This window comes from Streptomyces sp. NPDC005775, assembly GCF_042871565.1.
In the GTDB taxonomy this organism is placed as follows: Bacteria; Actinomycetota; Actinomycetes; order Streptomycetales; family Streptomycetaceae; genus Streptomyces.
Genome location: NZ_JBIAIU010000006.1, coordinates 277,063 through 333,361, shown reverse-complemented (window position 1 = coordinate 333,361; position 56,299 = coordinate 277,063). Strand labels below are relative to the sequence as shown.

At 71.0% G+C, this 56,299-nt stretch carries 52 protein-coding genes (2 of these 52 running past the window's edge); 20 read left to right on the top strand and 32 right to left on the bottom strand.

Features of this window, described 5'->3' with window-relative positions:
- The 14 genes in view from nuoN to ACFYPA_RS17065 are tightly spaced (at most 29 nt apart) and all read right to left on the bottom strand, a layout consistent with a single transcriptional unit that may run on beyond the window.
- On the bottom strand, nt 1–1,028 hold the 5' portion of the coding sequence (nuoN, locus tag ACFYPA_RS17130) for an NADH-quinone oxidoreductase subunit NuoN (protein ID WP_359078190.1). It extends 637 nt beyond the left edge of the window; 1,028 of the gene's 1,665 nt are visible here — the first part of the coding sequence; the start codon lies at nt 1,026–1,028; the stop codon falls past the left edge of the window.
- Complete coding sequence (locus ACFYPA_RS17125; protein ID WP_359078188.1) at nt 1,025–2,596, bottom strand: NADH-quinone oxidoreductase subunit M; 1,572 nt, start codon at nt 2,594–2,596, stop codon at nt 1,025–1,027. The genes nuoN and ACFYPA_RS17125 overlap by 4 nt, the downstream gene beginning before the upstream one ends.
- A 4-nt stretch (nt 2,597–2,600) precedes the next feature.
- Entirely contained in the window at nt 2,601–4,496 is a 1,896-nt protein-coding gene (gene nuoL / locus ACFYPA_RS17120) for an NADH-quinone oxidoreductase subunit L (protein ID WP_359078186.1), read from the bottom strand.
- 15 nt (nt 4,497–4,511) lie between these two features.
- Nucleotides 4,512–4,811: an NADH-quinone oxidoreductase subunit NuoK gene (nuoK, locus tag ACFYPA_RS17115; protein WP_018101339.1), complete on the bottom strand. Its 300-nt coding sequence runs from the start codon at nt 4,809–4,811 to the stop codon at nt 4,512–4,514.
- Complete coding sequence (locus ACFYPA_RS17110) at nt 4,808–5,635, bottom strand: NADH-quinone oxidoreductase subunit J (RefSeq protein WP_389132536.1); 828 nt, start codon at nt 5,633–5,635, stop codon at nt 4,808–4,810. Before ACFYPA_RS17110 ends, nuoK begins: the two co-directional genes overlap by 4 nt.
- Complete coding sequence (gene nuoI, locus ACFYPA_RS17105; RefSeq protein WP_359078182.1) at nt 5,632–6,333, bottom strand: NADH-quinone oxidoreductase subunit NuoI; 702 nt, start codon at nt 6,331–6,333, stop codon at nt 5,632–5,634. Before nuoI ends, ACFYPA_RS17110 begins: the two co-directional genes overlap by 4 nt.
- On the bottom strand, nt 6,326–7,729 hold the full coding sequence (gene nuoH / locus ACFYPA_RS17100; protein ID WP_389132533.1) for an NADH-quinone oxidoreductase subunit NuoH: 1,404 nt from the start codon (nt 7,727–7,729) through the stop codon (nt 6,326–6,328). Before nuoH ends, nuoI begins: the two co-directional genes overlap by 8 nt.
- On the bottom strand, nt 7,726–10,233 hold the full coding sequence (locus tag ACFYPA_RS17095; protein WP_389132530.1) for an NADH-quinone oxidoreductase subunit G: 2,508 nt from the start codon (nt 10,231–10,233) through the stop codon (nt 7,726–7,728). Before ACFYPA_RS17095 ends, nuoH begins: the two co-directional genes overlap by 4 nt.
- A complete protein-coding gene (nuoF, locus tag ACFYPA_RS17090) occupies nt 10,230–11,594 on the bottom strand; it encodes an NADH-quinone oxidoreductase subunit NuoF (protein WP_389132528.1) in 1,365 nt (454 codons plus the stop codon). Before nuoF ends, ACFYPA_RS17095 begins: the two co-directional genes overlap by 4 nt.
- Nucleotides 11,594–12,409: an NADH-quinone oxidoreductase subunit NuoE gene (gene nuoE / locus ACFYPA_RS17085; RefSeq protein ID WP_359078898.1), complete on the bottom strand. Its 816-nt coding sequence runs from the start codon at nt 12,407–12,409 to the stop codon at nt 11,594–11,596. Before nuoE ends, nuoF begins: the two co-directional genes overlap by 1 nt.
- A gap of 29 nt (nt 12,410–12,438) precedes the next feature.
- Complete coding sequence (locus tag ACFYPA_RS17080) at nt 12,439–13,761, bottom strand: NADH-quinone oxidoreductase subunit D (protein ID WP_359078175.1); 1,323 nt, start codon at nt 13,759–13,761, stop codon at nt 12,439–12,441.
- Complete coding sequence (locus ACFYPA_RS17075; protein ID WP_359078173.1) at nt 13,761–14,474, bottom strand: NADH-quinone oxidoreductase subunit C; 714 nt, start codon at nt 14,472–14,474, stop codon at nt 13,761–13,763. The genes ACFYPA_RS17080 and ACFYPA_RS17075 overlap by 1 nt, the downstream gene beginning before the upstream one ends.
- Nucleotides 14,471–15,025: an NADH-quinone oxidoreductase subunit B family protein gene (locus ACFYPA_RS17070; protein ID WP_359078172.1), complete on the bottom strand. Its 555-nt coding sequence runs from the start codon at nt 15,023–15,025 to the stop codon at nt 14,471–14,473. The genes ACFYPA_RS17075 and ACFYPA_RS17070 overlap by 4 nt, the downstream gene beginning before the upstream one ends.
- A 17-nt stretch (nt 15,026–15,042) precedes the next feature.
- Complete coding sequence (locus ACFYPA_RS17065) at nt 15,043–15,402, bottom strand: NADH-quinone oxidoreductase subunit A (protein WP_136328529.1); 360 nt, start codon at nt 15,400–15,402, stop codon at nt 15,043–15,045.
- Nucleotides 15,403–16,212: 810 nt separating this feature from the next.
- Between ACFYPA_RS17065 and ACFYPA_RS17060 the strand changes: the two genes are divergently transcribed.
- Entirely contained in the window at nt 16,213–17,058 is an 846-nt protein-coding gene (locus ACFYPA_RS17060) for a C40 family peptidase (RefSeq protein ID WP_359078170.1), read from the top strand.
- 229 nt (nt 17,059–17,287) lie between these two features.
- A complete protein-coding gene (locus ACFYPA_RS17055) occupies nt 17,288–18,511 on the top strand; it encodes an MFS transporter (RefSeq protein ID WP_389132523.1) in 1,224 nt (407 codons plus the stop codon).
- On the opposite strand, the gene ACFYPA_RS17050 is transcribed toward ACFYPA_RS17055, so the two are convergent.
- The gene (locus tag ACFYPA_RS17050; RefSeq protein WP_359078167.1) at nt 18,477–19,760 is read right to left on the bottom strand and encodes a geranylgeranyl reductase family protein; all 1,284 of its coding nucleotides are present in this window, start codon (nt 19,758–19,760) and stop codon (nt 18,477–18,479) included. The two genes, ACFYPA_RS17055 and ACFYPA_RS17050, sit on opposite strands and share 35 nt — an antisense overlap.
- A gap of 440 nt (nt 19,761–20,200) precedes the next feature.
- Nucleotides 20,201–20,893, bottom strand: coding sequence for a demethylmenaquinone methyltransferase (locus ACFYPA_RS17045; protein WP_359078165.1), 693 nt, complete (start codon nt 20,891–20,893; stop codon nt 20,201–20,203).
- 165 nt (nt 20,894–21,058) lie between these two features.
- On the opposite strand from ACFYPA_RS17045, the gene ACFYPA_RS17040 reads away from it, so the two are divergent.
- The 4 genes from ACFYPA_RS17040 to ACFYPA_RS17025 all read left to right on the top strand — a co-directional run bounded on the left by ACFYPA_RS17040 (nt 21,059) and on the right by ACFYPA_RS17025 (nt 24,194).
- Complete coding sequence (locus ACFYPA_RS17040; RefSeq protein WP_359078163.1) at nt 21,059–21,568, top strand: SigE family RNA polymerase sigma factor; 510 nt, start codon at nt 21,059–21,061, stop codon at nt 21,566–21,568.
- 17 nt (nt 21,569–21,585) lie between these two features.
- Nucleotides 21,586–22,488 carry a hypothetical protein gene (locus ACFYPA_RS17035; protein ID WP_359078896.1) on the top strand — a complete coding sequence of 301 codons (903 nt, stop codon included), beginning with the start codon at nt 21,586–21,588 and terminating at the stop codon, nt 22,486–22,488.
- Nucleotides 22,436–23,359, top strand: a complete 924-nt coding sequence (locus ACFYPA_RS17030) for a DUF3152 domain-containing protein (protein ID WP_389132519.1) — start codon at nt 22,436–22,438, stop codon at nt 23,357–23,359. The genes ACFYPA_RS17035 and ACFYPA_RS17030 overlap by 53 nt, the downstream gene beginning before the upstream one ends.
- Nucleotides 23,360–23,501: 142 nt before the next feature.
- A complete protein-coding gene (locus ACFYPA_RS17025) occupies nt 23,502–24,194 on the top strand; it encodes a DUF3152 domain-containing protein (protein WP_359078160.1) in 693 nt (230 codons plus the stop codon).
- Nucleotides 24,195–24,213: 19 nt separating this feature from the next.
- Here ACFYPA_RS17025 and ACFYPA_RS17020 read toward each other — a convergent pair whose 3' ends face one another.
- The 4 genes from ACFYPA_RS17020 to ACFYPA_RS17005 form a co-directional block, all read right to left on the bottom strand.
- The gene (locus ACFYPA_RS17020; RefSeq protein WP_389132516.1) at nt 24,214–24,885 is read right to left on the bottom strand and encodes a hypothetical protein; all 672 of its coding nucleotides are present in this window, start codon (nt 24,883–24,885) and stop codon (nt 24,214–24,216) included.
- A gap of 10 nt (nt 24,886–24,895) precedes the next feature.
- On the bottom strand, nt 24,896–26,095 hold the full coding sequence (gene mqnC / locus ACFYPA_RS17015) for a cyclic dehypoxanthinyl futalosine synthase (protein WP_359078157.1): 1,200 nt from the start codon (nt 26,093–26,095) through the stop codon (nt 24,896–24,898).
- Nucleotides 26,096–26,211: 116 nt separating this feature from the next.
- Nucleotides 26,212–27,948, bottom strand: a complete 1,737-nt coding sequence (locus ACFYPA_RS17010; RefSeq protein WP_389132513.1) for a serine/threonine-protein kinase — start codon at nt 27,946–27,948, stop codon at nt 26,212–26,214.
- A gap of 312 nt (nt 27,949–28,260) precedes the next feature.
- A complete protein-coding gene (locus ACFYPA_RS17005) occupies nt 28,261–29,139 on the bottom strand; it encodes a menaquinone biosynthesis protein (protein ID WP_359078153.1) in 879 nt (292 codons plus the stop codon).
- A gap of 353 nt (nt 29,140–29,492) precedes the next feature.
- Here ACFYPA_RS17005 and ACFYPA_RS17000 point away from each other — a divergent pair, with 353 nt between their 5' ends.
- Nucleotides 29,493–29,696 carry a cold-shock protein gene (locus ACFYPA_RS17000; RefSeq protein ID WP_003967102.1) on the top strand — a complete coding sequence of 68 codons (204 nt, stop codon included), beginning with the start codon at nt 29,493–29,495 and terminating at the stop codon, nt 29,694–29,696.
- Nucleotides 29,697–29,856: 160 nt separating this feature from the next.
- Nucleotides 29,857–30,684 (top strand): MerR family transcriptional regulator, encoded by an 828-nt coding sequence (locus tag ACFYPA_RS16995; protein WP_359078151.1) that lies wholly within the window; start codon nt 29,857–29,859, stop codon nt 30,682–30,684.
- Nucleotides 30,685–30,748: 64 nt separating this feature from the next.
- Here the strand turns inward: ACFYPA_RS16995 and ACFYPA_RS16990 are convergent, their stop codons facing one another.
- Nucleotides 30,749–31,981, bottom strand: coding sequence for an amidohydrolase family protein (locus tag ACFYPA_RS16990; RefSeq protein WP_359352536.1), 1,233 nt, complete (start codon nt 31,979–31,981; stop codon nt 30,749–30,751).
- A 233-nt stretch (nt 31,982–32,214) separates the two neighbouring features.
- Between ACFYPA_RS16990 and ACFYPA_RS16985 the strand changes: the two genes are divergently transcribed.
- Both ACFYPA_RS16985 and ACFYPA_RS16980 read left to right on the top strand, forming a co-directional pair.
- Entirely contained in the window at nt 32,215–35,181 is a 2,967-nt protein-coding gene (locus tag ACFYPA_RS16985) for a BTAD domain-containing putative transcriptional regulator (protein ID WP_389132509.1), read from the top strand.
- Nucleotides 35,182–35,384: 203 nt separating this feature from the next.
- Entirely contained in the window at nt 35,385–35,558 is a 174-nt protein-coding gene (locus ACFYPA_RS16980; protein WP_359078145.1) for a hypothetical protein, read from the top strand.
- Between the two features lie 96 nt (nt 35,559–35,654).
- On the opposite strand, the gene ACFYPA_RS16975 is transcribed toward ACFYPA_RS16980, so the two are convergent.
- Entirely contained in the window at nt 35,655–37,220 is a 1,566-nt protein-coding gene (locus tag ACFYPA_RS16975) for a FadD3 family acyl-CoA ligase (protein WP_389132506.1), read from the bottom strand.
- A gap of 116 nt (nt 37,221–37,336) precedes the next feature.
- Between ACFYPA_RS16975 and ACFYPA_RS16970 the strand changes: the two genes are divergently transcribed.
- The 3 genes from ACFYPA_RS16970 to ACFYPA_RS16960 are packed head-to-tail and all read left to right on the top strand — an operon-like array spanning nt 37,337 to nt 39,722.
- Nucleotides 37,337–38,485 carry a lipid-transfer protein gene (locus ACFYPA_RS16970; protein ID WP_359078142.1) on the top strand — a complete coding sequence of 383 codons (1,149 nt, stop codon included), beginning with the start codon at nt 37,337–37,339 and terminating at the stop codon, nt 38,483–38,485.
- A 13-nt stretch (nt 38,486–38,498) separates the two neighbouring features.
- Entirely contained in the window at nt 38,499–38,939 is a 441-nt protein-coding gene (locus tag ACFYPA_RS16965) for a Zn-ribbon domain-containing OB-fold protein (protein WP_389132503.1), read from the top strand.
- Between the two features lie 6 nt (nt 38,940–38,945).
- The gene (locus tag ACFYPA_RS16960) at nt 38,946–39,722 is read left to right on the top strand and encodes an enoyl-CoA hydratase/isomerase family protein (protein ID WP_359078138.1); all 777 of its coding nucleotides are present in this window, start codon (nt 38,946–38,948) and stop codon (nt 39,720–39,722) included.
- A 21-nt stretch (nt 39,723–39,743) separates the two neighbouring features.
- Here ACFYPA_RS16960 and ACFYPA_RS16955 read toward each other — a convergent pair whose 3' ends face one another.
- A complete protein-coding gene (locus ACFYPA_RS16955; protein WP_359078136.1) occupies nt 39,744–40,304 on the bottom strand; it encodes a hypothetical protein in 561 nt (186 codons plus the stop codon).
- Between the two features lie 250 nt (nt 40,305–40,554).
- Here ACFYPA_RS16955 and ACFYPA_RS16950 point away from each other — a divergent pair, with 250 nt between their 5' ends.
- Entirely contained in the window at nt 40,555–41,250 is a 696-nt protein-coding gene (locus tag ACFYPA_RS16950; RefSeq protein WP_389132499.1) for a hypothetical protein, read from the top strand.
- 58 nt (nt 41,251–41,308) lie between these two features.
- On the opposite strand, the gene ACFYPA_RS16945 is transcribed toward ACFYPA_RS16950, so the two are convergent.
- Together ACFYPA_RS16945 and ACFYPA_RS16940 are read right to left on the bottom strand one after the other, a co-directional pair.
- Nucleotides 41,309–43,630 carry a PQQ-binding-like beta-propeller repeat protein gene (locus ACFYPA_RS16945; RefSeq protein WP_359078894.1) on the bottom strand — a complete coding sequence of 774 codons (2,322 nt, stop codon included), beginning with the start codon at nt 43,628–43,630 and terminating at the stop codon, nt 41,309–41,311.
- A gap of 179 nt (nt 43,631–43,809) precedes the next feature.
- On the bottom strand, nt 43,810–44,610 hold the full coding sequence (locus ACFYPA_RS16940; RefSeq protein WP_389132497.1) for a VOC family protein: 801 nt from the start codon (nt 44,608–44,610) through the stop codon (nt 43,810–43,812).
- A 325-nt stretch (nt 44,611–44,935) separates the two neighbouring features.
- On the opposite strand from ACFYPA_RS16940, the gene ACFYPA_RS16935 reads away from it, so the two are divergent.
- Entirely contained in the window at nt 44,936–45,583 is a 648-nt protein-coding gene (locus tag ACFYPA_RS16935) for a TetR family transcriptional regulator (protein ID WP_359078130.1), read from the top strand.
- Between the two features lie 191 nt (nt 45,584–45,774).
- On the opposite strand, the gene ACFYPA_RS16930 is transcribed toward ACFYPA_RS16935, so the two are convergent.
- A complete protein-coding gene (locus ACFYPA_RS16930; RefSeq protein WP_389132494.1) occupies nt 45,775–46,284 on the bottom strand; it encodes a nitroreductase family deazaflavin-dependent oxidoreductase in 510 nt (169 codons plus the stop codon).
- A complete protein-coding gene (locus ACFYPA_RS16925) occupies nt 46,284–47,531 on the bottom strand; it encodes an acyl-CoA dehydrogenase family protein (protein WP_389132491.1) in 1,248 nt (415 codons plus the stop codon). The genes ACFYPA_RS16930 and ACFYPA_RS16925 overlap by 1 nt, the downstream gene beginning before the upstream one ends.
- Before the next feature lie 166 nt (nt 47,532–47,697).
- Between ACFYPA_RS16925 and ACFYPA_RS16920 the strand changes: the two genes are divergently transcribed.
- Nucleotides 47,698–48,879, top strand: a complete 1,182-nt coding sequence (locus tag ACFYPA_RS16920) for an acetyl-CoA acetyltransferase (RefSeq protein ID WP_389132488.1) — start codon at nt 47,698–47,700, stop codon at nt 48,877–48,879.
- Between the two features lie 35 nt (nt 48,880–48,914).
- Here the strand turns inward: ACFYPA_RS16920 and ACFYPA_RS16915 are convergent, their stop codons facing one another.
- Together ACFYPA_RS16915 and ACFYPA_RS16910 are read right to left on the bottom strand one after the other, a co-directional pair.
- Nucleotides 48,915–49,319, bottom strand: coding sequence for a type II toxin-antitoxin system VapC family toxin (locus ACFYPA_RS16915; RefSeq protein WP_359352548.1), 405 nt, complete (start codon nt 49,317–49,319; stop codon nt 48,915–48,917).
- Complete coding sequence (locus tag ACFYPA_RS16910; RefSeq protein ID WP_359078122.1) at nt 49,312–49,590, bottom strand: type II toxin-antitoxin system prevent-host-death family antitoxin; 279 nt, start codon at nt 49,588–49,590, stop codon at nt 49,312–49,314. The genes ACFYPA_RS16915 and ACFYPA_RS16910 overlap by 8 nt, the downstream gene beginning before the upstream one ends.
- Before the next feature lie 116 nt (nt 49,591–49,706).
- On the opposite strand from ACFYPA_RS16910, the gene ACFYPA_RS16905 reads away from it, so the two are divergent.
- Complete coding sequence (locus ACFYPA_RS16905) at nt 49,707–50,399, top strand: pyridoxal 5'-phosphate synthase (RefSeq protein ID WP_389132484.1); 693 nt, start codon at nt 49,707–49,709, stop codon at nt 50,397–50,399.
- A 25-nt stretch (nt 50,400–50,424) separates the two neighbouring features.
- Here ACFYPA_RS16905 and ACFYPA_RS16900 read toward each other — a convergent pair whose 3' ends face one another.
- The gene (locus tag ACFYPA_RS16900; protein ID WP_359078118.1) at nt 50,425–50,604 is read right to left on the bottom strand and encodes a ferredoxin; all 180 of its coding nucleotides are present in this window, start codon (nt 50,602–50,604) and stop codon (nt 50,425–50,427) included.
- A 29-nt stretch (nt 50,605–50,633) separates the two neighbouring features.
- Nucleotides 50,634–51,836 carry a cytochrome P450 gene (locus ACFYPA_RS16895; protein WP_359078116.1) on the bottom strand — a complete coding sequence of 401 codons (1,203 nt, stop codon included), beginning with the start codon at nt 51,834–51,836 and terminating at the stop codon, nt 50,634–50,636.
- A gap of 192 nt (nt 51,837–52,028) precedes the next feature.
- On the opposite strand from ACFYPA_RS16895, the gene htpX reads away from it, so the two are divergent.
- Both htpX and ACFYPA_RS16885 read left to right on the top strand, forming a co-directional pair.
- A complete protein-coding gene (htpX, locus tag ACFYPA_RS16890) occupies nt 52,029–52,940 on the top strand; it encodes a zinc metalloprotease HtpX (RefSeq protein ID WP_359078114.1) in 912 nt (303 codons plus the stop codon).
- A gap of 9 nt (nt 52,941–52,949) precedes the next feature.
- A complete protein-coding gene (locus tag ACFYPA_RS16885) occupies nt 52,950–53,534 on the top strand; it encodes a hypothetical protein (RefSeq protein ID WP_389132479.1) in 585 nt (194 codons plus the stop codon).
- Nucleotides 53,535–53,553: 19 nt separating this feature from the next.
- Here ACFYPA_RS16885 and ACFYPA_RS16880 read toward each other — a convergent pair whose 3' ends face one another.
- The gene (locus ACFYPA_RS16880; protein WP_389132477.1) at nt 53,554–54,486 is read right to left on the bottom strand and encodes a hypothetical protein; all 933 of its coding nucleotides are present in this window, start codon (nt 54,484–54,486) and stop codon (nt 53,554–53,556) included.
- Nucleotides 54,487–54,748: 262 nt separating this feature from the next.
- On the opposite strand from ACFYPA_RS16880, the gene ACFYPA_RS16875 reads away from it, so the two are divergent.
- Nucleotides 54,749–56,299, top strand: partial view of an LPXTG cell wall anchor domain-containing protein gene (locus ACFYPA_RS16875; RefSeq protein ID WP_389132475.1) — the 5' portion only. 738 nt of this gene lie beyond the right edge of the window; only the first 1,551 of its 2,289 coding nucleotides appear in the window; it begins with the start codon at nt 54,749–54,751; the stop codon falls past the right edge of the window.

Genomic DNA, 56,299 nt, shown 5'->3' with positions numbered 1-56,299 from the left:
AGGTCCCAGGTGAGGCCCGGCAGCACCACGTACAGCAGGCGCAGCAGCGCGCCGAACGCGGCGACCTTCGTGGCCGCGGCCATGAAGCCGGTGACCGGTGTGGGGGCTCCCTGGTAGACGTCCGGGGTCCACATGTGGAACGGGACGGCGCCGACCTTGAAGAGCAGGCCGGTCAGGATCATCGCGCCGCCGATGAGCAGCAGCACGTCGTTGCCCATGGTGTCCGCGAGCGCCGGGTCGATCTGCTGGATGGAGCCGTCGACGACGGTGGCGATCTGGGCGTACGAGACGGAGCCCGCGTACCCGTAGAGCAGGGCGATCCCGAAGAGCAGGAACGCCGAGGAGAAGGCACCGAGCAGGAAGTACTTCACCGCGGCCTCCTGCGACATCAGCCGCTTGCGGCGGGCGACGGCGCACAGGAGGTAGAGCGGGAGCGAGAAGACTTCCAGAGCCACGAAGAGCGTCAGCAGGTCGTTGGCCGCCGGGAAGACCAGCATGCCCGCGACCGCGAAGAGCATCAGCGGGAAGACCTCGGTGGTGGTGAACCCGGCCTTGACGGCGGCCTTCTCGCTGTCGCTTCCCGGGACCGAAGCGGCCTGCGCGGCGAACGAGTCGACGCGGCTGCCGTGGGACTCGGGGTCGAGCCGCCGCTCGGCGAAGGTGAAGACGGCGACGAGCGACGTCAGCAGGATGACGCCCTGCAGGAACAGGGCGGGTCCGTCGACGGCGATGGCGCCCATCGCGGCGATGTGTGCCTTGGTCGTGCCGTATCCGGAGGCCGCCAGGCCGACCACCGCGGCGAACGCGGCGACCAGGGCGACGACGGTCAGGAACACTTGCGTGTAGTAGCGGGCCCGGCGCGGCACGAAGGCCTCGACGAGCACGCCCAGGACGGCGACGCCGATCACGATCAGGACCGGCGTCAGCTGGGTGTACTCGATGACCGGTGCCTTGAACTTCTGGTCCGGGGCGGCCGATGTCACCCCGCCCGCCATCGTCCACAGGCTGTGGACAGCTGTTGCGCTCACTTGGCGGCCTCCACCTCGGGCTGGGGGTCCTTCTTCTGTACGTCCGACATGGTGTGCTGCACCGCCGGGTTGACGATCTCCGTCAGTGGCTTCGGGTAGACGCCCAGGAAGATCAGCAGAGCGATCAGCGGGACGACCACCACCAGCTCACGGACCTTGAGGTCCGCCATTCCCTGGACCTCGGCCTTGACCGGGCCCGTCATCGTCCGCTGGTAGAGGACGAGGACGTAGAGCGCGGCGAGCACGATCCCGGTGGTCGCGATGATGCCGACCACCGGATATGCGGCGAACGCGCCGACCAGGACGAGGAACTCACTGACGAACGGGGCGAGCCCCGGCAGCGACAGCGTGGCCAGGCCACCGATCAGGAAGGTGCCGGCCAGGACCGGGGCCACCTTCTGCACTCCGCCGTAGTCGGCGATGAGCCGCGAGCCGCGCCGGGTGATCAGGAAGCCCGCCACCAGCATCAGCGCGGCGGTCGAGATGCCGTGGTTGACCATGTAGAGCGTCGCGCCCGACTGGCCCTGGCTCGTCATCGCGAAGATGCCCAGGATGATGAAGCCGAAGTGCGAGATCGACGCGTAGGCGATCAGCCGCTTGATGTCGCGCTGGCCGACGGCGAGCAGCGCACCGTAGATGATGCTGATCAGCGCCAGGACCAGGACGACCGGCGTGGCCCACTTGCTGGCCTCCGGGAAGAGCTGGAGGCAGAAGCGCAGCATCGCGAAGGTGCCGACCTTGTCGACGACCGCGGTGATCAGCACGGCGACCGGGGTGGTCGCCTCACCCATGGCGTTGGGCAGCCAGGTGTGCAGCGGCCACAGCGGGGCCTTCACCGCGAAGGCGAAGAAGAACCCGAGGAAGAGCCAGCGCTCGGTGCTCGTCGCCATGGTCAGCGAGCCGTCGGCGCGGGCCGCGGCGATCTCGGAGAGCGAGAACGTCCCCGTGACCACGTAGAGCCCGATGACCGCGGCCAGCATGATGAGGCCGCCGACCAGGTTGTACAGGAGGAACTTGACCGCCGCGTAGGAACGTTGGGCCGCGGCGTTCTCGTCGCTCCCGGAGTGGGCCCGGTCCCCGAAGCCGCCGATGAGGAAGTACATCGGGATGAGCATGGCTTCGAACAGGATGTAGAAGAGGAACACGTCGGTGGCCACGAAGGAGAGGACCACCATCGCTTCCACCATCAGGATCAGGGCGAAGAAGCCCTGGGTGGGGCGCCAGCGTGAGGAGTTCGTCTCCAGGGGGTCGGCGTCGTGCCAGCCGGCGAGGATGACGAAGGGGATCAGCAGGGCGGTGAGCGCCATGAGCGCCAGGCCGATGCCGTCCACCCCCAGTTCGTACCGCACGCCGAAGTCCTTGATCCAGGCGTGCGATTCGGTGAGCTGGTAGCGGCTGCCGCCGGGCTCGAAGCGGGCGAGCGCGATGCCCGCCAGCACGAGCGTGCCCAGCGAGAAGGCGAGCGCCAGCCACTTGGCGGCGGTGCGCCGGGCTGCCGGGACGGCGGCGGTGGCGACCGCGCCGATCGCCGGGAGCGCCGCCGTCGCTGTCAGGAGGGGAAAGGACATGTGATCAGACCGCCCTCATCAGCAGGGTCGCGGCGATGAGAACCGCCGTACCGCCGAACATCGAGACCGCGTAGGAGCGGGCGTAGCCGTTCTGCAGTTTGCGCAGCCGGCCGGAGAGCCCGCCCATCGAGGCGGCCGTGCCGTTGACGACGCCGTCGACCAGGGAGTGGTCGACGTAGACCAGGGAGCGGGTGAGGTGCTCGCCGCCGCGGACCAGGACCACGTGGTTGAAGTCGTCCTGGAGGAGATCGCGGCGGGCCGCCCGGGTGAGCAGCGAGCCGCGCGGGGCGAGGGCGGGCACCGGCCTGCGTCCGTACATCGCCCAGGCGATCGCGACACCGATGACGAGCACCACCATGGTGGCGGCGGTGACGGTGGTCGCGCTGACCGGGGCGTCCCCGTGGCTGTGCCCGGTGACGGGCTCCAGCCAGTGCAGGAAGCGGTCGCCGATGGAGAAGAAGCCTCCTGCGAAGACCGAACCGAACGCCAGGATGATCATGGGGATGGTCATCGACTTCGGGGACTCGTGCGGGTGCGGGTCGTGGCCTTCGGTGTCGGGCTGCCAGCGCTTCTCGCCGAAGAACGTCATCAGCATCACGCGGGTCATGTAGAACGCGGTGATCGCGGCACCCAGCAGCGTGACCGCTCCGAGGATCCATCCCTCGGTGCCGCCCTTGGCGAAGGCCGCCTCGATGATCTTGTCCTTGGAGAAGAAGCCGGACAGACCGGGGAAGCCGATGATCGCGAGGTAGCCGAGGCCGAAGGTGACGAAGGTGACCGGCATGTACTTCCGCAGGCCGCCGTACCTCCGCATGTCCACCTCGTCGTTCATGCCGTGCATGACCGAACCGGCGCCGAGGAAGAGCCCGGCCTTGAAGAAGCCGTGCGTCACGAGGTGCATGATCGCGAAGACGTAGCCGATCGGGCCGAGCCCGGCGGCCAGGATCATGTAGCCGATCTGCGACATCGTCGACCCGGCGAGGGCCTTCTTGATGTCGTCCTTCGCGCAACCGACGATCGCACCGAAGAGGAGCGTGACCGCTCCGACGACCACGACGACCAGCTGGGCGTCCGGGGCGCCGTTGAAGATCGCGCCGGAGCGGACGATCAGATAGACACCCGCGGTGACCATGGTGGCGGCGTGGATGAGGGCCGAGACCGGGGTCGGGCCCTCCATCGCGTCACCGAGCCAGGACTGCAGCGGCACCTGGGCGGACTTGCCGCAGGCCGCGAGCAGCAGCATCAGGCCGATCGCCGTCAGCTTGCCCTCGCTCGTCTCACCGGTGGCTTCGAGGACGGGGCCGAAGGCGAACGTGCCGAAGGTGGTGAACATCAGCATGATCGCGATCGACAGGCCCATGTCGCCGACCCGGTTGACCAGGAACGCCTTCTTGGCGGCGGTCGCCGCGCTGGGCTTGTGCTGCCAGAAGCCGATGAGCAGGTACGACGCCAGACCGACGCCCTCCCACCCGACGTACAGCAGCAGGTAGTTGTCGGCGATGACCAGGATCAGCATCGCCGCGACGAACAGGTTCAGATAGCCGAAGAAGCGGCGCCGGCGCTCGTCGTGCTCCATGTAGCCGATCGAGTAGATGTGGATCAGGGTGCCCACACTCGTGATCAGCAGAACGAAGGTCATCGACAGCTGGTCGAGCTGGAAGGCCACATCGGCCTGGAAGCCCTCGACCGGAATCCAGCTGAACAGCTTCTGGTGCAGCGCGCGGTCCTCGGCGCCCTTCCCGAGCATGTCGGTGAAGAGCACCACGGCGATGACGAAGGAGGCGGCGGCGAGCGCGGTGCCCAGCCAGTGGCCCACGCGGTCAAGGCGTCGGCCGCCGCAGAGCAGTACCACCGCTCCGAGCAGGGGCGCCGCTACGAGCAGCGCAATCAGGTTCTCCACAGTGCAAGCGCCCCTCTACAGCTTCATCAGGCTGGCGTCGTCGACCGAGGCCGAGTGGCGGGAACGGAACAGCGACACGATGATCGCGAGCCCGACCACGACCTCCGCGGCGGCGACGACCATCGTGAAGAAGGCGATGATCTGGCCGTCGAGATTGCCGTGCATCCGGGAGAAGGTGACGAACGCGAGGTTGCAGGCGTTGAGCATCAGCTCCACGCACATGAACACCACGATCGCGTTCCGCCTGATCAGCACCCCGGCCGCGCCGATGGTGAACAGCAGAGCGGCGAGATAGAGGTAGTTGACCGGATTCACTTGGCGACCTCCTCTTCTTCGGTGTCCCGGCCGAGCCGCTCACCGGAGCGCTGCTCCAGTGCCTTGAGGCCGGCCAGCGACTCTTGGGACACGTCGCGCATCTGGCCGCGCCTGCGCAGCGTCTGCATGACGGTGAGTTCGGACGGTGTGCCGTCCGGGAGCAGTCCGGCGACGTCCACGGCGTTGTGCCGGGCGTAGACGCCGGGTGCGGGCAGCGGCGGCAGGTGGTTGCCGTGCACGCGGTCCTCGGACATCTCCCGCTGGGTCTTCGCCCGTTCGGTGCGCTCGCGGTGCGTGAGCACCATCGCGCCGACCGTGGCGGTGATCAGCAGGGCCCCGGTGATCTCGAAGGCGAAGACGTACTTGGTGAAGATGAGGCTGGCGAGCCCCTCCACGTTTCCGCCGTGCGCGGCGTTGGCCGTGCCGAGCCCGTTGAAGCTGTTCAGCGAGGCGTTGCCGATTCCGGCGATCAGGAGGACGCCGAAGCCGAGCCCGCATCCGGCGGCGAGCCAGCGCTGGCCCTTGAGGGTCTCCTTCAGTGAGTCCGCCGCCGTGACACCGACGAGCATGACCACGAAGAGGAACAGCATCATGATCGCGCCGGTGTAGACGACGACCTGGACGATGCCGAGGAAATAGGCCCCGTTGGCGAGGTAGAACACCGCCAGGATGATCATGGTTCCGGCGAGGCTCAGCGCACTGTGCACCGCCCTCCTCATCAGTACGGTGGACAGGGCCCCGATCACGGCGACCGTGCCGAGCACCCAGAACTGGAAGGCCTCGCCCGTCGACGTCTGGGAGGCCGCTGCGGCCAGGCCGGTCATGCGTCCACCTCCTGCGTGGCGCCGTTGCTCTCGCTGTGGCCGTCGTCCGGCTTCTCGCCCTTGGAGACGGCGAGCTGGCGTTCCGTACCGGGGGCGGCTTCGGTCACCAGGCCCCGGTAGTAGTCCTGTTCGTCCATGCCGGGGAAGATCGCGTGCGGGCTGTCGACCATGCCTTCCTCCAGTCCCGCGAGCAGCTCGTCCTTGGTGTAGATGAGGCTCTCGCGGGTGGTGTTGGCGAGCTCGAACTCGTTGGTCATCGTCAGCGCCCGGGTCGGGCAGGCCTCGATGCACAGTCCGCAGAGGATGCAGCGCGCGTAGTTGATCTGGTAGACGCGGCCGTAGCGCTCCCCCGGGGAGTAGCGCTCCTCGTCCGTGTTGTCCGCGCCCTCGACGTAGATCGCGTCCGCCGGGCAGGCCCAGGCGCACAGCTCGCAGCCGACGCACTTCTCCAGGCCGTCCGGGTGGCGGTTGAGCTGGTGCCGGCCGTGGAAGCGCGGCGCCGTCACCTTCGGCGTCTCCGGATACTGCTCGGTCAGCCGCTTCTTGAACATGGCCTTGAAGGTCACGCCGAAGCCGGCCACCGGATTCTGGAACTTGTCCTCCGAGGACTGCGAGGACTGCGGGGATTCCGAAGACCCGGAAGCCTGCGCGGACTTCGCCGGCCTCTTGGACCCCGGCGACTCAGACAGTTCAGACACCGTCGGCCTCCTTTCCGTCACTCGGATTTCCGTCACTCTGAGTTTCCATGCCGCCACTGACAACGAGCTCCCGCTCGCGGCGCGGACTGCGCCGGGGCACGGGCGGCAGGGTCTGTCCGGGCAGCGGCGGCACCGGGAATCCGCCCGCCATCGGGTCGAACGCCGGCTCCGGTTCCGCCCGGGCCGCGGCTTCCCGGCCCTTCTTGTCGCGGAAGATGTCGACGACGAAGGAGATCAGCAGGACCGCGATCACGGCCCCGGCCACGTAGAGCAGGATCCTGGAGAAGTCGTAGCCCTCGTTGCGCAGCGCCCGTACGGTCGCGACCATCATCAGCCAGACGACGGAGACCGGGATGAGGACCTTCCAGCCCAGCTTCATCAGCTGGTCGTAGCGGACGCGGGGGAGCGTGCCGCGCAGCCAGATGAAGAAGAACAGCAGCAGCTGGACCTTGACGACGAACCAGAGCATCGGCCACCAGCCGTGGTTCGCGCCCTCCCAGAAGGTGCTGATCGGCCACGGGGCCCGCCAGCCGCCCAGGAACAGGGTCACGGAGACCGCGGAGACGGTGACCATGTTGACGTACTCGGCGAGCATGAACATCGCGAACTTGATGGACGAGTACTCGGTGTTGAAGCCGCCGACGAGGTCGCCCTCGGACTCCGGCATGTCGAACGGTGCGCGGTTGGTCTCACCGACCATCGTGATGATGTAGATGATGAAGGAGACCGGCAGCAGGATGATGAACCAGCGGTCCTCCTGCGCCTCCACGATCTTCGAGGTCGACATCGACCCGGAGTAGAGGAAGACCGAGGCGAACGCGGCACCCATCGCGATCTCGTACGAGATCATCTGCGCGCAGGAGCGGAGCCCTCCGAGCAGGGGGTACGTCGATCCGGAGGACCAGCCCGCCAGCACGATGCCGTAGATCCCGACCGAGGCGACCGCGAGGATGTACAGCATCGCGATCGGCAGGTCGGTGAGCTGCATCGCCGTACGGTGGCCGAAGATCGAGACCTCGTTGCCGGACGGCCCGAACGGGATGACCGCGATCGCCATGAACGCGGGGATCGCCGCGATGATCGGGGCGAGGACGTAGACGACCTTGTCCGCCCGCTTGACGATGACGTCTTCCTTCAGCATCAGCTTGATGCCGTCGGCCAGCGACTGGAGCATGCCCCAGGGACCGTGCCGGTTGGGACCGATGCGCAGCTGCATCCAGGCGACGACCTTGCGCTCCCACACGATGGAGAACAGCACGGTCACCATCAGGAACGCGAAGCAGAAGACCGCCTTGACGACGACGAGCCACCAGGGGTCGTTGCCGAACATCGACAGGTCCTCGGCGGCGAGCACGGCGCCGTGCGGGGCCGTGGCCAGTTGAGCGAAGGCACTCACGCCCCCACCTCCGGTGTGACGTCGGAAATGCCGGGTGCGGCGGGGCCGATCCGGACCGGACCGCCGGGCTGGGCACCGGTGTCGGCCGGGACACCGCGCCCGACGGAGTTCAGCGGCACCCAGACCACCCGGTCCGGCATCTCCGTGACCTGGAGCGGCAGTTGGACACTGCCCGCCGGGCCGGAGACGGCCAGCAGATCGCCGTCCTTGACGCCGGTCTCGGCCGCGGTGGCGGCGGAGAGCCGGGCGACCGCCGCGTGCCGGGTTCCGGCCAGCGCCGTGTCACCCTCCTGGAGCCGTCCCAGGTCGAGCAGCATCCGGTGGCCCGCGAGGATGGCCTCGCCGTCGGCGGGCCGGGGCAGCGGCTGGGCGGAGGCGCGCGGGTCCTCCGCGTGCGTGCCCTGCCAGCCGCCGAGCCGGTCCAGCTCGCGGCGTACGGACTTCAGGTCCGGCAGCGCGAAGTGGACGTCGAGCGCGTCGGCCAGCATGTGCAGCACCCGGGCATCGCCCGGGGCCAGGTTCCGCGTCATCTGCTCGGGCTTCAGCGCGGCCTCGAACATCCGCGCCCTGCCCTCCCAGTTGAGGAAGGTGCCGGACTTCTCGGCGACCGCGGCCACCGGGAACACCACGTCGGCGCGGTCGGTGACCTCGCTGGGCCGGAGCTCCAGGGAGACCAGGAAACCGACCCGGTCCAGCGCCTCCAGGGCCCGTGCCGGGTCCGGCAGGTCGTCGGCCTCCACACCGGCGACGAGCAGCGCGCCCAGTTCACCGGTGGCCGCGGCCTCGATGATCTGGCCGGTGTCGCGGCCGAAGCGGGACGGGAGTTCGGCGACGCCCCAGAGCGCCGCCACCTCGTCGCGGGCCCGCGGGTCGGTGGCCGGGCGGCCGCCGGGCAGCAGCGACGGGAGCGCGCCCGCCTCCACCGCACCGCGCTCGCCGGCCCGGCGCGGGATCCACACCAGGGTGGCCCCGGTCGCGGTCGCCGCCCGCACCGCCGCGGTCAGCCCGCCTGGCACACCGGCCAGCCGCTCACCCACCACGATCAGGGCGCCGCCACCGCGCAGCGCCTCGGCCGCGGCGGCTCCGTCGCCGTCCAGGCCGACACCGCCCGCGATCGCGTCCAGCCACTCGGTCTCGGTGCCGGGGGCGGCGGCCAGCAGCGTGCCGCCCGCCTTCGTGAGGCCGCGGGTGGCGTGCGAGGCGACGGCGAAGGTGCGCTGTCCGTGCTTGCGGTGCGCCTTGCGCAGCCGCAGGAAGACGCCGGGCGCCTCCTCCTCGGACTCGAACCCGACCAGCAGGACGGTCGGGGCCTTCTCCAGCGAGGTGTACGTGACCCCCGCACCGTCCAGGTCCCGGCCGCGCCCGGCGACCCGGGCGGCCAGGAAGTCGGCCTCCTCGCCGCTGTGCACCCGGGCCCGGAAGTCGATGTCGTTGGTGTCCAGGGCAATCCGGGCGAACTTGCTGTACGCGTACGCGTCCTCGACGGTCAGCCGGCCGCCCGTGAGGACGCCGGTCCTGCCGCGTGCGGCGGAGAGCCCGGCGGCCGCGGCGGCCAGCGCCTCGGGCCAGCTCGCCGGCTCCAGCACGCCCGCCTCGCTCCGCACCAGCGGGGTGGTGAGCCGGTCGCGCTGCTGGGCGTAGCGGAAGCCGAAGCGGCCCTTGTCGCAGAGCCACTCCTCGTTGACCTCGGGGTCGTTGGAGGCGAGGCGCCGCATGACCTTGCCGCGCCGGTGGTCGGTGCGGGTGGCGCAGCCTCCGGCGCAGTGCTCGCACACCGAGGGCGTCGACACCAGGTCGAAGGGCCGGGAGCGGAACCGGTACGCCGCCGAGGTCAGCGCCCCGACGGGGCAGATCTGGATCGTGTTGCCGGAGAAGTACGACTCGAACGGGTCGCCCTCGCCGGTGCCGACCTGCTGGAGCGCGCCGCGCTCGATCAGCTCGATCATCGGGTCGCCCGCCACCTGGTTGGAGAACCGGGTGCAGCGCGCGCAGAGCACGCAGCGCTCACGGTCCAGCAGCACCTGGGTGGAGATCGGGACGGGCTTCTCGTACGTCCGCTTCTTCCCGTCGAAGCGGGAGGTCGCGTCGCCGTGCGACATCGCCTGGTTCTGCAGCGGGCACTCGCCGCCCTTGTCGCAGACCGGGCAGTCCAGCGGGTGGTTGATGAGCAGCAGCTCCATCACCCCGCGCTGCGCCTTGTCGGCGACCGGCGAGGTGATCTGCGACTTGACGACCATGCCGTCGGTGCAGGTGATGGTGCAGGACGCCATCGGCTTGCGCTGGCCCTCGACCTCGACGATGCACTGGCGGCAGGCGCCGGCCGGGTCGAGGAGCGGATGGTCGCAGAAGCGCGGGATCTCGATGCCGAGGAGCTCGGCGGCGCGGATGACCAGGGTGCCCTTGGGCACGCTGATCTCGATGCCGTCGATGGTCAGCGTGACCAGGTCCTCGGGCGGGAGCGCCGCCTCGCCGCCCCCGGAGGGCGCACTCGTGGTGACTGTCATGCGTTCACCCCCTGGGATGCGTTCTTGTCGTCGGCCCAGACGGTCGACCTGGCGGGATCGAAGGGGCAGCCCCTGCCGGTGATGTGCTGCTCGTACTCGTCGCGGAAGTACTTCAGCGAGGAGAAGATCGGCGAGGCGGCGCCGTCGCCCAGCGCGCAGAAGGACTTGCCGTTGATGTTGTCGGCGATGTCGTTCAGCTTGTCGAGGTCGGCCATCTGTCCCTTGCCGGCCTCGATGTCGCGGAGCAACTGGACGAGCCAGTACGTGCCCTCACGGCAGGGCGTGCACTTGCCGCAGGACTCGTGGGCGTAGAACTCGGTCCAGCGGGTGACGGCCCGCACCACGCAGGTGGTCTCGTCGAAGCACTGGAGCGCCTTGGTGCCGAGCATGGATCCGGCGGCGCCGACGCCCTCGTAGTCGAGGGGCACGTCGAGGTGCTCCTCGGTGAACATGGGGGTGGACGAGCCGCCCGGGGTCCAGAACTTGAGCCGGTGGCCGGCACGCATGCCGCCGCTCATGTCGAGGAGCTGGCGGAGCGTGATGCCGAGCGGGGCCTCGTACTGGCCGGGCCGGGTCACGTGTCCGCTGAGCGAGTACAGCGTGAAGCCCGGGGACTTCTCGCTGCCCATGGACTTGAACCAGTCCTTGCCCTGGTTCAGGATCGCGGGAACCGAGGCGATGGACTCGACGTTGTTCACCACAGTGGGGCAGGCGTACAGACCGGCGACCGCGGGGAAGGGCGGGCGCAGCCGGGGCTGGCCGCGCCGTCCTTCGAGCGAGTCGAGCAGTGCGGTCTCCTCACCGCAGATGTACGCACCGGCACCCGCGTGCACGGTGAGTTCCAGGTCGAGTCCGGAGCCCATGATGTTCGTACCGAGATAGCCCGCCTCGTACGCCTCGCGCACGGCTTCGTGCAACCGCCGCAGTACGGGGACGACTTCGCCGCGCAGGTAGATGAAGGCGTGCGAGGAGCGGATCGCGTAGCAGGCGATCACGATGCCTTCGATCAGGCTGTGCGGGTTGGCGAAGAGGAGCGGGATGTCCTTGCAGGTCCCGGGCTCCGACTCGTCGGCGTTGACCACCAGGTAGTGCGGCTTGCCGTCGCCCTGCGGGATGAACTGCCACTTCATCCCGGTGGGGAAGCCGGCGCCGCCGCGGCCGCGCAGGCCGGAGTCCTTGACGTACGCGATGAGGTCGTCCGGGGACATCGCGAGGGCCTTGCGCAGTCCCTCGTACCCCTCGTGGCGGCGGTAGGTCTCCAGGGTCCAGGATTCCGGCTGGTCCCAGAAGGCGGACAGGACAGGCGAGAGAAGCTTCTCGGGACTGGTCCCGTTCTTGTCGATTTCGGCGGCCAACGTCATCACTCCCCCTCCTCGGCGGCGGGACCGGCCGGGTGGTCCGGGTCGGAGGCCGAGGTCTGCTGTGGCGCGTCATGGGAGCTGAGGTGTTCGGCGCCCTTCTGCGGTTGGTCGCGCGGGGCCTCGCCGCGGGGGCCCACGACGCGTGCCTGCGGCGCGGCCTCGCCCTTGGCCAGCTTCAGGCCGATGAGCGAGGCGGGACCGGCTCCGCCGGTCGCGGCGACGGCGCCGGGGCGCTCGTCGGGGAAGCCGGCCAGGATGCGGGCGGTCTCCTTGTACGAGCACAGCGGGGCGCCGCGGGTCGGCTCGACGGTGCGGCCGGCGATCAGGTCGTCGACGAGCCGCGTCGCGCTCTCGGGCGTCTGGTTGTCGAAGAACTCCCAGTTGACCATCACGACGGGTGCGAAGTCGCAGGCCGCGTTGCACTCGATGTGTTCGAGGGTGACCTTGCCGTCCTCGGTCGTCTCGTCGTTGCCGACACCGAGGTGGTCCTTGAGCCGGTCGAAGATCGCGTCGCCGCCCATCACCGCGCAGAGCGTGTTGGTGCAGACACCGACCTGGTAGTCGCCGCCGGCCCTGCGCCGGTACATCGTGTAGAAGGTGGCGACCGCGGTGACCTCGGCGGTGGTGAGGCCGAGCACGTCGGCGCAGAACGCCATGCCCGTACGCGAGACGTACCCCTCTTCCGACTGCACGAGGTGCAGCAGCGGCAGCAGCGCGGAGCGGCTGCCGGGGTAGCGGGCGATCACCTCCTTCGCATCCGCTTCGAGCCTGGCGCGCACCTCGGCCGGGTAGGCGGGGGCGGGGAGCTGCGGCATCCCCAGACTGACTTCGCTACGTGCTTCGGTCACCGGTCGACGCCTCCCATCACGGGGTCGATGGATGCGACGGCGACGATGACGTCGGCGACCTGGCCGCCCTCGCACATCGCCGCCATGGCCTGGAGGTTGGTGAAGGAGGGGTCGCGGAAGTGGACCCGGTAGGGGCGGGTGGAGCCGTCCGAGACGACGTGCACGCCGAGTTCGCCCTTGGGCGACTCGACCGCGGTGTAGGCCTGCCCGGCCGGGACCCGGAAGCCCTCGGTCACCAGCTTGAAGTGGTGGATCAGGGCCTCCATGGAGGTGCCCATGATCTTCTTGATGTGGTCGAGCGAGTTGCCGAGTCCGTCCGGGCCGAGCGCGAGCTGCGCGGGCCAGGCGATCTTCTTGTCGGCGACCATGACCGGTCCCGGCGCGAGCCGGTCGATGCACTGCTCGACGATCCGCAGCGACTGGCGCATCTCTTCCAGGCGGATGAGGAAGCGGCCGTAGGAGTCGCAGCTGTCGGCGGTGGGGACGTCGAACTCGTAGTTCTCGTACCCGCAGTAGGGATCGGTCTTGCGCAGGTCGTGCGGGAGTCCGGCGGAGCGCAGGACCGGGCCGGTGGCGCCGAGCGCCATGCAGCCGGTGAGGTCGAGGTAGCCGACGTCCTGCATGCGGGCCTTGAAGATGGGGTTGCCGGTGGCGAGCTTGTCGTACTCCGGCAGGTTCTTCTTCATGGTCTTCACGAACTCGCGGAGCTGGTCGACCGCGCCCGGGGGCAGGTCCTGGGCGAGTCCGCCGGGGCGGACGAACGCGTGGTTCATCCGCAGGCCGGTGATCAGCTCGAAGAGATCGAGAACGAGTTCACGATCGCGGAAGCCGTAGATCATGATCGTCGTGGCGCCGAGCTCCATGCCGCCGGTGGCGATGCACACCAGGTGCGAGGAGATCCGGTTGAGCTCCATCAGGAGCACGCGCAGGACGGTGGCCCGGTCGGGGATCTGGTCCTCGATGCCGAGGAGCTTCTCGACGCCCAGGCAGTACGCCGTCTCGTTGAAGAACGGCGTCAGGTAGTCCATGCGCGTGACGAAGGTGGTGCCCTGCGTCCAGTTGCGGAACTCGAGGTTCTTCTCGATACCGGTGTGGAGGTAGCCGATGCCGCAGCGGGCCTCGGTGACGGTCTCGCCGTCGATCTCCAGGATCAGCCGGAGCACTCCGTGGGTGGACGGGTGCTGGGGGCCCATGTTGACGATGATGCGCTCGTCGTCGGACTTGGCCGCCGACTCGACGACCTCGTCCCAGTCGCCGCCGGTGACTGTATATACAGTCCCCTCGGTCGTGGCTCGGGGCGTTGCATGGGGAGTGGTCATCAGGAGTACGACCTCCGCTGGTCCGGAGCCGGGATCTGGGCGCCCTTGTACTCGACGGCGATGCCACCGAGCGGGTAGTCCTTGCGCTGCGGGAAGCCCTGCCAGTCGTCCGGCATCATGATCCGGGTGAGGGCGGGGTGCCCGTCGAAGACGAGCCCGAAGAAGTCGTACGTCTCGCGCTCGTGCCAGTCGTTGGTCGGGTAGACCGCGACGAGGGACGGGATGTGCCGGTCGTCGTCCGGCGCGGACACCTCCAGCCGGATGAGCCGGCCGTGGGTGATCGAGCGCAGGTGGTAGACGGCGTGCAGCTCACGTCCCTTGTCACCGGGGAAGTGGACGCCGCTCACACCCGTACAGAGCTCGAAGCGCAGTGCCGGGTCGTCGCGCAGTGTCCTGGCGACGACCGGCAGGTGCTCGCGGGCAATGTGGAAGGTGAGCTCGTCGCGGTCGACGACCGTCTTCTCGATGGCGTTCTCGGGCAGCAGGCCCTGTTCCTCCAGGGCCCCTTCGAGCTCGTCGGCCACCTCGTCGAACCAGCCGCCGTACGGGCGCGCGGTGGCGCCCGGCAGGGCGACGGTACGGACGAGACCGCCGTAGCCGGAGGTGTCGCCGCCGTTGTTGGCGCCGAACATGCCCTTGCGTACGCCGATGACCTCGCCGTGCTCGTCGCGCGGGGCGGGGACGCCGCCCGCGCCGGGCTCCTTCTCGCTCATCGCAGCAGCCCCTTCATCTCGATCAGGGGCAGCGCGTTGAGCGCCGCGTCCTCCGCCTCGCGGGCGGCCTCCTCGGCGTTGACCCCGAGCTTGGAGCCCTGGATCTTCTGGTGCAGCTTGAGAATGGCGTCGATCAGCATCTCGGGCCGCGGTGGGCAGCCCGGCAAATAGATATCAACCGGGACAATATGATCAACACCTTGAACAATGGCGTAATTGTTGAACATCCCGCCCGATGACGCGCAAACCCCCATGGAGATGACCCACTTGGGGTTCGGCATCTGGTCGTAGACCTGCCGCAGAACGGGCGCCATCTTCTGACTGACCCGCCCTGCCACGATCATCAGGTCCGCCTGCCGCGGCGATCCGCGGAAGACCTCCATGCCGAACCGGGCCAGGTCGTAGCGCCCGGCCCCGGTCGTCATCATCTCGATGGCGCAGCAGGCGAGGCCGAAGGTGGCCGGGAAGACGGATGACTTCCGCACCCAGCCGGCGGCCTGCTCGACAGTGGTCAGCACGAAGCCGCTGGGCAGCTTCTCTTCGAGTCCCATGTGTGCCCCTCAGCCCCTCAGTCCCATTCCAGGCCGCCGCGACGCCACACATACGCGTAGGCGACGAAGACGGTGAGCACGAAGATCAGCATCTCGACGAGCCCGAAGATCCCGAGGGCGTCGAAGGTGACCGCCCAGGGATAGAGGAAGACGATCTCGATGTCGAAGACGATGAAGAGCATCGCCGTCAGGTAGTACTTGATGGGAAAACGGCCGCCTCCGGCTGGAGTCGGGGTGGGTTCAATACCGCACTCGTACGCTTCGAGCTTCGCCCGGTTGTACCGCTTGGGGCCGATTAGCGTGGCACTGACCACGGAGAAGATCGCAAACCCCGCCCCGAGGGCGCCGAGCACGAGGATGGGCGCGTAGGCATTCACGCTCCTCGCTCCTTCCAGTCGTCCTTGACCGTTGGACCGCATCGGGCGACCTGGCTCGCCACCTCACCAAGATCGTGCACATGTGAGGCAGTTCACAAGCCCGACTGCCCCGCATCCTATGCCTGCCGTCCTGTGATCTGCGACACGGGGTACGACAACGTCTTTGTGATCTCCACCACCTGACGAACGATCATGAAGTCGGATGAGCGGTGATCTTCGTACACGAAGCGGCCGAGTGATCACGAGACGTGACATCTGCCGTCGTCACCGCTGGTCAAAGAGGTGTCGCACTATCAAGCCGTGGCGGCCGGGGCCAAATTGGCAATGGACGCGATCAGGTGATAGAGGGATCTGCCCCACTCTGGGACCAGGAGGGGTCGAGTCGGGGCCGAGAGCCGAATCGGGGTCACTCGCACGGGGGCGCACGCGGCACGAAGTGGACGCATCCCGGCATCCGCACCCAATCGGGCGAATGGGTCGTCGCACGCGGCCAGTTCTCCGTCGGCGTCAGGTCCGGTGCACCGGACCCACGTATGCCCGTCACAGGGAGACCACACTGTGACCTGCGTCACCTGCTCGCCATGGCCAGAGAAGCGGGCTTGGCCAACGGTGTGAACGGATGGTAAGTGGCGGGCAATTCGGGCGTATTGCCGATAACCCGTGATCACAGCACTGATCGAGTGTGCCCGATTTGCCCGTTACGGCGTCAATAAAGGCCCTCAGGAAGCGGATTCACAGATTCCGGACGTAACTGTGTCGCAACACACGTTTCTTGATGGGACCCCTGAGGCCCTGATAGCGCTAGTACCCATGTCCCACACCGCTCTCATACCCAGCCACCGGAAGCCCCGCCGAAACGCCTCGAAGACGGCGCTGCGGGCCGGAGTTGCCGGTGGCGTCCTCAGCACCATCGCGGTCGCAGGCGCTGCCGGTCCGGCCCAGGCCGAGCCGGTGACCCAGACCATCGAGATGCCCACCATCACGGCCGGGCTCTCCACCGCCGTCGCGGCATCCGCCGAGGCCACGCAGCAGGTCGCCCTGGACCTGGAGACGCAGGCCCACGAGGAGGCCGCGGCCGCGACCGCCGCCAAGGACGCCAAGAAGGCCCAGGCCGAGGCGGTCCGCAAGGCGGAGGCCAAGAAGAAGGCCGAAGCCAAGGCGAAGGCCGAGGCGGAAGCCAAGGCGGAGGCCGCCGAGCGCGCCTCCCGCTCCGCCGAGCGCACGACCCTGAGCACGTCCTCCGGCTCGTCCTCGTCGGGCTCCTCGTCGTCCGCGACGCCCTCGTACACCTCCACCGCCACGGGCTCCGCCGCCTCCGTCGTCGCGTTCGCGCAGGCGCAGGTCGGCGACGCGTACGTGTCCGGCGGCACCGGCCCCAACTCCTGGGACTGCTCCGGCCTCGTCCAGGCCGCGTTCCGCTCGGTGGGCGTCGACCTGCCGCGCGTCTCGCAGAGCCAGTCGACGGCGGGCACCCAGGTCTCGCTGAGCAACCTCCAGCCGGGCGACATCCTGTACTGGGGTGGCGCGGGCAGCGCGTACCACGTCGGGATCTACGTGGGCGGCGGCCAGTTCGTCGGCGCGCAGAACTCCTCCACCGGTGTGGTGCAGAAGTCCCTGGACTACGACCCGCCGTCGGGCGCGGTCCGCGTCCTCTGAGTCGAACCGACTGAGTTCACGGTTTCACAAGCGCCTCGGCGCACATCGAAGGGCCGTCGCTCCCCCGCTCGGGAGCCGCGGCCCTTCGGCGTTCCCGGTGTTCCCGGCAGGTTCGCGACGTCATCCACGGCGCCCACGGGTGACGTCGCGAACCTGCCGGACTCCGGCCGGCGGAGCTTGTGAACTGGGGCGAACAGCCCCCGCGTCACCGAGCACAGGACGGCCCGACATGTCGACCACGGCCACCCCCCGCACCGACGTCACGTCCCGCACGCCCCTGCGCGGCCGTCTGGCCGTGTTCTCCGTGATGCTGGGCATCTTCGCCGTCGTCACCACCGAGATCCTGCCGATCGGTCTGCTGACGCCGATCGGGGCCGACTTCGCCGTCGCGGACGGCACGGCGGGCCTGATGATGACGATGCCGGGACTCCTCGCCGCCTTCGCCGCCCCGGTCGTGACCCTCGCGACGGCCCGCGCCGACCGGCGGCTGATGCTCGCGGCCTTCGTCCTGCTGCTGGCGCTGGCCAACTTCCTCACCGCCGCCGCGACCGCGTACTGGGTGGTGCTGGTCGCGCGGGTCCTGGTCGGCGTCACCATCGGCGGCTTCTGGTCGATCGGCGCCGGTCTGGCCGGCCGGCTGGTCCCCGCCCCGTCCGTCGGGCGCGCGACCGCGGTCGTCTTCGCCGCCGTGCCCCTCGGTTCCGTGCTCGGCGTCCCCGCCGGCACCCTCATCGGCGATCTCGCGGGCTGGCGCACCGCGTTCGTCACGATGGGCGTGCTGTCCACGGGCGTGCTGGCCCTGCTGCTCCTGACCCTGCCCGCCCTGCCCCCGGAACGGGTCACCCGCCCCGCCGTGCTCCGCGCCCTGCTGCGGGGGCCGGGCACCCGGGCCGCGCTGCTGGTGACGTTCCTCGTCGTACTGGCGCATTTCGGTACGTACACCTACGTCACGCCGTTCCTGCGCGAGGTCACTCACGCAGGCCCCGGCATGGTCACCGGCTTCCTGCTCGTCTACGGAGCGGCGGGCGTGGCCGGCAACTTCCTCGGGGGCGCCCTGGTGACGCGCCACCCGCACGCGGCGTTCGGAGCGGCCGGGGCGACGATCGCCGCCGCGACGGCGCTCCTGCCCGTCCTCGGCCGGTCCGAAGCGGGCGCGCTCGCACTGCTCGTCCTCTGGGGGCTCGGCTACGGCGCGGTCCCGGTCTGCTCACAGACCTGGTTCGCCCGCGCGGCACCGCACGCGCCGGAGGCGGCCACGGTCCTGTTCACCGCGTCCTTCCAGGCGACGATCGCCGCCGGCGCACTCGCCGGCGGCCACGTCGTCGACCATGCCTCGCTCCGCGCGGTCATGTGGTGCGGAGCCGCGACGGCCGCTCTCGCGGTGCTCGCCGCCCGGGCCCACTCCGTACGGAAGGGCCCTACGACCGCGGCGCCACCTTCGTCAGACCGTTGATGATGCGGTCCATCGCGTCGCCGCCCGTCGGGTCGGTGAGGTTGGCGAGCATCTTCAGGGTGAACTTCATCAGCAGCGGGTGCGTGAGGCCGCGCTGGGTGGCGACCTTCATGACCTTCGGGTTGCCGATCAGCTTCACGAAGGCGCGGCCCATCGTGTAGTAGCCGCCGTAGGTCTCCTTGAGCACCTTCGGGTAGTTGCTCAGGGCCAGTTCGCGCTGGGCCGGGGTCGCGCGGGCGTGGGCCTGGACGATGACGTCCGCGGCGATCTGGCCCGACTCCATGGCGTACGCGATGCCTTCGCCGTTGAACGGGTTGACCATGCCGCCCGCGTCACCGACGAGCAGCAGGCCCTTGGTGTAGTGCGGCTGGCGGTTGAAGGCCATCGGGAGGGCGGCGCCGCGGATCGGCATCGTCATGTTCTCGGGGGTGTAACCCCAGTCCTCCGGCATGGAGGCGCACCACGCCTTGAGGACCTCGCGCCAGTCCAGCTCCTTGAAGGCGGAGGAGGAGTTGAGGATGCCGAGGCCGACGTTGGAGGTGCCGTCGCCCATGCCGAAGATCCAGCCGTAACCGGGCAGCAGCCGGTCCTCGGCGCCGCGCCGGTCCCAGAGTTCCAGCCAGGACTCCAGGTAGTCGTCGTCGTGGCGGGGCGAGGTGAAGTACGTACGGACCGCGACGCCCATCGGGCGGTCCTCGCGGCGGTGCAGGCCCATAGCGAGGGAGAGCCGGGTGGAGTTGCCGTCGGCGGCGACGACGAGGGGGGCGTGGAAGGTGACCGGGGTCTTCTCCTCGCCCAGCTTCGCGTGGACGCCGGTGATCCGGCCGGTGCGCTCGTCCTTGATGGGGGCGCCGACGTTGCAGCGCTCGTACAGCCGCGCACCGGACTTCTGGGCCTGGCGGGCCAGCTGCTCGTCGAAGTCGTCGCGCTTGCGGACCAGTCCGTAGTCCGGGTACGAGGCCAGATCCGGCCAGTCCAGCTGGAGCCGGACGCCGCCGCCGATGATGCGCAGGCCCTTGTTGCGCAGCCAGCCGGCCTCTTCGGAGATGTCGATGCCCATGGAGACGAGCTGCTTGGTGGCGCGCGGCGTGAGGCCGTCGCCGCAGACCTTCTCGCGCGGGAAGGCGGTCTTCTCCAGGAGGAGGACGTCGAGCCCGGCCTTGGCGAGGTAGTACGCGGTGGTGGAGCCGGCTGGGCCTGCCCCGACGACGATCACGTCCGCGCTGTGTTCGGACAGGGGCTCGGTCACGGTCGGATCTCCCGAGGACTCGAAATCGCGTGCCGCGCGGCACATGTCCCCCGCAGTCTATGGGGGCCCGTCGCCCCGCTCCCCGAAGGGCTCCCATGTCGCCCTACATCACCGGACCGCGCACGGAGCTGAGCTGACCACCGCCTCCGGCGCGACCGCACGGATCGACGACGTCAACCGGGATCCCGGCCGCGGCCGGGGCTGCGCCCACGACGCCGAGGACACGCCCGTGACACGGAGGCCGTTCCGTCCTCATCACCCCGACCGGACAGCCGCGGACCACCCCGTCGGTCACCCACGAGGGCGGGGAGCCCCTCAGGGCGTTCGCGCGGGGCTCGACTCGGCGGAGCCGGCGCCCCGCGTACGTGCATCGGCGGGCCGCCGACTCCGTGTGCACCGGTGTCGGCGGCTACGGCATGTACGCCCGGTAGCAGCCCGCGTCAGGCGCGCACGCCCCGGTGCAGTGCGACGATGCCGCCGGTGAGGTTGCGGTGGGCGACCTTCGACCAGCCGGCCCGCTGCAGCTTGGCCGCGAGGCCGGCCTGGTCGGGCCAGGCGCGGATCGACTCGGCGAGGTAGACGTACGCGTCGGGGTTGGACGACACCGCGCGCGCGACCGGCGGCAGCGCCCGCATCAGGTACTCGGTGTAGACGGTCCGGAAGGGTGCCCAGACCGGCTGGGAGAACTCGCAGATGACGACCCGGCCGCCCGGCTTGGTCACCCGGTACAGCTCGCGCAGCGCCGCGTCCGTGTCCTGGACGTTGCGCAGCCCGAACGAGATCGTCACCGCGTCGAACGTCTCGTCGCGGAACGGCAGCTTCGTGGCGTCGCCCGCGGTGAACGGCAGCCAGGAGTTGCGCTTCTTGCCCTCGCGCAGCATGCCGATGGAGAAGTCGCACGGCACGACGTACGCACCGGTCGCGGCGAACGGCAGCGAGGACGTCGCCGTCCCGGCGGCCAGGTCGAGGACCTTCTCCGCGGGCCGGGCGTGCACCGCCTTCGCGACCTCCTTGCGCCACAGCCGGGCCTGGCCGAGCGAGAGCACGTCGTTGGTGAGGTCGTAGTTCGCCGCCACGTCGTCGAACATCGAGGCGACTTCGTGCGGCTGCTTGTCCAGGGAGGCTCGGGTCACCCACCCATTCAAGCAGCCCGGCCCTGCCGCGCCGGGGCGGGCCCGCTGTGGGATGCCCCGGCCCCGGGGACAGCCCACCCAATCCCAATCCGGCTTCAACCTTTCCGGCCCGTCGGCACTCAGTAACAGACGTAGTGACCACCGACAGACCGCAGAGGAGGCTGGATGACCGCCGGACGCGGCCCGGACGCCGCCGGCTTCGAGGAATTCGCCCGCGCGGGTCAGCGCCGGCTGTACCGCACCGCGTATCTGCTGTGCGGGGACGCCGACGCCGCCCGCGACCTGACCCAGACGACGCTGGCGAAGCTGTTCCAGCACTGGGGCCGGGCGAGCGCGGCCGACCATCCTGACGCCTACGCCCGCACGGTGCTGACCCGTACCTACATCGCCGAGCGCCGGCGCCGGCTGCGGGACTTCCACGCCCATACGCCGATCGCCGCCCCCGCGCCCGCGGTGGGCCCCGAGCTGACGGTCACGCTGCTGGCCGCACTCGCCGAACTCCCCGCCCGCGCCCGGGCCATGGTCGTCCTGCGGTACTGGGAGGACCTGAGCGTGGAGACGGTCGCCGAACTGCTGCGCTGCAGCCCGTCCACCGTGAAGAGCCAGTGCTCGCGCTCGCTCGCCACCCTGCGTACCCGGCTGGGCGACGCGCACCTCTACACCAACCGAAGCTGAGGAGAACCGTCGTGGACATGGAAACGGACCGCTCCCCCGGCCGGGAGCCCGACCCCGGGACCGAGGAGCTGCTGATCAGGCTGGCCATGGAGCGGACGGCCGAAGGCGCGCCGTCGCTGCCCGATCTGGTGCCCGCCGCCCTGGTCCAGGGCCGTCGGCGCCGGACCCGTGCCCGCGCGGCCGTCGGGGCGGGGATGACGGCCGTGGTGGCCCTGGGCGTATTCGGCGTAGCGCTGCCGATGTGGGGGCCCGGAGGAGGGGGTACGCAGCCGCAGACCGGGTCCGTGGCCTCACGGACCACGTTCGCCACCCCGGCCCCTTCCCTGACCGCCGTCCCCCTGCCCGTCCTGAAGCCCGTACACATCGAGCCGTCCGCCGGCGAGACGTCCATGGCCGACCTGCCGGCGTCCGAACGGCTCCGGCAGCAGGAGTTCCAGCAGAAGGTCGCGTCGCTGCTCGGAGAACTGCTCCACGAGCCGTTCGACGCCGTCCGCCCGGTCGACCTGACGGTGAGCCGGTACCAGGCCGAAGCGGACGGCAACGCGTTCCCGGTCGTCTTCTCGGTGCGCCCCCAGGGCGGTCCCGAGTACTACGGCGCGAATCCGGTGTGCCGCGACAACGCGTCGAAGGGTTTCCGGTGCAAAACGGTGATGCTGCCCGGCGGCATCAAGGTCCGCGCCATCACCGCGGAGGGGAACGGGAGCGGCGCGCAGACCCTCACCAACGTCGAACTCAAGTTCGTCTACGGCGACAGCACCGTCAGGCTCTCGGTCGACGGCGATGACGCCTCGATGGTGTCGGCGCCCCTCGGCGTCGACCAACTGCTCGCCGCCGCCGGTGACGCGCGGTTCCTGAAGCTTGTGCAGTATGCGAACGAACATCCGATGGAAGACAAGGAGCACTCGGTTCGTGGCGGTTGAGAGAAGACAGCGCCAGGCACAGCGACAAGGGAGGGGAAACCGGCGGCGCCTCCGGCCGACGCGCCGGCGTCGCAGCCGCATACGGGTACTGGTCGCCGTACTCGTCCCGGCGGCGCTGATCGGCGTCGTCCTGATCGCCGCTCCCCGATGGGCCGGCGGGGACGGTCTGCCGGCTTCGGCGGCCGCGCCGGAGTCCCCGGAGGCCCCACGGAGTCCGGGCCCTGACCACCCCCCGTCCTCCCCCGCCGCGAAGCCGAAGGCGACCACCGCGCCTCCCGCCCCCTCGCCTTCCGCCACCGCCCGGACTCCCCGTATCCCGGCATCCGGTCCGGGCACCTTCGCGGTGGCCCGCGCGGGTGCCTCGTCCGGGGGCGGGAACGCCTACCGGGTCGAGGTCGAGGACGGTTCCGGCGTCGACCCGGACGAGGCCGCCGCCGAGGTCGCCCGCATCCTGGCCGCGCCGCGCGGCTGGGCACACGGCGGGGCGCACTCCTTCCGCCAGGTGACTACGGGGCCTGCCGGGCTGGTGATCCGTATCGCGACCGCTGCGACCACCGACCGCATCTGCGGGAAGGGCGGCCTCAACACCCGCGGCGAGGTCAACTGCCGCGTGGGCACCGACGTCATGGTCAACCTCAAGCGCTGGCAGACCGGTTCGCCGGAGTTCGACGGCCCGCTGGCCGACTACCGGGCCCTCATCGTCAACCACGAGGTCGGCCACTGGCTCGGCCACGGCCACGAGACCTGCCCCGGCAAGGGCCGCCCCGCCCCCGCCATGATGCAGCAGATCTACGGCCTCAAGGGGTGCGTGTCCAACGCCTGGCCCTATGGCACGAACGGAAAGTACCTCGGCGGCCCGACGGTCCCCTGAGATCCTTCCCCGGGCGGTGTTCCGCCCGCCTCCCCCTTCCGTGTGTGTGGACTTCCGTATGTGTGTGGACTGAACCAATCGGCGCCGAAAAGGGTCTTCTTAGAGGGGTGCAGGGGACAACGAAGTACGGGGAGTGGCGCGGATGTCCGGATCAGGTGTGCGGTGGCGAGGGCTGCGGGAGCGTGGCCGGGGCCGGCTGTTCGTCATGGCGATCGTTCCGGTGGTGCTGGTGGCGGCCGCCGTGGCCGGTCTGCGGTGGAAGAGCGAGCATGCGAGCGGCCCCGGGACCTCGGCCTCCTTCGCCGTCGCCCGTGCGGCCGCTTCGGACACCGGCGGGGGCCACACCTACCGGGTCGAGGTGGAGGACGGTTCGGGCCTGGACGCGGACGAGGCCGCCGCCGAGGTGGCCCGCGTGCTCGCGGCGCCTCGGGGCTGGTCGCACCACGGCGAGCAGGTCTTCCGCCAGATCTCGACGCAACCCGCGGGTCTGGTGATCCGTATCGCGACGCCCGAGACCACCGACGAGGTCTGCGGGCAGAGCGGTCTCGACACCCACGGCGAGGTCAACTGCCGCGTCGGCGCGGTGGTGATGGTCAACCTCAAGCGCTGGCAGCAGGGCTCGCCGGAATTCCACGGGCCGCTCGCCGACTACCGGGCCCTGATCATCAACCACGAGGTCGGCCACTGGCTCGGCCACGGCCACGAGACCTGCCCCGGCAAGGGCCGCCCCGCTCCGGCGATGATGCAGCAGATCGACGGCCTCAAGGGATGCGTGTCCAACGCCTGGCCCTACGCCACCAACGGCACGTACCTCGGCGGGCCCTCCGTACCCTGACGCACGGGACGGACCTGCCTCACCTGCCCCGGTACACCAGTCGCCCAGCCGCCACCGTCGCCACGCAGCTCGCCCCGCCCGCCGCGAGCAGGGCGTCCTCGTCCGGTACGTCGAAGGCGGCGAGATCGGCCCGTCCACCGACGGCGAGCGGCGCGGCCATCGCCCCGGCCACCGCCCCTGCCCCGGCCAGCGGGTCGAGCCGGGGCGTGCCACCGGGGTGCGCCGGAGATCCGACGACGCCCATGTCACCGCTGCCCCCGATGACCAGCAGCCCGGACCGGCGCATGGCCGTGACCAGGGCGGGCGGCGCGGTCGGGGCGGCCGTCGCCGCGGTCGTCCCGTGCCGGAGCATCCGGTGCAGCCCGCGCCGGACGCTGCCGGCCCGCCAGGTGTCGTCCGGCCCGAGCGCGTCGAGCGCCTCGCCGGTCAGCGGTGACGTGCCCAGGGTGTCCGCCTCACGCGGATCGGGGAAGTACGACTCCTCCAGCAGCCGGACCGCGTCCCGTTGGACGAGCCCCGGGGTCAGGACGCCCGGCCAGCGCCGGACCCGGGCGTCGGGGTGGGCCGCGGCCAGTTCCCCGTACGGGCCGAAGGCGACGGTCGTCGCGTCCCGCACGGCCACCGCCCCGTCGGGTACGGACGCACGGCCGCCGCCCGGCAGGAGCAGGGCGGCGGCGTGGATCGTCAGCAAGGCGAGGACCCTAGTTGGCGTTGAGGAGCTTGAGCTCGGGGTGCGCGGTGCCGCCCTCGATCGCGGTGGACGAGATGTGCGAGACGACGCGCTCGTCGACCGGGTCGTTCGCCGGGTCGTCGTGGACGACCAGGTGTTCGTACGTGGTGGCGCGCTGGGCCGGTACCCGGTCCGCCTTGCGGATCAGGTCGATGATCTCCAGGCGGTTGGAGCGGTGCTTGGCACCGGCCGAGGAGACGACGTTCTCCTCCAGCATGATCGAGCCGAGGTCGTCCGCGCCGTAGTGCAGCGACAGCTGGCCGACCTCCTTGCCGGTGGTGAGCCAGGAGCCCTGGATGTGGGCGACGTTGTCCAGGAAGATCCGGGCGATGGCGATCATCCGCAGGTACTCGAAGAGCGTGGCCTGCGTCTGGCCCTTCAGCTTGTTGTTCTCCGGCTGGTACGTGTACGGGATGAAGGCGCGGAAGCCGCCGGTGCGGTCCTGCACGTCCCGGATCATGCGCAGGTGCTCGATGCGCTCGGCGTTCGTCTCGCCGGTGCCCATCAGCATGGTGGAGGTCGACTCGACACCGAGGCGGTGGGCGATCTCCATGATCTCCAGCCAGCGCTCGCCGGACTCCTTGAGCGGGGCGATCGCGGTGCGCGGCCGGGCCGGGAGCAGCTCGGCGCCGGCGCCGGCGAAGGAGTCGAGACCGGCGGCGTGGATCCGCTGGATGGCCTCCTCGGCGGAGACCTTGGAGATCCGGGCCATGTGCTCGATCTCGGAGGCGCCGAGCGAGTGGATGACCAGCTGCGGGAACGCCTTCTTGATCGCGGAGAAGTGCTCCTCGTAGTACTCCACGCCGTAGTCGGGGTGGTGCCCGCCCTGGAACATGATCTGCGTGCCGCCGAGCTCGACGGTCTCCGCGCAGCGGCGCAGGATGTCGTCCAGGTCGCGGGACCAGCCCTTGGCGGTGTCCTTGGGCGCGGCGTAGAAGGCGCAGAACTTGCAGGCCGTCACGCACACGTTGGTGTAGTTGATGTTGCGCTCGATGATGTACGTCGCGATGTGCTCCGTACCCGCGTAGCGGCGGCGGCGCACGGCGTCGGCGGCGGCGCCCAGCGCGTGCAGCGGCGCCGACCGGTACAGGTCGAGGGCCTCTTCCGGAGTGATCCGGCCGCCTTCGGCGGCTCGGTCGAGGATGGGCTGGAGGTCGGCCTTCTCGGTCACCGGGCTGTCACCTTTCGGCGGTTTTTCAACGGATCTACGGACCGGTTCAGCGTACGCCAGGGCCCGCACCGGTCAGCGGCCGGACCGGGCCGGGCCGGTCCGGACCTTCGGCCGGGTCAGCCCGTGGGCCGGGCCAGGGTGCCGTACGGGAGTCCGGCCCCCCGCTCGTCGGACCGGAACCGCAGGGCGCCGTCCTCGGCGCGGGTGAAGTGGACGTCGGTGGTCGTGGTGGTGCACAGACCCGCCGTGCTGGAGCGCTCGGGATCGGTGCGCTCCCTGAGCTTCAGTTCCCGGTCCGTGCCGGACGTGAGGGTGGCGACGCTGTGACAGCTGACCTCCACGCCGAGGGCGGTGATCGTGGTCGTCATGTGGACGACTTCGGCGCCCTTCCGCCCCTTCTCGAACACGGCCGTCAGCGTGCCGTGCGGCGCACCGGTCGTCTTCTCGGTGAGCGGTCCCCGCCACGTGCCGAGGAAGGCGGCCGGGACCGCGGAGACCTGGCCGCCCGGGGAGCCGGTGGCCGGACTCCCGGGCGCCGACGGCTCGGCGGACGACGTGTCGCCCGGGGAGGTGGCCGACGGGGTCTTGGCGGTGTCACCGTGCCCCGCGGTGTCGGAATCGCCGCCGCCCGGCATCAGGTCGAAGAGGAACGCGCTGCCCACCGTCACCGCGGCGAGCGCACCGGCCACAGCGAGCGCGACGGTGCAGCTCAGCCTCCGGCCCCCGCGCTCCCCCGGGCCGGGTTCGGCGCTCATGCCGACGCTGAACCGGGGATCGGAGGCGCGCTGCCCCGGCACCCCGCCCGTCCCGGGGGGCGTGGACGGATAGGGCGGCGAGGCCGGGCCGGCCGGCGGGGACGGTTCCACCGGCGGGCCGAACACGCCCAGGGCCGGGCCACCGTTGAACCCGAACGACGCGTTGGTGAACGGCACCGGCCCGGACTGCACCGGCGCGTCCTGCGGCTCCAGGTCCAGCAGGGCGACCGCCGACCGGCTGACCTCGCGCACCAGCGGCCCGGGCAGCCAGCCCGCCGCCACCGCGGCCGCCGCACCGTTGGGCGCCAGCTGCCGGGCGAGCTCCGCCGGGGTGGGCCGCCCGGCCGGGTCCTTCGCGAGGCAGGCGGCGATGGCGTCGTGCAGCTCGCCCTCCAGCTCACCCAGTTCGGGTTCCTCGTGCACCACCTTGTAGAGGAGTACGGCGGAGGAGTCGCCGAGGAAGGGCGCGGACCCCGTCGCCGCGTACGCCAGCACCGCGCCCAGCGAGAAGATGTCGGCCGCGCCCGAGGTGTCCAGGCCGCGGATCTGCTCCGGTGCCATGTAGCCGGGCGAGCCGACGGAGACGCCGGTCGAGGTGAGTGAGGCGGTGGCGTCGAGGGCCCGGGCGATTCCGAAGTCGATGAGCCGGGGCCCGTCGAGGGCGAGCAGGACGTTGGACGGCTTCACGTCCCGGTGGATCAGGCCCTGCCCGTGCACCGCGGCGAGCGCCTCGGCGAGGCCGGCGCCCAGGGTGCGTACCGCCTGTTCGGGCAGCGGCCCGTGGTCGGTGACGGCGGACGAGAGCGGCGGCCCGGCCACGTAGCCGTGGGCCACCCAGGGAACGGGGGCGTCCGGGTCGGCGTCGAGGACGGGTGCGGTCCACTGCGCGCCGATCCGCCGCGCCGCGTCCACCTCGCGCCGGAACCGGGCACGGAACTGCTCGTCGAGCGCCAGGTGCGGGTGGACGACCTTGACCGCGACGGTCCGGCCGCCCGCGCTGCGTCCCAGATACACCCGGCCCATGCCGCCGGCGCCGAGTCGGCCGAGCAGCCTGTAGGCACCGATGCTCAGCGGTTCGCCGGCTTCGAGCGGCTGCATATACGGACTCCCTCGTGGACCGGCCGGACCTCCGACCGAAGCCTATGGGCGAAGGTCATCGGGTCACAGGGGAAACCATCCGCCGATTTCGGCCCCAAGGGAACGAACGACGCCATTCGCCCCAACAATAGGCGTGAATGTGCCCTTCCCCCGGTCGATTGGCGGGAGGGCTCGGAGTCGTACTCCCGAGCCCTCCCGCCAATCGGCGATTCACCGCGAATTCACCCGAATCGATATCCGTACATCCGCTGTCCGCACGGGCTCCCGCGCCGCTGTCGATTGGCACGCGGCGGGAGAGCCGGGTGGTCTCCGTCAGCCGCCGAGGAGTTCGACATTCACATCCGCGGGGAAGCCCGTCGTCGGGCCGGTGCGGCGCGCGAACTCCTTGACCCCGGCGAGCTGGTCGGGCCCGAAGCGGAAGTCGAGGGTCGTGAAGTAGCGCTCCAGGACCTCCGCGTCGAAGGCCTCCCAGCGCGCGGCCTGCTCCGCGACCTTGGTGACCTCCTCCAGGGACACGTCCCGCGAGGCGAGGAACGCCTCGTGCACCTTCTTCACCGCGGTGGGCTCGGCCGCCAGGTAGTCCTTGCGCGCGGCCCACACGGCGAAGACGAACGGCAGGCCCGTCCACTCCTTCCACATCGCGCCCAGGTCGTGGACCTGGAGCCCGAGCCGGGGGGCGTCGTGCAGATTGGCCCGCAGCGCGGCGTCACCGATGAGGACGGCGGCGTCCGCCTCCTGCATCATCACGCCCAGGTCGGGCGGACAGGTGTAGTAGTCGGGGGTGACGCCGAACCGCTCGGCGAGCAGCAGCTGCGCCAGCCGTACGGAGGTGCGGGAGGTCGAGCCGAGAGCCACCCGGGCCCGGTCGAGGTCCTCCAGGGGCCGCTGCGAGACGATCACGCACGACATGACGGGCCCGTCGCAGCCGACCGCGATGTCGGGGAAGGCGACCAGGTCGTCGGCGTTGCGGAGGAACTCCACGAGGGTGACGGGCCCGATGTCCAGGTCGCCTCTGATCAGCTGCTCGCTGAGCTTCTCCGGGGTGTCCTTCGAGAGCTCCAGATCGAGCAGGGTTCCGGTCCGTGCGAGCCCCCAGTAGAGGGGGAGGCAGTTGAGGAACTGGATGTGGCCGACGCGCGGCCGGCTGCGACGGTCGTCGCCTGCGACGGTTGAGACGGTTGAATTGTCCACATCGCGAGGCTAGACCCGTGACCGGCGGACGGCCTCACCGGGGGCGCGCGGCGTCGCGACGAACCCTCTTCCGGCGCCCCCGGAATGGGTGCCGGAGACCTCTCGGGAAGGGTCCGGGAGTCGCCCGGAAGGGCCTTCCTGAACGGTCATCCGGACGGCTGCCAAACATCCGGGAGAAGTGATCTTTCCCTCTACCGTTCCCCACATGCTGCGTGCTAGGCTCAGCGCCAAGTTGCAGTTTGGTTTCCCTTGCAGTACAGAGCCTGCGGAGCATGTAACCCGCAGGCTTTTGTAGTTTTCAGACTTCTTTGCAGGTTCTGGAGCAGGGCAACCCTTTGGCCCAAGGAGGGCTTATGGCTACCGGAACCGTCAAGTGGTTCAACGCTGAAAAGGGCTTCGGCTTCATCGCCCAGGACGGCGGCGGCCCGGATGTCTTCGTCCACTACTCCGCGATCAACGCGTCCGGGTTCCGCTCCCTCGAGGAGAACCAGGTCGTGAACTTCGACGTCACTCAGGGGCCCAAGGGTCCGCAGGCTGAGAACGTCACCCCGGCCTAGTTGCCCGGGTCGGCCGATCGCGGGCCGGCATTGCAGTACCCAAGGAGCCCCGCTCCCCCGCCTCGGCGGAGGAGCGGGGCTCCTGCCTGTGTACGTCCCGCTCCCGGCCGCCGCGCCGCTTGACCTTGACGCCGTGTGAGGGCCTGCACTGGGAGACATCATGTTCACCATCGGAGACTTCGCCAGGTACGGACGGGTGTCGGCCCGGATGCTGCGTCACTACGACGCGGTCGGACTGCTGCACCCCGACCGCACCGACCCGGCCACCGGCTACCGCTACTACGGTGCCGCCCAGCTCGCCCGGCTCAACCGGATCATCGCCCTCAAGGACCTCGGCTTCACGCTCCAGCAGGTGCGGGCCGTCCTCGACGAGGAGGTGGGCCCCGAGGAACTGCGCGGGATGCTGCGGCTGCGGCGGGTGGAGCTGGAGGCGTCGATGACCGCGGCGGCGGCGCGGCTGGCCCAGGTCGAGGCGAGGCTCCGGTCGATCGAGAGCGAGGGACGCATGTCCGTGGACGATGTCATGATCAAGAACGTGCCGGCGGTACGGGTCGCGGAGCTGACCGCCGTGGCCGCGGGGTACGGACCGCAGGACATCACACCGGTGATCAGCCCGCTGTACGAGCGGCTGTTCCCGCTGCTGGCCGAGGCGGGGGTCTCCCCGACGGGCCCCGGCATCGCGCGCTACGAGGACGCCCCCGAGGGCGGCGGCGCGGTCGTCGTCCATGCCGGGGTGACGGTCTCGGCCCCGGTGGGACCGCTGGGTGACACCGGGGTGGAGGTGGTCGAGCTGCCGCCGTTCGAGGCGGCGACCATCGTCCACCGGGGTTCGATGGACGGGGTCCTGGCGACGGAGCAGGCCCTGGCCCGTGGGATCGACGCGAGCGGCTACCGGTCGGCCGGGTATGCGCGCGAGATCAGTCTGGAGTGCCCCGATGACCGGGCGAAGTGGGTGACGGAGCTCCAGGAGCCGGTCACCCGGGCCTGACGGCGGGGGTTGAGGCGGCCCGGGCAACGGACCGCCTCACCCCTCCCCCGTGCACGCGCCCCGTTCACGCCCCCGTGCCGGGCCCCGCCCAGAGCCCGTCGGCGGTCAGCCCGAGCAGGTCGATCGCGTTGCGGCGCACGATGCGGTCCACGACGTCGGCGTCCAGGTGCCCCATCTGCGCCTCGCCGACCTCGCGGGACTTGGGCCAGGTCGAGTCGGAGTGCGGGTAGTCCGTCTCGTACAGGACGTTGCCCACCCCGATCGCGTCCAGGTTCTTCAGCCCGAAGGCGTCGTCGAAGAAGCAGCCGTACACGTGCTCCGTGAACAGCTCCGACGGCGGCCGGTGGACCTTGTCGGCCACGCCGCCCCAGGCGCGGTTCTCCTCCCAGACGACGTCGGCACGTTCCAGGATGTACGGGATCCAGCCGATCTGGCCCTCCGCGTACATGATCCGCAGATTCGGGAAGCGTTCGAACTTGCCGCTCATCAGCCAGTCGACCATCGAGAAGCAGCAGTTGGCGAAGGTGATGGTGGAGCCGACGGCCGGCGGGGCGTCGGCGGAGGTGGACGGCATCTTCGAGGACGAGCCGATGTGCATGGCGATCACCGTCCCCGTCTCGTCGCAGGCGCGCAGGAACGGATCCCACTCGTCCGTGTGGACGGACGGCAGTCCGAGGTGGGGCGGTATCTCGGAGAACGCCACGGCCCGCACCCCGCGCGCGGCGTTGCGCCGCACCTCGTCGGCGGCCAGCTGTGCGTCCCAGAGCGGGATCAGGGTGAGCGGGATGAGCCGGCCGTGCGCGTCGGGCCCGCACCACTCCTCGACCATCCAGTCGTTGTACGCGCGCACCCCGAGCAGTCCGAGTTCGCGGTCCTTCGCCTCGGTGAAGGTCTGGCCGCAGAAGCGGGGGAAGGTCGGGAAACAGAGGGCGGACTGGACGTGGTTGACGTCCATGTCGGCGAGCCGCTCGGGCACCGAGAACGACCCGGGACGCATCTGCTCGTACGTGATGACTTCGAGCTTGATCTCGTCCCGGTCGTAGCCGACGGCGGTGTCGAGCCGGGTGAGCGGGCGGTGCAGGTCCTCGTACACCCACCAGTCCCCGATCGGGCCGTCGTCCCCCTTCGCACCCATCACGGGCGCGAACTTGCCGCCCATGAACGTCATTTCCTTGAGCGGCGCCCGGACGACGCGCGGGCCGGAGTCCGCGTACCTGGACGGGAGCCGGTCCCGCCAGACATGAGCGGGCTCCACCGTGTGGTCGTCCACCGAGATGATCTTCGGGAAGGTCTCCATGCGTACCAAGGTAGCGTTGATCTGACGAACCGTCAGCTATCCGGACGGGGCCCCGTTCCACAATCGTTGTCGAGGGCTTGTGCAGAGAGTCACCCACGGCTGACGCGCCCCCCGTTCACAAGGCAGACTGTTGACGGCGATACCAACGGTATGGAGCAATCCGGATGGCCTGGGTGGCATCAGGACATATACAACCGTGCCGGGCAGCGCACAGAGCAGGACAGGAGACAGCAATGGGCCGTGACGACGGGCCACGGGTACGTGTTCCGGAGCAGCGCGCCCCGGAACGGGTGGCGGTGGAGGAGGCCGGGCTGTACTTCTCCCTGCTCGGCCCGGTGCGGGCCCGGCGGGGCGACGAGCCACTGCCCTCCGGCTCACCGCAGCAGCGCGCCCTGCTGGCGGCTCTGCTGCTCAGGAGCGGCCGCACCGCGACGGCCGCCGAACTCATCGACGCCATCTGGGGCGAGGACCCGCCCTCCCAGGCCCTGGCCGCGGTACGCACCTATGCCTCGCGGCTCCGCAAGACCCTGGGCCCGCTGACCCTGGCGAGCGATTCCGGCGGGTACGCCATGCGGATCGGGCCCGAGGCGCTCGACCTGACGGTGGCCCAGGACCGGGCGGCCGACGCGGAGAAGGCCCGGGCGTCGGGCGACCGCGGCCGGGCCAGGACCCTGCTGAACGAGGCGCTCGGCCTCTGGGACGGCGAGGCCCTGGCCTCCGTGCCCGGACCGTACGCGGAGTACCAGCGCTCCCGGCTGGAGGAGTGGCGGCTCCAGCTCACCGAGACCCGCCTCGACCTGGACCTGGAGGTCGGCTGCCACGCGGAGGCGGTCTCCGAACTGACCGCGCTCACCGCCGCGCACCCGCTGCGCGAACGGCTGCGCGAGCTCCTGATGGTGGCCCTGTACCGCAGCGGCCGCCAGGCCGAGGCCCTCGCCGTGTTCGCCGACACCCGTCGGCTGCTGGCCGAGGAGCTGGGCGTCGACCCGCGCCCCGAACTGGCGGCGCTCCAGCAGCGCATCCTCCAGGCGGACGAGGACCTGGCCCGCCCGGCCGACGAACCCGCGCCGGCGGCCGCACCGGTCCGTCCCGCGCAACTCCCCGCGACCGTTCCGGACTTCACGGGACGCGCGTCCTTCGTCCGCGAGCTGGGCGACCGCCTCGCCACCGCGGAGGGCTCGGTCATGGCCGTGTCCGCGCTCGCCGGCATCGGCGGCGTCGGCAAGACGACCCTCGCCGTGCACGTCGCCCACCAGGCCCGGCGGCACTTCCCGGACGGCCAGCTCTACGTCGACCTCCAGGGCACGGGCGGCCGGGCCGCCGAGCCGGAGACGGTCCTCGGCGCGTTCCTGCGCGCCCTGGGCACGGCGGACTCGGCGATCCCGGACTCCCTGGACGAACGCGCCGCGCTCTACCGCTCCACGCTGGACGGCCGCCGCATCATGGTCCTCCTGGACAACGCCCACGACGCGGCCCAGATCCGCCCCCTGCTCCCCGGCACGGCGGGCTGCGCGGCGCTGGTCACCAGCCGGGTCCGGATGGTCGACCTGGCGGGCGCCCACCTGGTCGACCTGGACGTGATGTCGCCCGAGGAGGCGCTCCAGCTGTTCACCCGGATCGTGGGCGAGGAGCGGATCAACGCGGAGCGGGAGGCCGCCCTCGACGTGGTGGCCGCCTGCGGCTTCCTCCCCCTCGCCATCCGCATCGCGGCCTCCCGCCTGGCGGCCCGTCGCACCTGGACGGTCTCGGTCCTGGCCGCGAAGCTCGCGGACGAGCGCCGCCGGCTGGACGAGCTCCAGGCGGGCGACCTGGCGGTGAAGGCCACGTTCGAACTGGGCTACGGCCAGCTGGAACCGGCCCAGGCCCGCGCCTTCCGCCTCCTGGGCCTCGCGGACGGCCCGGACATCTCCCTCGCGGCGGCGGCGGCCCTGCTGGACCTGGAGACCCACACGGCGGAGGACCTCCTGGAGGCCCTGGTCGACACGAGCCTGCTGGAGTCGGCCGCGCCCGGCCGCTACCGCTACCACGACCTGGTGCGCCTCTACGCGCGTTCGTGCGCGGAGCGGGACGAGCAGTCGCCGGAGGAGCGGGAGCGGGCGTTGTCGCGGCTGCTGGACTTCTATCTGGCGACGGCTGCGGGGGTGTACGCGCTGGAGCGGCCGGGGGAGCGCGTGCTCGACCACTTCGAGCCGACGAGCCGCCCGGGTCTGTCGTTCACCACGCCGGCGGAGGCCCTGGACTGGCTGTTCAGCGAGTCCAGCGGGCTGCTGGCGTGCGCCCGGCAGTCGGCTGCGAAGAGCACGCTCCGCAAAGCCGCTGATCTCCTCATGGCTGCCGTGGACCTGGGGGAATCGGGCGCGAACTCGCACCAGTTCACCCAGGCGGCGACCGCGGTCTCCGAGGCTGCTCGCGCGGCGGGAGACGTGCAGGCGGAGGCCCGTGCCCGCACCATGCTGACCCATGTCCACAGCATCTCGGGGCGGTTCGCCGACGCGCAGAGCGACGCCCGACGCGCACTGGAACTGGGGCTGGCCGCCGACGACCCGATCTCGTCCAGCCAGGCGCCCAACCAACTGGGAATCATCGCCCTCTACGAGAACCGGCACGCCGACGCCGAGGCCCACTTCGCCCAAGCTCTGAGCGCCTTCCGGGCGGACAACAACAAGTCGGGTGAAGCCTCGGCCCTGTGCAACATGTCCAGGGTCCACCTGGCCACGGACCGGAAGACGAGCGCGGTCAGCCTGGCCCAGCAGGGCATCGCCCTCTACGCGTCGGACGGCGTCGGGCAGGCTCTTCGCCTGGCCAACGGGAAGTACGCGCTCGGGCTGGCCTTCACCGGCGCGGGCCAGACGTCCGAGGCCCGGCAGGTACTCACCGAGGCCCTTACGGTGTTCCGCGAAAGCCGGCAGCGATTCTGGCACGGTATGACACTGTTCCGTCTGTCGGAAGTGGACTTGGCCGACCACAAGCACGCGCAGGCCGCGGCGCAGGCGGAACAGGCCCTCGCCGTACTGCACGGAATCGGTGGGGAGTGGCGACGGGCGAACGTCCTCACCGTGCTCGGTCTCAGCCTCATGCCACTCGGCCAGACCGATCGGGCGAAAGCCTGCTGGCGCGAGTCACTCACGGTCTTCGAGGAGTTGGGTTCGGCCGAGGCCGACGACGTGCGTGCCCTTCTTCATCCGGCTTCCGTGATCTGACGTACGCACGGCTCGTTCATCATTCGTTTATCGCCCCACGCCACTCTCTGACTCATCGATCCGTCGCGTCGGGGGGCAGACGGATCGGCGTGTGGCCTCACCACTAAGGTGAACGGCCCTGGAATGCCCGTCCGGCGATCCACGGGGGAACCGCCGGACGGGCACACCACCCACCACGTCCACGCTTTCAGGAGCTGACCTTCATGGCAGACAACAGCGGCATCACCAAGCCGGCCGACGCCCACGCCTCGGGCGAGGAAATCACCACGCAGGACGCTCACGCCTCCAGCGAGCCCCTCAAGCCGGCCGACGCCCACGCCTCGGGCGAGGAAATCACCACCCTCGACGCCCATGCGTCGGTACCGAAGCCCAACTAGTCCAACCAGCACGGGGGAACGGCCGCGGCGGCGCGGAGGGGGAGCCGTCGCGGCCGCTGTGCGTCCGCGGACCGGCACTTCCCACGAGTCCGACGGTCAGACCCCGCGCCCCCGCAGCTCCCCCTTCACCACCTTGCCGCTCGCGTTGCGCGGGAGCTCGCTGACGAACTCCACCGCCCTCGGCACCTTGTAGTTCGCCATCTCCCGCCGCGACCACGCGATCAGGTCGTCCGCCGTCACCGTCGCGCCCGGCCGGCGCACCGCGTACGCCTTGCCGACCTCGCCCAGGCGCGGGTCGGGGACGCCGATCACCGCGACGTCCGCCACGTCCGGGTGCAGGCCCAGGAGCTGTTCGATCTCCGCCGGGTAGGCGTTGAAGCCGCCGACGATGAACATGTCCTTGATCCGGTCCGTGATCCGGAGGTTTCCCTCCTCGTCGAGGATGCCCACGTCGCCGGTGTGCAGCCAGCCGTCCGAGGTGATCGTGGCGGCCGTCGTCTCCGCGTCCTCGAAGTAGCCGCTCATCACGTGGAAGCCGCGGACCAGGATCTCGCCGGGCGTGCCGGGGGCGGCCAGGACGCGGAGTTCCGTGCCGGGGATGGCGCGGCCGGAGGTGGAGGCGATCACTTCCGCCGGGTCGCCGCGGCGGCACATCGTCACGATGCCGCTCGCCTCGGAGAGGCCGTACGCGGTCAGGACCGTGGCGATGTTCAGTTCCCGGCGGAGGCGGTTCACCAGTTGCAGCGGGACGACCGCCGCTCCCGTCACCACCAGGCGCAGGGCCGAGAGGTCGTGGCTCGCGCGGGCCGGGTGGTCCAGGAGGGACTGGTGGAGCGTGGGCGGGCCGGGCAGGACCGAGATGCGTTCGGCCGCGATGTTGGCGAGGACCGTGTCCACGTTGAAGACCGGCTGCGGGATCATCGTCGCGCCCCGCATCAGGCACGCGATGATGCCCGCCTTGTAGCCGAAGGTGTGGAAGAACGGGTTCACGATCAGATAGCGGTCGCCCTCGCGCAGACCGGCCAGTTCGCTCCAGATCGCGTAGCAGCGCAGCGTCTGCGCGTGGCTGATGACGGCACCTTTGGGGCGGCCCGTCGTGCCCGAGGTGTAGACGATGTCGGAGGGGGCCGACGGGTCGACGGCGTCGGCGCGTGCCCGTACCCGCTCCGCGGATATCCGCTCGCCCGTCGCCAGGAAGTCCTTCCACGTCATGTAGTCGTCGGCCTCGGGCGCGGTGTCGGCGAGCACCACCACCCGTTCCAGGTGCGGGAGTTCCGCCTCGGCCCGGCGCAGGGACGCCACGTACGACGTACCGAGAAAGGTGCCCGTGACGAAGAGCAGCCTCGCCCGGCTCCGCTCCAGGACGTACGCCGCCTCCGCGCCCTTGAAGCGGGTGTTGAGCGGGACGAGGACCGCACCCGCCGTCACGGCGCCCAGCGCGGACACGATCCAGTCCAGCGTGTTGGGCGCCCAGACCGCCACGCGGTCGCCCGGCTCCACGCCGGAGGCCATGCACGCGGCGGCGGCCCGCTCCACGCGGTCACCGAGTTCCGTGTACGTGATCCGGGTGCGGCCCTCGACGACCGCCTCCCGGTCGCCGTACCGCCCGGCCGCCTCCCGCACCAGGTTCGGGACGGTGGACCATTCCTCGTCGCCGCGCATCTCGTGCCCTCCCGTCGTCCCGCCGGAACGCCGTGGCCGCCCCGTAGCTGACTATCCGTCAGATTAGCTGTAGCCTCCTCCGCTGTCAGCAGTCATGACGGCCTCGGAGGTGGCGGGTGGCGACGCTCAAGGACAAGGCAGCGATAGCCGGGATCGGGCAGACGGAGTTCGCGAAGCATCTGCCCGAGTCCGAGAAGACCCTGGCCTGCCGGGCCATCCTCGCGGCGCTGGACGACGCGGGCATCGCCGCTTCGGAGGTGGACGCGTTCGCCTCGTACACGATGGAGGAGACCGACGAGGTCGAGATCGCCAAGGCGATCGGGGCCGGTGACGTCACCTTCTTCAGCAAGGTGGGGTACGGGGGCGGCGGTTCCTGCGCGACCCTCGCGCATCTGGCGGCCGCCGTCGCCACCGGGCAGGCGAGCGTCGGGGTCGCCTGGCGGTCACGGAAGCGCGGGTCGGGGCCACGGCCCTGGAAGAACACCGCTGTGCAGCTCCCCACCCCCGCCCAGTGGACCCGGCCCTACGGACTGCTGCGGCCCGCCGACGAGATCGGGATGCTGGCCCGCCGGTACATGCACGAGTACGGCGCGACCCGCGACCACCTCTTCAACGTCGCGCTCGCCTGCCGCAACCGGGCCAACCAGAACCCGGCCGCGGTGATGTACGAGCGCCCGCTGACCCGCGACATGTATATGACCTCGCGCTGGATCAGCGAACCGCTCTGCCTCTTCGACAACTGTCTGGAGACGGACGGGGCCCTGGCCTGCGTGATCGTCTCCGCCGAACGCGCCCGCGACTGCCGGCAGAAGCCCGTCTACCTCCACTCCGTCGCCCAGGGGCTGCCCGCCCAGCACCACGGGATGGTCAACTACTGGAACGACGACCCGCTCACCGGGCCCGCCTGGACGGCGGCCCGACAGCTCTGGAAGCAGGCCGACTTCGGGCCGGGCGATGTCGACGTGGCGCAGATCTACGACGCCTTCACCCCGCTCATCCCGCTCTCCCTGGAGGGGTACGGATTCTGCGGGCGCGGCGAGGGCGCCGCGTTCACCGAGGGCGGGGCGCTGGAGAGCGGCGGGCGGCTGCCGATCAACACGGGCGGCGGCGGGCTCAGCGAGGGGTACGTGCACGGCTTCAACCTCATCAACGAGGGCGTGAAGCAGCTGCGCGGCATCTCCACCGCCCAGGTCCCGGACGCCTCGACCTGCCTGGTCACCGCCGGGGAGGGCGTCCCCACGTCCGCCGTACTGCTGAGGAACTGAGGAGCCGACCGCGATGGATGACCTTCTGCTGCCCGTCGTCGACGAGGACGGCGCGCCCTTCTGGGAGTACGCGGCCCGCGGCGAACTGAGCGTCCAGGCGTGCGCCGCCGACGGCTGCGGGAAGCTCCGCTTCCCTCCCCGTCCGTGCTGCCCGCACTGCCAGTCCTTCGAGAGCGAGTGGCGGGTGATGAGCGGGCGCGGCCGCATCTGGTCGTACGTGCTGCCGCACCCGCCGCTGCTGCCCGCGTACGCCGCCCAGGCGCCGTACAACGCCGTGATCGTCGAGCTGGCGGACGCCCCCGAGATCCGCCTGGTCGGCAACGTGGTGAGCGGGCCCGACGCACCGCTGAACTCCGTCGATCCGGCGCGGCTGCGGATCGGGGCGGCGGTGAAGGCGGTCTTCTGCCCCGCGCCCCCCGGCGCGACGCTGGTCCGCTGGACGCTGGAGCGGTGAGCCGAGATGGCGCTGCGCAAGGAGACCGTCAAGGAGACCGGGGTCGCGCTGCTCACCCTGGACCGGCCGGGCAAGCTCAACGCGATCGACCTCGCGACGGCCGACGAACTCTCGGCTGCCTGGCGGTCGTTCCGGTACGACGACGAGGTGCGGGCCGTCGTGATCACCGGGGCCGGGGAGCGGGCGTTCTGCACCGGGATCGACCGGGGCGTGGACGTTCCGCAGCCCTCGTCCCCGTACACGATCGACGATCCGCTGCTCACGATCGGGCCGAAGGCCAACGACCTGTGGAAGCCGGTGATCGCGGCCGTGGAGGGGATGGCCTGCGGCGGGGCGTTCTATCTGCTGGGCGAGGCGGAGTTCGTCATCGCGTCCGAGGAGGCGACGTTCTTCGACCCGCATACGACGTACGGCATGGTCAGCGCGTACGAGGCGATCGCCATGGCGCAGCGGATGCCGTTCGGCGAGGTCGCCCGGATGTCCCTGATGGGGACGGCGGAACGGGTCACGGCCCGTCGGGCGTACGAGACCGGGCTGGTCAGCGAGGTGACGCCGCCCGGCGGCGCGGTGGCGGCCGCGCTGCGGGCGGCGGCGGTCATCGCCGCGTACCCGACCGGTGGGGTCCAGGGGACCGTACGGGCGCTCTGGTCCGCGAAGGAGGCGGCCAGGGCCCAGGCCTTCGCCCACGCCCCGCACCTGATCGCGCTCGGGAACCTGCCGGCGGAGCAGCAGGCGGAGCTGTTCAGGGGGCGGGGCGGAGGCGGCGGATTCCGGCTGCGTTGAAAGCGGGGCCGCCGATGCCCGTCAGTAGGTGAGTTCGGCCGTGACCGCGCACTTCTTCACCCGGGAGACCTTGCCCGGGTGGGCCATCCGCACGGAGACGGTCTTCGTCTCGCCGCCGTCGGCCTCCACGGTCGCCTCACCGGTGTCGACGGTGTTGCCGGCCGCGTCGAGGAACTTCACGTCGACCTCGTAGAAGTGGCTGAGGGCCGCCTTCGCGGTGAGTCGCACGGTGGAGGTGGTGACGGCCCTGCGCTTGCCCTTGCGGGGTGACGCACAGCGGAAGACGTACGCCTGCGGTGCGTCCGTCGCGGTCGCGGTGGGCGTCGGGGTGCTGTACGCGGAGCCGGAGGAACTGCTCGACGAACCGTAGTCGTAGTCGTCGTCGTAGTCGGAATCGGTGTCGTGGTACGTGCCGTTGCTCTTCTTGGAGTTGGAGCACCCACCGCCGCTGCTGCTGCTCGACTTGCTCTTGCCGCTCCGGCTCTTGCCGCCCTTGCCTCCGCTGCTGGAGGTGGAGAAACCGGTGAGCGCGAGCACCACCGCCACCAATACCACTGTGAGCTTCACGTGTTGCCGCACCATCGGTACGTCCCCCTTGCATGGTCCCTCGTATGTGCTGCGTGCCGGCCCCGGTCGCCGGGCGGCCGCGCGACACCGTAGCGCACAGCATGGCGGGCCCCGACCGGCAGCCCGGTCATGGCCCTGTCACGGTCTCGTCATCATCCGTCTGGTGGCGTGGGTCATGAGCCGGGCGTAGCGTCGAATCGAGAGCGGTGAAGACCGGCGTCGCCGCCGGTGATGCCGCTGCCCGCCCGCGGGAGGTACTCCGGACATGATCCGTAACGTCCTCGGCTCGATCGTCGCTCTCCTAGGAGCGGCGGCCGCCGTGCTGAGCCCCTTCCGTGACTGGTACGACGGCCGCCTCGGGCGGTACTACCGGATCGACGACCTGTTCACCGGTGTCACCGGGGCGCGTTCGGGCCTGTTCGGCTCCCTCTGGCTCCCCCTCCTCGTCGCCGCGGTCCTCGCGGTCGTGGGCGTGGTGCTCCGGTTCCGGCCGATGGTCGCCCTGGCGGGCGTGCTGGTCCTCGGGTTCACGGTGCTGTGGATGGTGCGCCAGGGACAGGCGGCCGGCAGCCTGACGGTCGCGGGTGACGGCTCCGGGCTTCAGCAGGGGGTGGCGGTCGCGGCGGGCGGTGGCGTGCTGCTTCTGCTGGGCGCGGCGCTGATGTCGGGGCGCGGGCGGCACCCCCGGCGTGAGCCGCGGTACGCGGCGCCGGGCTCGTCGGATCCGGACACGTGGCCGCCCACGCGGGAGCCGGGGCCGTCGGTGCAGACCAGTCCGTGGCCGGAGCCGGAGGCGGAGCCGTATGTGGGGCCGGGGTCGCCGTCCGCGTCCGGTCCGCCGCCGGGGCCGTCCGGGCCGCCGCGTGACCGGGGCTCGGAGCCGACGGCCTCGTACCCGGTCCAGGACCGCCCGCGCAGGTCCAGCCCGCCCGGCGACTCGTCGAGCCCGTCCGGCGATTGAGGCCGGGGCGGCAGGCCCAACCAAAGCCCGTCCGGCCCCCGGCCCCGGCCGGAAGAAACTACGCGCGGGCCCGGTTCCCCGTGCCCGTGCCCTTCAGCGCGTCCAGCGCGTACACGCAGCGGTCCTTGCTGCACGCGTAGACCACCCCGCCCTGCGCCACCGGCGAACCCGTGATCTCGCCGCCCGTCGCCAGCTTCCAGCGGAGCTGGCCGCCCGCCGCGTCCAGCGTGTACAGGACGTGGTCGGCGGAGCCGAAGTGGACGCGGCCGTCGGCGACGACCGGCGCGCCCACGACCTCGCCACCCGCGGCGAACCGCCACTTCGGGGTGCCCGTGACCGCGTCCAGCGTGTACAGCGCGCTGCCGCTGCCGACGTGCACGTTGCCCGCGACCACCAGTACCGGCTCGATCGACTGGCGGGACTCCGTGGCGATGCGCCAGCGGTCCTTGCCGGTCGAGGCGTCGAGCGCGTACACCGTGCCGAGGTAGTCCGCGAGGTACACCCCGCCACCGGTGACGGCAGGGCCGGGCGCGAAGGCGGGCGCCGAGAGGAAGACCGCCGGGGACTCGAAGTGCCAGCGCACCCGGCCGGAGGCGACGTCCACCGCGAGGACCCGGGTGCCCGCGGAGACGTAGACGTAGCCGTCCGGCGCCGGGGTCACCCGGACCGGCACCCCGCCGCAGGAGGCCGCGTCGCCGACCGGGTAGGACCAGCGCTCGGTGCCGGTACGGGCGTCGACGGCCCGCAGCCGGGCGTCCTGCCAGAGGTAGACCGTGCCGTCGTGGAGGGCCGGTCCGGCCTCCGCCGTCTCGAAGTCCGTCTGCGCGCCGGTGATCTCCCAGAGCCGTTCGCCCGTGGACGCCTCCCACCCCTGGACGCCCCCGCCGCGCGTACCGGTGACGACCGTGCCGCGGTCGGCCTTCAGGGAGTAAACCCACGCGTCGGACTGCAGCCGCCACCGCTCGGTGCCGGTCGTCGCGTCCAGGGCGTAGAGCGACGGGCCGTCGGAGGCGAGGATGCGACCGCCGTCCACGGCCATCGCCCAGGCGACGTCGCGGGTCTTGAACTGGCGCCGCCCGTTGCCGATGTCCAGCGCGTGCACCTCGAAGGACGTCACGTACAGCAGGTCACCGACGACGACCGGGGTCCCCCACACGTCGTTCGACATCCGGAACCGCCAGGGCCGCCAGCGCCCCGGGCCGGCGGGTGCGCCGTCGGGCGCGTGCGCCGGAGCGGGTACGACGGGGGCGGTCGGGGCGGTGACCGCCCCGTTCACCCCGGCGGGCGGACGCACCCAGCCGGTCGCCGGACCGGCCTCGGCACCGGCGGCCGAGGCCCGTACGTCCTGGGCGCGCGGCCCCGGGCCGATCGGCACGGGCACGCCGGACAGCCGCACCGGACCCGGCTGCGGGGGCGGCGCGACGGGTGCGGGCGGGACGGGCCGAACCGGCGCGGGTACGACGGGAGCGGGCGGCGCGACCGCGCGTCCGCCGCCGCGGCGCTCCTCGATCATCGCGGTGGCGGGCGCCGGCAGCCAGGCCGACGCGGTGCCGCTGTCGTCGCTGCCGGAGGCGAAGAGGTGCGGGGAGAGCTGGGCCTGCAGTTCGGCGGGGGTGGGCCGCATCGAGGCGTCCATCTGCATGCACGACTCGATCAGCGACCGCAGATCGTCGGGCAGGCCGCTCACGTCGGGGCCTTCGCGCAGCAGCATGAAGACCGTCTCCACCGGATTGGCCCCGTGGAACGGGGCGTGCCCGGTCGCGGCGAAGACGAGCGTGGAGCCGAGCGAGAAGATGTCGCTGGCGCCGGTGACGCTGCGCGAGTCCCTCGCCTGCTCCGGCGACATGTACGCGGGCGTGCCCACCGCGACGTTCGTCATGGTGAGCCGGGTGTTGGAGACACCGGACGCGATCCCGAAGTCGATCACCCGGGGGCCGTCCTCGACGACGAGCACGTTGGACGGCTTCATGTCGCGGTGGACGAGCTTCGCCCCGTGGATGGACTGCAGAGCCTCCGCGATGCCCGCCGCCAGCCAGCGCACGGCCTGGGTCGGCATCGGCCCGCACTCATTCACTATCTCTTCCAGCGAGGGCGCGGGCACATAGGCGGTGGCGAGCCACGGCACGGCGGCGCGCGGGTCGGCGTCGACCACGGCGGCCGTGTAGAAACCGCTGACGGCGCGGGCGGCTTCCACCTCACGCGTGAAGCGGACCCGGAACAGCTGGTCCTCGGCCAGTTCCGTACGGACCGTCTTGATCGCCACCCGCCGGCCGGACGCCGACCGGGCCAGATAGACCAGCCCCATGCCGCCGGCCCCGAGTCGTCCCAGCACCTCGAACGGGCCGATCCGCCTCGGGTCGTGCTGCGTCAGCTGCTCCACCACTTGCCTGCCACCTCCCCGTACGGACCTCCGTGAGGAGAGGTCCGCGAAAAACCCGCCGTGTGCAGCGTCTCATCACTGGGCACCACCCGGCGGTGCGCACCCCGATTCTTCCTGGCCGGGCCGCCGGTTGCGAACCCGGGGGCGGATCGGGGTGTCCTGGATCACTTTGTGCCGTATCAGGACACCGGCGGCTGAAGTAGAGCGAACACGGCGCCCTGATCGTCCTGGAGGACCGCCATCCGCCCGTAGGGGATGTCGAAGGGCGGCTCGGAGACCCGGCCGCCCAGCCGCTTGACGGTCTCGGCCGACGCGTCGCAGTCCGCCACGGCGAAGTAGCTGAGGAAGTAGCTGGGCATCTCCGCCGGGAACGCGTCCGTGATGACGCTGCGCCCGCCGACCGCGGTGTCGGGGCCCGGTTCGGTGCCGGCCGGGGACCACATCCGGAAGTCGACGCCGGACTCCGCGGTGCCCGGACCACCGGTTCCGGCGTCGTCGATCCCGACGGAGCGGAAGCCGAAGACCTCCTCGTAGAACGCGTCGACCCGGTCCTTCTGCCGGGTGTAGACCTCGGTCCAGCAGAAGGAGCCGGGCTCGTTCTGCTTCTGGAAGCCCTTGCGCTCACCGGCCTGCCAGAGGCCGAACACCGCACCGCCGGGGTCGGCGGCCTGGGCCAGCACTCCGGACCGGCCGGCCCGGACGGGGTCGGTGATCACCTGTCCGCCGTGCTCGCGGACGCGGGCGACGGTGCCGGCGATGTCGTCGGTGGCGAAGTAGACGCCCCAGGCGGTCGGCATCCGGCCGTCCTGTTTGGCGGCGAGGGCGGCGACGAGGGCGCCGTCGCTGAGGGCGTCGGCGTACGGCCCGTCTCCCGCCCGGAAGGTCCAGCCGAAGAGCTCACCGTAGAAGCGCTTGCCCGCTTCGAGGTCGGGGAGCTGCACATCCACCCAGCACGGCGCGGACTGCGCGAATGCGGCCATGGGCCCGGATCCTTCCGTCTCGATGACGCTCATCCGTCGTGACGCTCGTCACACCCAACGTATCCGCGCCCCGGTCCGCCCGCGCTCCAACCCCTCCGGTCCGAACATAGTTTCGATACGCACGCCCCGCAGACGGTTGTCACGGAAAGTTATCCACCGAAGTTGTCCACAGGCTGTTGATAACATTAATCAGACTGTGGGGAACGGGCGGGGAGCCCCCGGGCACATCCCCCGAAATCCGCCCACTCCCCCCACCGCACCTGCCCCACTCCCCATTTGCAGTCGGCCGAATCGCGCTCCGATCACCCGTCGGTAAGCTGACGGCATGACAGGACAAGTACGCACCGTCGACGGCCGCGTGGCCGGTCGACGCGGACAGGCGACGCGGCAGAAGCTGCTCGACTGCCTCAGCGAGATGCTCAGCTCCTCGCCGTACCGGGACGTCAAAGTCATCGACGTCGCCCGGAAGGCGGGGACTTCACCCGCGACCTTCTACCAGTACTTCCCCGACGTCGAGGGCGCCGTCCTCGAAATCGCCGAAGAGATGGCCAAGGAGGGTGCCGGGCTGACCGAACTGGTCGCCGGACGCTCCTGGGTCGGCAAGGCGGGATGGCAGGCAGCCGAAGAACTCGTCGAGGGATTCCTCGACTTCTGGCGGCGCAACGATGCCATCCTGCGCGTGGTCGACCTCGGCGCGGCCGAGGGCGACAAGCGGTTCTACAAGATCCGCATGAAGATCCTGAACTCCGTCACCAACTCCCTCACGGACTCCGTGAAGGAGCTCCAGGCCAAGGGCAAGGTCGACAAGGACATCAGCGCCGCAGCCATGGCGGGCTCCCTGGTCGCGATGCTGGCCGCCGTCGCCTCGCACCAGAAGGGCTTCACGACCTGGGGCGTCAAGCAGGCCGAACTCAGGCCGAACCTCGCGCTGTTGGTGCATCTGGGCATCACCGGCAAGAAGCCCACGAAGTAGCGCCCGCGCCGGAACCCCGTACTGGGTGACGCACGGTGATCCCGGGCGCCCAGGTCCTGTCTCACCGACGGCGGACCACGCATGTGGTCCGCCGTCGGTGTACCCGGACCCGTTCACGAGCGCGTTCCCGCCCGCGCTCCCGGCCCCGTCGCCGCGTGCGTTCAGGACGCACTCCCGGACACCTCCGACCGTCACGCCGGGCCGTCAGCCGGGACCTCACGCCGCTCCAGCCGGAACAGCCGGATCTCCCGGTCGATCCGGGCCTGGTACGCGGCATAGGGCGGCCAGAACCGCAGCGCCGTCTCCCACACCCGGGCCCGTTCCTCCCCCGCCAGCAGCCTGGCCCGCACGGGAATGTCGCGGCCCTTCCAGTTGATGACGGCCCCCTCCGGATGCGCCAGCAGGTTCGCCGTCCAGGCGGGATGACCCGGACGGCCGAAGTTGCTGCCGACCAGGATCCAACTGCCCCTCCCGCCCTCACCCGGCTCCGGCATGCAGGCCAGCGGAGTGGTCCTGAGCAGCCCGCTGCGCGCCCCGGGCACCGTCATCACCACCCCCGGCAGCATCTGCGCGCTGAGCAGCACCCGGCCACGGGTCAGCCGGTGCACCGTGCGGTCCATGGCAGGCACCACGTGCGGGGCGATCCGCGCGAAGACGCGGGTCGAGGACACCTTCTGGACGAGCCGGACCGCGGGCGCCATCAGACCGCCACCCGCCCGGCCGGCCCGTGCCCTGCCGCCCCGCCCTGCCGCTCCGCCCCGCCCTGCCGCTCCGCCCCGAACAGCTCCGCCCGCTGCGCCGCGTGGTCCCGGAGCAGCTGCACGGGGCCGAGGAGCAGTTCGTCCGACGCGGCCCGGTTGAAGTACAGCCGCGCCTCGCCCTCCGAGGCGCAGCCCGTGCCCCCGTGCGACTGCACGCCCTCCGCGGCGGCGAGCCGCAGCGCCTCCAGCGCCTGGGCGAGCGCGAGACCGCCGGTCTCCGGGTCCGAGGCCGCGTAGTACGCGGCGGAGCGAGCCGTACGCACGCGCACGTACACGTCCGCCAGGCGGAGCCGCGCGGCCTGGAAGGCGCCGGCCACCCTGCCCGAACGCTCGCGCTCCCCGACGTCGTCGACCGTCCGTTCCAGCGCGCTCGCCGCCGCCCCGGCCGCCTCGGCGGCGAGCGCGACGGCCGCCGTGCGCCCGGTGGCCGCGAGGGCGGCGAGCGCGTCGACGGTGTCGTCGGCCCCGAGGAGTTCGGCCTCGGTGTCGCGCAGCTGGACGCGGGCGAGCGGGCGGGTGGCGTCGAGGGAGGTCTGCCGGGTGCGGACGAGACCGGCGGGCGGCTCGGGCCCGTCGGTCCTGACCAGGAACAGCAGGGTGCGGCTGCGGGGGAAGCCCCCCGTGTGCGCGGCGATCAGGAGCAGTCCGGCACTGTGCCCGTCCAGCACCTGGGCGGCCTCCCCGTACAGCCGCCACCCGCCGTCGCCGCCCGCCGGCCGGGCCTGCACGCCGCCCGCCCGGCCGCCGCCCGCCCAGGCGCCGCCGGTGAGATCGCCGGTGAGGCCGAGCGCGGTGGGGAGCGAGCCGCCGGGGACGGCCAGGGCCGCGGTGAGCTCGCCCGCCGCGAGGGGCGGCAGCAGGGCGGCGCGCTGTTCCGCGGTGCCGAGGGCGAGGATCAGGGGCGCGGCGAGTACGGCGGTGGCGAGCAGCGGGGACGGCAGCAGGGCGCGGCCGGTCTCCTCCAGGGCGACGGCGAGCTCGGCGGGCCCGCGGCCCCCGCCCCCGTACTCCTTCGGGAGGGCGAGTCCGGGCAGCCCGAGTTCCTGGGCGAGCCGGTGCCACAGCGCGGTGTCGTATCCGTCGGGCGTCGCCGGGGCAGCCCCGGGGTGGCCCGGGTCGCGTGCGGCCAGCAGTTCGCGCAGGGTGCGGCGGATCTCGTCCTGTTCCGCGGTGAAGGCGGTATCCATCGTCGGACTCCTTCCCCTCAGAGGCCGACGGCCTCTGATCTGACGGGCCGTCATGCTAGGGGTGAAGCAGCGAGATTCCCAGAGTCGCGCAAGGCGACAGGGACCACAAGATCCGTACATCGCAGACCAGTTCACCCGCCCCTCCATCTGATGTACCGTCAGATTCATGCCTGCCACGCCCCCCTCTCCCCGCCGCAAGGTCGCCGTCGTCGGCATATCCCTCGCCGACTGCGGGCGCGTCGACACGGCCACGCCGTACGCCCTGCACGCCCAGGCCGCCCGCCGGGCGCTCGCGGACTCCGGCCTGGACCGGTCGGTCGTCGACGGGTTAGCCTCCGCCGGCCTCGGCACGCTCGCCCCGGTCGAGGTCGCCGAGTACCTGGGGCTGAAACCGACCTGGGTGGACTCCACCTCGGTCGGCGGATCGACCTGGGAGGTGATGGCCGCCCATGCGGCGGACGCCATCGCGGCAGGCCGCGCCAACGCCGTACTGCTGGTGTACGGGTCGACGGCCCGGGCCGACATCAAGGCGGGCCGCCGCACGTCGAACCTGTCCTTCGGGGCCCGGGGCCCGCTCCAGTTCGAGGTGCCGTACGGCCACTCGCTGGTCGCCAAGTACGCGATGGCGGCCCGGCGCCACATGCACGAGTACGGCACCACGCTGGAGCAGCTGGCCGAGGTGGCGGTGCAGGCCAGGGCGAACGCGGCGGCCAACCCGGACGCCATGTTCCGCACCCCCGTCACGGTCGACGAGGTGCTGTCGGGCCCGATGATCGCCGACCCGTTCACCAAACTGCACTGCTGCGTCCGCAGCGACGGCGGCTGCGCGGTGCTCCTGGCGGCCGAGGAGTACGTACCGGACACGGCGAAGGCCCCCGTCTGGGTCCTCGGCGCCGGCGAGCACGTCTCGCACTCCACGATGTCGGAGTGGGACGACTTCACGGTCTCCCCCGCGGCCGTGTCGGGCCGCCTCGCCTTCGAGCGGGCGGGGGTGCGGCCGGCGGACATCGATCTGGCCGAGATCTACGACGCGTTCACCTATATGACGCTGGTGACGCTGGAGGACCTGGGCTTCTGCGCGAAGGGCGAGGGCGGGGCGTTCGTGGAGAAGGGCCGCACGGGTCTCACCGGCGAACTCCCGGTCAACACGGACGGCGGCGGCCTCTCCGCCTGCCACCCGGGGATGCGTGGACTGTTCCTGCTGGTGGAGGCGGTACGCCAACTGCGCGGCGAGGCGGGGGACCGCCAGGTCCACAAGGCGGGCGGCCGGCTGCCGGAACTGGCGGTGGCGTCGGGGACGGGCGGCTGGTTCTGCTCGTCGGGGACGGTGGTGCTGGGGCGGGGGTGAGGGCTCCGGGTGCCGGTGCGCGCTGCACCTGGTCGTTACACGGCGACGACGGTGAGAACACCCTCCAGCCCCTTGAAGTCGTCCGCGTTCCGGGTGAAGAGGGGCAGCCCTCGGACCGAGGCGATGGAAGCGATCATCAGATCCATGCGCCGGGGCCGGGGGTTACGGCCTGCCGCGACGACCAGGGACACCATGCTTCCGTAGCGAGCAGCCGCGTCGCCGTCGAAGGGCAGCGGTTCGAAGTCGGCCACCGCGGCTCCCAGCTTCTCCATCCGCGCTGCCCGCACCGCCGGGTCCCCGGCCATCGCCACGCCTTGCTGCAGTTCGGCCATCGTCACGGCGGTGAGCGCCGGAAAGGCGGGCAGATCCTCGGGGCGCAAGAGGTCGAGGTCAATGTACGTACAGGTGTCAAGCACGCCCGCACGGTAGCGCTCAGTCACGCGTACGCTCCCAGGGGTCATCGTCGCCGGCCCGGTCCTCGTCGCCGAACAGCGCGTCCGCTTCGCGGCGCATCAGCACGCCGTCCACCCGGGGGAGCCGCCGATGGCGAGCCACCAACTCCTCCGCGCTCAGGTTCCGCTTACGCGTGAGCGGCCGGAGTTCCGCGACCTCTATCCCGTTACGCGTGATGTGGAAGACCTCGCCCGCCTCCACGGCGTTCATGACATCGGCGGACCGGTTCCTGAATTCCCGCTGGGTAATGGTCTTCATGGGCCCAGCGTAGCCCTGCGTGTCTCATCGCGCTACGGCAACCGATCCACCTCACCACACCCCGAGCCCCTTCGCCCCCGGTGTGGAGAGCGCTGTGGGCGAGGTGAAATGGCTGGATGACTGACGCATCGGCCTCCGCCACACAGCGCGCCTTCCTCGACCTGCTCCACACCCAGCGCGTCTGGGACATCGAGCTGCCCGCCTTTGACCCGGCCTCCGCGCCCCCCGCTCCCCTCCCCCTCTTCCATGCCTGGTTCGCCGGGGCGGTCGCCGCCGGTCAGACGGAGCCGCACACGATGACGCTCGCCACGGTCGACGCGGAGGGCCTGCCCGACGTCCGGACCCTGATGCTGCACGACGCGGACGAGCGCGGCTGGCACTTCGCCACGCACTCCACGAGCGCGAAGGGCCGCGAGCTGGCCGCCCGTCCGTACGCCGCGCTCAACTTCTACTGGCCCGCGCAGGGCCGGCAGGTCCGGGTCCGGGGCCCCGTCACCCCCTGCTCCCCCGCCGAGAGCGACGCCGATCTGCACGCCCGCTCGACGGGCGCCCTCGCCTCGGCGCTGGTGGGGCGGCAGAGCGAGGTGCTGGGCTCGACGGGGGAACTCGACCGGGCCTCGGACGACGCCTGGCAGCGGGCCCAGGAGGAGCCGGGCGCGGAGGTGGCGAGCTGGACGCGGTACGTGGTCGAGCCGCGCGAGGTGGAGTTCTTCCAGGGCGACGCCCGGCGGCGGCACGTGCGGCTGCGCTACCGCCGGGAGGCCGGGGCGCGGGCGGGGGCCTGGCAGCGGGAGCTGCTCTGGCCCTGACCCGGCCGCGCCCCGGCCGGCGGGTTCAGGTGACCGTGATGGCCCGTACGGGGCACGCGCGGGCGGCTTCGCCCACCATGGGCCCGGGCTCCGGCGCGGGCAGGAGTTCGCTGAACCCGTCGTCGTCCTGGGTGAACACCTTCGGTGCGGCGAGCGCGCACTGCCCGGCCCCGATGCACACGTCCCTGTCGATGTCGATCCGCATGTCCGTCCGTCCTTCCGCTCGGCTTACGGTCACCACGTCACGGGCAGTTCGATGAGCCCCTGGACCGTGTCCCCGGCTTTGAACGGGATCTCCTCGGCGGGCACCGCGAGCCGCAGGCCGGGCAGCCGGTCGAAGAGCGCGGGCAGCGCGATCTCCAGCTCGGCCCGGGCCAGGTTCTGCCCCAGGCACTGGTGGATGCCGAACCCGAAGGCGACGTGGTTGCGCGCCCCGCGCCCGAGGTCCAGCTCGTCCGGCGACGGGAAGGCGGCCTCGTCGCGGTTGACCACGGCGGTGGACAACAGGACCCCGTCACCCGCCCGGAAGGTCACCCCGCCCACCTCGATGTCCTCGACCGCCACCCGTGAGAGCCCGTCGGCGATGGACAGGAAGCGCAGCAGTTCCTCCACGGCGGCCGGGATGCCGTCGCCACCCTCCCGCAGCAGGGCCAGCTGGTCCGGGTGCTGGAGGAGCGTGAGGGTGCCGAGCGAGATCATGTTCGCCGTGGTCTCGTGGCCGGCCACGAGCAGGATCTGGGCCAGCCGCACCAGCTCGTCGAGGTTCACCGCCCCGGTCTCCAGCTGTTGGGCGATGAGCTCGTCGAGCAGCCCTTCGCCCGGCTCCCGCCGCTTGCGCTCGATCAGTACGCGGAAGTACTCGCTCAGGGCGTCCCGTGCCGCCTCGACATCGGAGCCCGCGGGGCCGCGCAGCAGCTTGCGGGACTGCGCCTCGAAGAACTCGTGGTCCCCGTAGGGCACGCCGAGCAGGGCGCAGATGACCATGGAGGGCACCGGCAGCGCGAAGGCGTTGACCAGCTCGGCGGGCGGGCCCTGCTCCACCACCGCGTCGAGCAGCCGGTCGACGATCTCCCGGATGCCCGGCCGCAGCGCCGCCGCCCTCCTGACCGTGAAGCTCGGGATCAGCATCCGGCGCTGCACGTTGTGCTCCGGATCGTCGAGGCCGAGCAGCTCGATGCGCCGCTGGGTGGTGGTGGCCAGCCGCTGGGCGAAGATCGGGAACGCGGGATTCTCCCGGTCGGCCGAGAGCCTCGGGTCCACCAGGAGCGCCCGCGCCTCGGCGTGCCCGGTCACCAGCCACACCGTACGGCCGTCGAAGAGCCGCACACGGGACACCGACTGCTGGCCTCGGCTCGCGCTCGGATAGCCGGTCGGCGGGTGATAGGGGCAGGTGCGGTTCTGCGGGAAGGAAACGGTCTCTGTCTCGGTCTGTGTCATTGGCGGACCTCGCAAGGAGAGGGGGGTGTCCTGCCGATCACCTCCCACTAGATGCCCCAGGCACCTAAACGGCTAGGCGGTGTTCGGCCAAATGACTCCGCCCGCGCCGGCCTCATCCGCGCCCCTCCGCTCTTATCCGCATTCAACAGCCGAGGAGCACTATGGGAGGCAGGCGAGGACTGGAGGTCACCGATGACCAAAACCCGTAGCCGGTACGCCCCCGACCGCGGTCTCACCACCCGCATGGTCTCCACCATGTTCCTGATCGGCCTGCTGTACGTGGTCCTGGTCGGCGTCCTGCTGGCCGTACTGCGCGGCGCCTGGCCGATCATCCTGATCATCACCGGGGGCATGTTCGTCGCCCAGTTCTGGTTCAGCGACCGCATCGCGGCCTTCAGCATGGGGGCCCGTGAGGTCACGCCCGGGCAGGCGCCGGAACTGCACGGCGCGATCGACCGGATCTGCGCGCTCGCCGACATGCCGAAGCCGCGCGTGGCCATCGCCGAGAGCGACGTACCGAACGCCTTCGCCACCGGCCGCAGCGAGAAGACGGCCCTGGTCTGCGCCACGACGGGGCTCCTGCGAAGACTGGAGCCGGAGGAACTGGAGGGCGTCCTCGCCCACGAGATGTCGCACGTCGCGCACCGCGACGTCGCCGTCATGACGATCGCCTCGTTCCTCGGCGTGCTCGCGGGCATCATCACCCGGGTGGCCCTGTGGGGCGGCTTCTCCCGCAACAGCCGCAGCAACGACCCCATGGGCATCGCGATCATGCTGATCCCGCTGATCAGCGCGGTCGTCTACGCGCTGAGCTTCCTGCTCACCCGGCTGCTCTCGCGCTACCGCGAGCTCTCCGCCGACCGCACGGCCGCCCTGCTCACCGGCAGGCCCTCGGCCCTCGCGTCCGCCCTCACCAAGGTGAGCGGCCAGATGGCCCGGATCCCGACGGAGGACCTGCGGAAGGCGGAGCCGTACAACGCCTTCTACTTCGTCCCGGCCTTCTCGTCCAAGGAGAGCCTGAGCCGGCTGCTCTCCTCGCACCCGACGCTGGAACAGCGACTGGACCAGCTGGCCCGCATCTCCGCCGACCTGTCCCGTCCGTAAGGAGCCCCCGTGGGCCTGCTCGACACGATCCTGGGCCGCAGCAAGCCGGTCCGCCCCGACCTCGACCAGCTCTTCGCCGTCCCGTCCGCCGCCCTCACCCTCCAGGCGGCCACGGGTTTCGTCCCGACCGGCCGGGGCTCGGTGTGCTTCGCGGGCGTGGAGGGCGGAACCTTCGCCCGTATCCAGCAGGACGTACGGGAACTGCTCGACGCGGACACGGGACGCGGCGGGATCCCGGTGGAGTTCGGCCGGGACTCGTACGGCTACACCTGGCTGCTCGCGCGGCAGCCGGCCGATGACACGGCCGCCCTGGTCAACGACCTGCACGCGGTCAACACCCTGCTCCAGGACGGCGGCTTCGGCCCGCAACTGCTCTGCTCACTGATCGGCTTCCGCGACGCGGAGGGCCGGCCGCTGGCGCTCGTCTACCTCTACAAGCGTGGCACGTTCTACCCGTTCGCCCCGGTGCCGGGAGGCGGCGAGAAGCGGGACAACCAGCTGGAGTTGCAGGTCCGGGCCGCCCTCGGGGACGACCTGCGGGTGGAGAAGGATTTGGGGCGGTGGTTCCCGGTGTGGGGGGCGCCGGGGCTGTGAGGCGCTGGACGGTGGGGTTCTAGACATCGGCGATGAGGCCGCTCAGGTGGTAGTCGGTGCCGTAGCGGATGAGGCCGCGCAGCATGCCGAGCGGGTCGCGGGGACGGGCACGGCGCTTGTGGGGCTGGTGGGTGAAGGGGATGCCGGACCAGGGATTGTCCTCGTGGTGATGGCTGCCGCGCGGTGCGTCCCGCTCGATCGCCCAGTGCACCCAGGTGCTGTCGTGGTGCAGGCAGATGACCTGTCCCAGGTACCAGGCGGCGCCCTGGAGGAACGGCCCCTCCCGGTCGGCGTCGAAGTCGCGGAGGGTGTCGTACCTGGCCCGTACCCGCCGCTCCAAAGCGTCCAGCGTCGCGGGGGAGAAGTCCCACTCACCGGTTTCCGCGGCCCCTGACGGCGACTGCGCCCAGGACGGGTGGGAGTCCTCCCGGGCGGCGAGCCACCGCCGCAGCCATGCGTCCCCCGGCTGGGGGCCGATCGGGTCCAGTGGGGAGCGTTCCTTGAGCGGTTCCCAGCCCGGGACGGTCAGGCGCCGGTGGGACACGGCCTCGGTCAGCTCCTCCCGCTCCCGGGCGAACACCTCGCCGGAGCCCTCGGCCAGGGCGACGTCGACGAGGACACCGATGAACACGGGCGGCAGACCGAGGGCCGGGTCGGGACGGACGAACGGTTCACCGTCCCCACCCCCCGCTTCGGGGTCGATGTCCCACCGGCCACCGCACGCGTCCATGAGGACTTCCCCGATGTAGGGGGTCGCGGCCTGCCGGAAACCGTCGTCGAACTCCGCTTCCAGGAGCTCGCGTTCGAGCTCCGCCAGGGACGCGGGCGTGTAGTCGAAGGGGAAGTCGCGCGGAAGATGCACCTGTTCGAGGCGTGCGGTCAGCACCTGCAGGTCGTCCAGCCACCGGTCGAGGAGCTCCTCGTGGGTGGGGCGGCGCGGGTTGGTGGTCATGAACGCCAAGCGTAGGCCGCCGCCCCTTACCGGTGCCGAACAGCCTTGAAGGACCTGTGCTTGTTGTGCGCCACGCCTGTGTATCCCTTGTGGTTCCGGGGCTGCCGGAGGCTACGGTGTCGGGCGAGGCGGTGGCATCGACGGGGGCCATGCACCGCCGACCCTCCCGTGCCTGCCCTGTGCACACGGGCTGACCGCTGCCCCCACGAGGGACACACACATGCAATTCGCGATACGCGCACCCGGCTGGTTACGGCTTCGCATGGCGGCCGTCGCGTTCGGCGCGACCGTACTGGTCGCCGGACCGCTGCCCGGTCTGCATCACAACGCCGAAGCGGCGCCGCCGAAGCCGATGCTGGGCCGCTGTATGGACAAGTACGGCACGAGCCCGACACCGCCACCGTCCTACAAACTGCCCGGGTCCAGGCCCGCCGGTCCGAACCAGTGGAAGACGCCGAACGCCGAGGACCGCTTCTACGGCTACGACCACCTCGCCAAGGGCTTCGAGGCGCTCACCGACCCCGGGCTGATCGATCTGCCCGACGGGGACAACCCGAAGAACTACACGTGGGGAACACCCGAGAACGCGGTCACGACCTGGAAGCAGACCCAGGCCGGATCCAAGCCCTACAAGGGCTCGTTCAACGAGTGGCTGAACAACATCTACTCCCGCAACGAGGGCAACAACAAGCGGGGCAACGGGTTCGAGTCGGAGGTCGTGAAGTACTTCGACCTCGGCGGCGTGGACTGGATCTGCCAGAAGAACCTCCGCGACCTCAACCCCGAGCTGCACAAGGACCTCGAGCGGACCCTCGGCAAGGACGTGATGAAGAACGGTCGCGTCTTCGACGCGGTCAACCAGCGCACCCGAACCGTCTACGAGGTCAAGTCCGGGATCGGCTACGACGCCCGGCAGCTGAAGATCGACGCCGAACTCGTACGCCGCGGCTGGAAGGTCGTCTACATCAACGGGCAGGAGCCCGACGGGAAGACGGTCGCCAAGTACAAGGCCGCCGGCGTGAAGTACTACCGGCACGGCGCCACCCCGAATCCTCGCTTCACCGTCGGCACGTACACCCCGCGCAGCAACCAGCTGATGACGCCGGACCCGAGCCGCCCCTCCTTCGGCTCAGGCGCCGACATGGCCCGCAGGTCCGCACCCACCCCTGAGGACGCCCGCCGCCAGATCGAGCGGGCACGCGGCCTGGTCCAGCAGCCCGGCAACGGACTCCGCAGCCCGGGCGGTGTCGACTTCTCCACCCTCGACATCTCGTACATCGGGCAGACGAAGACCGGGAACCTCTCGTACGCCTTCAGCGCGAAGAACACCGACGAGGAGACGGCACCCGGTTACGGCGGCCAGGAGAAGGCCCAGCTGACCTCGGACGCCTTCTTCACCTGGCTCGCGCTCACACCCGATCACTTCTGGGTCAACCTCAATCCGGACGACCCGGACACGATCATGGACGCGCCGTTCGACGAGACCGACGCCGGCCGCGTCCTGCTCGAGGCCGACATGGAGATGAAGCACGACTTCGGTCGTGCGGAGGACCCGAAGACGGACGCCGGAAAGCGGTTCTGGGACGAGATCACGAAGGTCGACGGAGCGCCCTGCATGGGCTCCACCCGCAACTGGATCGTGCCGAAGAAGGCCGAGGTCCGCATCGAGGACGACGGCGCCTACATCCTGAGCGCGCCGCTCGACGTCAAAACGGTCGCCCAGGACTACAGCACGCCCGGCCCCGGTGGCGGCATGCCCTGCACCCTGACCAAGGAGCAGACGGCCCACAACATGGACGTCTACCGGCAGACC

Bases quoted from the DNA above. Each gene is read 5' to 3' on its own strand.
- ACFYPA_RS17125 (WP_359078188.1), bottom strand. From the start codon at position 2,596: ATGTCCTTTCCCCTCCTGACAGCGACGGCGGCGCTCCCGGCGATCGGC.
- ACFYPA_RS17110 (WP_389132536.1), bottom strand. From the start codon at position 5,635: ATGACCGGCCTGGCCGCAGCGGCCTCCCAGACGTCGACGGGCGAGGCC.
- ACFYPA_RS17095 (WP_389132530.1), bottom strand. From the start codon at position 10,233: ATGACAGTCACCACGAGTGCGCCCTCCGGGGGCGGCGAGGCGGCGCTC.
- nuoF (WP_389132528.1), bottom strand. From the start codon at position 11,594: ATGACGTTGGCCGCCGAAATCGACAAGAACGGGACCAGTCCCGAGAAG.
- nuoE (WP_359078898.1), bottom strand. From the start codon at position 12,409: ATGCCGCAGCTCCCCGCCCCCGCCTACCCGGCCGAGGTGCGCGCCAGG.
- ACFYPA_RS17080 (WP_359078175.1), bottom strand. From the start codon at position 13,761: ATGACCACTCCCCATGCAACGCCCCGAGCCACGACCGAGGGGACTGTA.
- ACFYPA_RS17075 (WP_359078173.1), bottom strand. From the start codon at position 14,474: ATGAGCGAGAAGGAGCCCGGCGCGGGCGGCGTCCCCGCCCCGCGCGAC.
- ACFYPA_RS17070 (WP_359078172.1), bottom strand. From the start codon at position 15,025: ATGGGACTCGAAGAGAAGCTGCCCAGCGGCTTCGTGCTGACCACTGTC.
- ACFYPA_RS17060 (WP_359078170.1), top strand. From the start codon at position 16,213: ATGTCCCACACCGCTCTCATACCCAGCCACCGGAAGCCCCGCCGAAAC.
- ACFYPA_RS17055 (WP_389132523.1), top strand. From the start codon at position 17,288: ATGTCGACCACGGCCACCCCCCGCACCGACGTCACGTCCCGCACGCCC.
- ACFYPA_RS17040 (WP_359078163.1), top strand. From the start codon at position 21,059: ATGACCGCCGGACGCGGCCCGGACGCCGCCGGCTTCGAGGAATTCGCC.
- ACFYPA_RS17035 (WP_359078896.1), top strand. From the start codon at position 21,586: ATGGAAACGGACCGCTCCCCCGGCCGGGAGCCCGACCCCGGGACCGAG.
- ACFYPA_RS17030 (WP_389132519.1), top strand. From the start codon at position 22,436: ATGCGAACGAACATCCGATGGAAGACAAGGAGCACTCGGTTCGTGGCG.
- ACFYPA_RS17025 (WP_359078160.1), top strand. From the start codon at position 23,502: ATGTCCGGATCAGGTGTGCGGTGGCGAGGGCTGCGGGAGCGTGGCCGG.
- ACFYPA_RS17010 (WP_389132513.1), bottom strand. From the start codon at position 27,948: ATGCAGCCGCTCGAAGCCGGCGAACCGCTGAGCATCGGTGCCTACAGG.
- ACFYPA_RS17000 (WP_003967102.1), top strand. From the start codon at position 29,493: ATGGCTACCGGAACCGTCAAGTGGTTCAACGCTGAAAAGGGCTTCGGC.
- ACFYPA_RS16995 (WP_359078151.1), top strand. From the start codon at position 29,857: ATGTTCACCATCGGAGACTTCGCCAGGTACGGACGGGTGTCGGCCCGG.
- ACFYPA_RS16990 (WP_359352536.1), bottom strand. From the start codon at position 31,981: ATGGAGACCTTCCCGAAGATCATCTCGGTGGACGACCACACGGTGGAG.
- ACFYPA_RS16985 (WP_389132509.1), top strand. From the start codon at position 32,215: ATGGGCCGTGACGACGGGCCACGGGTACGTGTTCCGGAGCAGCGCGCC.
- ACFYPA_RS16980 (WP_359078145.1), top strand. From the start codon at position 35,385: ATGGCAGACAACAGCGGCATCACCAAGCCGGCCGACGCCCACGCCTCG.
- ACFYPA_RS16975 (WP_389132506.1), bottom strand. From the start codon at position 37,220: ATGCGCGGCGACGAGGAATGGTCCACCGTCCCGAACCTGGTGCGGGAG.
- ACFYPA_RS16965 (WP_389132503.1), top strand. From the start codon at position 38,499: ATGGATGACCTTCTGCTGCCCGTCGTCGACGAGGACGGCGCGCCCTTC.
- ACFYPA_RS16960 (WP_359078138.1), top strand. From the start codon at position 38,946: ATGGCGCTGCGCAAGGAGACCGTCAAGGAGACCGGGGTCGCGCTGCTC.
- ACFYPA_RS16955 (WP_359078136.1), bottom strand. From the start codon at position 40,304: ATGGTGCGGCAACACGTGAAGCTCACAGTGGTATTGGTGGCGGTGGTG.
- ACFYPA_RS16950 (WP_389132499.1), top strand. From the start codon at position 40,555: ATGATCCGTAACGTCCTCGGCTCGATCGTCGCTCTCCTAGGAGCGGCG.
- ACFYPA_RS16940 (WP_389132497.1), bottom strand. From the start codon at position 44,610: ATGGCCGCATTCGCGCAGTCCGCGCCGTGCTGGGTGGATGTGCAGCTC.
- ACFYPA_RS16935 (WP_359078130.1), top strand. From the start codon at position 44,936: ATGACAGGACAAGTACGCACCGTCGACGGCCGCGTGGCCGGTCGACGC.
- ACFYPA_RS16930 (WP_389132494.1), bottom strand. From the start codon at position 46,284: ATGGCGCCCGCGGTCCGGCTCGTCCAGAAGGTGTCCTCGACCCGCGTC.
- ACFYPA_RS16925 (WP_389132491.1), bottom strand. From the start codon at position 47,531: ATGGATACCGCCTTCACCGCGGAACAGGACGAGATCCGCCGCACCCTG.
- ACFYPA_RS16920 (WP_389132488.1), top strand. From the start codon at position 47,698: ATGCCTGCCACGCCCCCCTCTCCCCGCCGCAAGGTCGCCGTCGTCGGC.
- ACFYPA_RS16910 (WP_359078122.1), bottom strand. From the start codon at position 49,590: ATGAAGACCATTACCCAGCGGGAATTCAGGAACCGGTCCGCCGATGTC.
- ACFYPA_RS16905 (WP_389132484.1), top strand. From the start codon at position 49,707: ATGACTGACGCATCGGCCTCCGCCACACAGCGCGCCTTCCTCGACCTG.
- ACFYPA_RS16900 (WP_359078118.1), bottom strand. From the start codon at position 50,604: ATGCGGATCGACATCGACAGGGACGTGTGCATCGGGGCCGGGCAGTGC.
- ACFYPA_RS16895 (WP_359078116.1), bottom strand. From the start codon at position 51,836: ATGACACAGACCGAGACAGAGACCGTTTCCTTCCCGCAGAACCGCACC.
- htpX (WP_359078114.1), top strand. From the start codon at position 52,029: ATGACCAAAACCCGTAGCCGGTACGCCCCCGACCGCGGTCTCACCACC.
- ACFYPA_RS16880 (WP_389132477.1), bottom strand. From the start codon at position 54,486: ATGACCACCAACCCGCGCCGCCCCACCCACGAGGAGCTCCTCGACCGG.